Origin of the sequence: Priestia sp. RMT2NF4, from assembly GCF_047872835.1 — a bacterium.
Lineage (GTDB): Bacteria > Bacillota > Bacilli > Bacillales > Bacillaceae_H > Priestia > Priestia zanthoxyli.
In genome coordinates, this window is sequence record NZ_JBLQZO010000001.1 from 574383 (window position 1) to 632053 (window position 57671).

Here is a 57671-nt window from a genome sequence, read left to right on the forward strand (position 1 = left end):
AACCTTCCTGCTATTTGTATTACCCTTCTTATTACATGGCTGCTTTCAAGGGGAACTAAAGAAAGTAAAAAAGTGAATAATTTTATGGTACTTGTTAAATTATTTATTATCCTTCTCTTTATTATTGTAGGGGCTTTTTATGTGAAGCCGTCTAATTGGACTCCTTTTATGCCTTATGGAATTGAAGGGGTTGTGACAGGGGGAGCGGCCGTATTTTTTGCTTTCTTAGGTTTTGATGCTTTATCTACATCAGCAGAAGAAGTAAAGAACCCGCAGCGCAATTTGCCAATTGGAATTATTAGTTCACTCGTGATCTGCACGATTATTTATGTAGCGGTATGCCTTGTTATGACAGGGGTTGTTTCTTACAAGGAACTGAATGTTCCAGAAGCAATGGCCTATGTTCTTCATTCAGTAGGACAAAATGCAGTGGCAGGAGTTATTGCTGCAGGAGCTGTCATTGGGATTATGGCTGTTATTTTCGCCTACATTTATGCAGCAACACGAATTTTATTCTCAATGAGCCGCGACGGCTTGCTACCAAAAGCATTTGCTAAAACAAATGAGAAAACGGGAGTTCCGACTCTCTCCACTTGGCTAGTAGGAATTATCGGAGCGTTAATTTCAGGATTTATCGATTTAAAAGAACTTGCCAATTTAGCAAATATCGGAGCCCTTTTAACTTTCGGTATGGTGGGCGTCAGCATTATCATCTTACGCAAAACGCACCCAACTTTAAAACGTGGATTTACAATGCCGTTTGTCCCGGTTTTACCAATTTTATCTGTATTATCTTGTTTATTTTTAATGATTAATCTTCCTAAAACAACATGGCTATATTTTAGCATATGGATTGTGCTTGGTATATTTGTATATATAGGTTATTCTCGTAAACACAGTCGATTAACAAGTAAAGAAATGAAAAAAGCGAGTTAGAAGCAAAAAAAGAGTCTTTCATCCAAGAAAGGCTCTTTTTTTTGCTTTTTGTTCAGTTGTTAGACAGTTAGGACGATTGTTCACTATGTTTTTTGCGTGTTTCCACAATAAACAGACAAGTGCTAATAACAAAAGCCGTTCCTACAAAAATGGCGCCAACCCAAGGAAGTGAAGTAAGTCCCATATGGTTAATAATTACGCCTCCGAAAAAGGCGCCAAAAGCATTTCCTAAGTTAGCAAATGAGTGATTCGAAGTAGAAGCTAAAGCAGGTGCTTCCTGTGCTAAGTTCATAATTTTCACTTGAATACCAGGCATTACAGCAAATGCTGCTGCTCCCCAGAAAAACAGCGTGATAATCGCTGCTGCTGGGCTTTTGACAGTAAACGTAAAAATAGTCAGCACAATACAAAGAAAAGCAAAGATACCTACAACCGAAGGCATTAACTTCCAATCTGCAAGCTTTCCTCCAACAACATTTCCAAGCGTAACGCCGCATCCGTACAATACAAGTATCCACGTAACGCTGTGTTCACTTACTCCCGTAACGTCTTCAAGAAGCGGTGTAATGTACGTAAATACAGTAAATAAGCTACCGCACCCTATTGCACTTAAAAGAAGCATCACAAGAAGTTTTGGTTGGCTAAAAGCAGCAAACTGCTGTTTTAGACCCGTTAATTTTTCTTGACCAAGCTTTGGGATAAACAGAATAATACCGATAAATGCAATGATTCCCATAATGGTAATAGCCCCAAACGAAGCTCTCCAACCTAAGTGTTGGCCAATAAATGTTCCTACAGGAACGCCGATGATATTTGCAATGGTTAAACCTGCCATCATCGTTGCAACAGCACTTGCTCGCTTATGCGGTTGTACGAGCCGTGAAGCAATAACAGCGCCTACTCCAAAGAAAGTACCGTGACATAACGCCGTAACTAAACGAGCTCCCATCAAAATTCCATAGTTAGGTGCAATAATAGCAATCGCATTTCCGAGAATAAATAAAAGCATGAGTAAACAAAGCAGAAGCTTTTGAGGAAGTCGATGAGTAAAAATGGTTAAAATTGGCGCGCCAATCGCTACTCCTAAAGCATAGCTCGTAATTAGCTGACCAGCAGTCGAAATGCTAACATGAAGGTCTTCTGCAACGTTAGGCAGTATCCCCATAATAACGAATTCCGTCATTCCAATAGCAAAAGCTCCAAGAGTCAACGAGATAAGAGCAATTGGAAAGGAATCCTTCTTACTGACCTGCTCATTAGTATGCATTGTATCCATGTGTGATCACCCTTTCTGTGTATAAAATTTATATCTCCTTGAAAAGAAGTCAATTACTAATAATACTTAAGTGATTGAGCTTTGACAACCAAAAAAGTTGATGTAAGCGGTATCTTTTGGGATTCCGTTTATCTTTATCATATATGAAGACAGTCCGACATAAATTTATTGACAGAATAAAGTTTAGTCCTATAAACTATTTTTAAAGTTGAATAGTTTATACCTATAAACTAAATGAGCAAAGGAGGGAAAGAAGTGACGAAAAGCAAGTTATATCAAGCTGTAGAACTTTTTGAAGAAGTGCTGTTTGTAGGAACAGAAGTCATTCACAGAGAGCTGAGCCATAACCTCTTCGAACATGTCTCAAGGCAGCAGTTTGATTTGTTAAACAGTTTGATGATTAAAGGCCCGTCTTCACCTGGCAGTCTCGCTGTCTTGCAAGGTGTTCATAAAAGTGCCATTTCGAATCGAATTAAAAAACTGCTCGAAAAAGGGCTTGTGGAGTGGGACACTAATGAACTAGAGAGCGATAAACGTTCTAAGCTTATTAAGATTACGGCTGAAGGAGAAAAGGTAATACATGACGGAAATGCCGCGTGTTTTAGTATCATTGAGAATTTGTTTGATGATGTAGAAGAAGAAAAAATAGATACATTCATTGAAATTCTTACAATGGCAAAAGAAAAGTTAACTATAAAAGGGGAAAGCAAAAAATGAAATTTATTGTGAAATTTAAATGGGTGATTGCGGCCTTTATTTTAGCTTTAACGGTCATATTGATGCTAACGGCACCCAATTTAACAAAGCTCGCAAGTGAAAAAGGACAGTCTCAGCTTCCTGATGATGCCGTTTCATCTAGGGCCAGCCAAATTCTCAAAAATGCCGGGGAAGACAGTAACACCATCAGCATGGTGATTAAGCTAGATAACGCATTAGATAAAGATAGTGAGAAACAGATACAGAAAATCATTGATAAGACAGAGAAAATTAAAGGTGTAAAAGATGTTACAACGCCTTTAACAGATGATCAAGATGTTCGTAACCAATTAATGTCTAAAGACAAAAAAACCGTTTTAGTTCCGGTTACTGTCAGTGGATCGGATGAAAAAGTTGAAAAAATAGCGAATCAGATTTATGACAGCGTGCCAAAAGACGTTACGGCATATGTAACAGGTGCATCTCTTATTAATCAGGATTTTGCACACAGTTCAGAAGAAGGGTTAAAGAAAACCGAGTTTATTACTATCTTCTTGATTTTAGGTTTGCTTCTACTCGTTTTCCGTTCAGTCGTGACGCCGTTTATTCCTATTTTAATTGTGGGAATCACATACTTAATCAGTCAATCGTTACTAGGTATTTTAGTTAAAAATGTCGATTTTCCAATCTCAACGTTCACGCAAACGTTCTTAGTAGCTATTTTGTTTGGAATAGGTACGGATTACTGCATTCTTTTACTTAACCGTTTCCGTGAAGAATTGGCTAACGGACATGATAAAGTAGAAGCCACGATCACGGCTTACCGTACAGCAGGAAGAACGTTATTCATCAGCGGAATTGCCGTATTTATTGGTTTTGCAGCCATCGGATTTGCCAAGTTTGCTATTTTCCAATCGGCCGTTGGCGTAGCAGTGGGAGTTGGTGTGCTGCTAGTGATTTTATTTACCTTGCTGCCACTTTTTATGGTTACGCTTGGAGAAAAATTATTTTGGCCGTCTAAAAAAGTGGCTTCTCATAGCGATAATAAGCTGTGGGGGTTTTTAGGAAGAAAGGCAGTAGCGCGACCGTTCGTATTTTTAGTCATTACAGCGATTATTACCGTGCCTTTTATTGTAACGTATGACTCAAAAGTATCGTTTGATTCTACTGCTGAAATAAGCAGTGATTATAAATCTATAAAAGGACTAAATGCTATCAGTGACGCACTGGGAGAAGGAAAAGCATTTCCTGTCAATGTTATTATTAAAGGAGATAAAGAGTTAACAAAGGCGGATGTTATTCCGTATTTAGGAAATATAAGCAAAGCAATTGAAAAAGTGGATCACGTGGATTCTGTTATGACGATCACACAGCCTACCGGAGAAAAGATTGATGATTTATATGTTAATTCACAGCTGGGCTCTGTATCAGACGGAATCAAAGATGCTGTTAAAGGAATCGGAGATGTACAAAAAGGATTAAGTGATATTGAAAAAGGGCTAAATCAAATAGCTGACCAAACGGGTTCTGCTTCTAAAGAATCTGGCGGGTCACTTGCACCTGCCGCAGACGGATTAGCTCAAGTTAATCAACAGCTGCAGCTTGTCAGCACTCAGCTCTCTACAACAGGAAATGTGCAGCAAGCGGTTCCTCAGCTTGCAGCACTCAGCAAACAGCTTACTACCATTCAAACCGGTCTTCAACAAGCAAATGAGAATCTTTCAGCTCAGCAAGGCCAAGTCGGAACCCTATCAGACAGTATCAATCAATTAGCAGAAGGTGTTGACAGTGCAAATGATGGGCTAACGAAAATCTCAGATGGCTTAACAAAAGCAACAGGTATGCTTGATAACATGAGTGACAGCTCAACAGTTAGAGATACGGGTATTTATCTTCCAACAGAAGTGATGAAAGATAAAGGGTTTAAACAATCCATCGACAACTATTCTTTTGCAGATGGAAAAGGAGTTAAGCTCAGCGTAGTGCTCAATCAAAATCCATATTCTGAAGAAGCCATTTCAACCGTAAAAAATATTGAAAAAGCGGTGGCAAGCGAAGTCGTTGATACGCCGTTTGAGCATACAGAAATTGTGTACGGAGGGGTATCGAGCTCAAATGCGGATTTAAAAGATTTATCTACAACGGATCTTTCACGCACAATGGTTATTATGATGATTGGATTGTTTATTGTTTTGACCATTTTATTCCGTTCAATGATCATGCCTGTATACATGATTGCTTCACTGTTGCTTACGTATTATACAGCAATGGGAATCTCAGAGCTTCTATTCGTGGATATAATGGGGAATGACGGAATCAGCTGGGCCGTGCCATTCTTTAGTTTTGTTATTTTAGTTGCTCTTGGAATTGACTATTCTATTTTCTTGTTAGACCGTTTTAACGAAGAAGTGAAAAGCGGCGTAGCAGAAGGCATGGTTACGTCTATGAGTAAGATGGGGTCGGTTATTATTACTGCCGCTATTATCCTAGCCGGAACGTTTGGGGCTATGATGCCATCAGGTGTATTAACGCTTGTTCATGTAGCAACAGTTGTTATCATCGGTCTTTTACTTTATGGTCTTGTTATTCTTCCGCTTCTTATGCCAGCGATTGTCGTGACGCTTGGAGAAGGAAACTGGTGGCCGTTTCTTCGAAAAAAAGAAAAATACAAAGTAGAAGAATAACTTATATATGCTGGATTTTATCACCAATCAGATATAACGTTAAGCATTAGATAGAGTAAAAATGAAGGATAGATGAGCGTCATGAGACTGCTTTATCTATCCTTTTTTTGTGCTATTAGAAAACTTGAGCATGATTAAAAGTAAACTTAAGCAGGCGCTGTGATAAATATACCGGGTCGAATAAAAGGCTTCCTACTAGGAAAACCTATAGTCAAAAACATGCGGAGGTCTTTTTAATGAAATTTGTAAATCTTTTAGCTAATCAGCGAGAAAAACGACGCGAACAAATGCGTGAAGCAGGCACATGTCCAGACTGCTTAGGGAAACGTTTTCACCATGTTGGGCTTTATTTTGTGCACGTTTATGAATGTCCGAGCTGTCAGGGGAATGAGGAAAACTAAATAATTCAGCCGAAAAGCTTCTTCATAAAATAGAAGCTTTTTTTATTTCACCACTATTACAAGCTCAGTAGGTTGAAAAGAATTGTTCCTTTAGAGCTAATAATGATAAGATTAAAAAAAGCAGCATCCAAGGTAATTCATACTCACTTTTACGTAAAAACCACTATAGTAGAGAGACTATATAAAAAGGAGGTTCCGGCATGGGTGAAAAAAAGAATATTGATATAGGTGGTCTTAGTTTTGCTTGGGATTTAGAAAAAGGAAAATTTAGCTTTGAAGGAGAAGATGCGATTCTTTTTTGGATTTCTTCGGCGATGAAAACATTGTTTGACACAATCGAAGAAATATCTGGAGAAGAGGCAGCTTCGGTAGTACTGGAAACTACTGGTTTTCGACAAGGATTAGTAGTAGGAGAGTACTTTCAAAACATGAAGGGCGTAACGGTTTTTGAAGCGGCTGAGTTAATTACAAATACATACGCTTCGGCTGGATGGGGAAAAACTACTATAAAATATTTAGATCCTGAAAGTAAAACTCTATCTGCTGAATTAAAAGACAGTTGGGAACATAAAATTAACGTGGCCCAAAAGAAAACAAAGGGAGGAAATTTTCTTCCGGCCCATTACGCAGGGATTTTTACAGGACTATTCGGAACAAACATTTGGTACAAGGTGATTCAACATCAAATAGAAGGGCATGAATGCACCACAGTAGAATACTTCCCTTCCAACATTGATATCACTCAAAATATTCATCAATTAGCGAGAAGAAAAGAAGCGCAGAAAATAGAACATTTGCAAAACATTGTAGCAGAAAAAACAGCAGAGTTAAAAGATCTTATTAAAAAGCTTTCTTCTCCTATTATTCCGGTTTTGGAAGGCATAGTTGTCGTTCCTTTGATTGGCAAGTACGACGAGGATCGAACGGAAGATTTGATTGTCAATACATTAAATAACCTCCCAAAACATCAGGCTAATTATCTTGTGCTGGATTTAACCGGATTGGATAAAGAACTTACTGAATATACGGCAAGTCTTATTGAAAAATTAGGTGCAGCAGCGTCCCTGATTGGTACGAAAACAATTTTAGTAGGAATTTCTGCTGACTTAGGCTTAGTTATATCAAAGACTCATATTGATTTATCAAAATATGATTGTTTTCAAACATTGCAGCACGGTATTCACTATGCATTGGCACAAAGCGGACGAAGCATCGTTTAAAAGATATATTTGAAATATAACAAAATGCACTCATTCAACATCATAACAAATTTCTTTATCAAAGAACGGAGATGTATTGAAGGATTTCATTTTTCGAAAGAAGAATTGACATGAAATCAAAAGGTGTTATATTATTTTTATATAAAACCTTTTGGTGTTATTTTTGGAAAAGGAGAATGAAGACAACGATGAATGATAAAAGTGTAGTAGAAGATGTAAAACAGATGATAATATTTAACGCGCCGATTCAAAAAGTTTGGGATAAAGTAGCAACCGCAGAAGGGCTCCAACAATGGTTCATGCCTAATGATTTTCAGCCTCAGGTAGGATATGAATTTCATTTGCAATCGCCTTTTGGACCATCTCAGTGTAAAGTATTAGAAATAGATGCACCAAACTATCTTTCTTTCTCTTGGGATACGGATGGATGGGTCGTTTCGTTTACCTTAAAAGAAATGGGTAATCAAACTGAATTTACGCTTATTCATAGCGGCTGGAAAGAAGCTGAAACACTTCTTGAAAAAGCAAACGAAAAGAGTTCAGTGGTACGAGATAGAATGAGCTACGGGTGGACTAGTCTCGTGAATGAAAAACTTCGAAAGGTTGTTGAAAACTAAATGACTTCATCAGCTGCCAAGCATGATATCTTTCAAGCCATTGCTGATCCTACTCGAAGAAAAGTACTTGAGCTGCTTTCTGAAAAAGAATTGCCTATTTCAGAAATAACGTCCCATTTTTCAATAAGCCGTACCGCTGTTGTCAAGCATCTTCATATACTTTCAGAAGCAGACCTAGTCCATGGACAAAAAAAAGGCAGAGAAAAAGTGTATCATCTTCAGCCAGAGCCTTTGAAAGAAATAAAAGATTGGCTTTCTTACTACGAACAATTTTGGACAAACAAATTATCTATTCTTCAGCATATTGTTGAAAGAGACGAAGAAAGAAATCAATAGAAAAAGCATAAAAACGTTTTTTATAAGGAATATAGCAAAGCCAGTCGTTAAAAAGACTGGCTGTTTTACATAAAAGCTGGTTTTATTCTAGAAGGACAAATAAAAGAAAGATGCAGAACACCATAGGGCATTTCTTAAAATAAAAAGATAGACCTTTAGAAGAAAAAAAGGAGGAAACAGAGCAATGAACAAGCTTTTATTTTATGGGACGAGCGATGCTCAAGGAGTGCCTCGATTATTATGTGACTGTAAAGTATGCGCGCAAAAAGATCCATTAAATCAGCGCACAAGACCTAGTGCACAGTTCACACTGGACGGTAATGTGTGTTTGATTGATGTATCACCTGATTTTAAACATCAATTTCATTTATACAATAACAAAAAAATCCCTTCTACCGTGTTTATTACTCATCCTCACAATGATCATGTTGCTGGTTTAGGGGATTTAGCCGACTTATGCTACTGGAATAATGTAAGTACAGAAGTCGTAGGAGCGCCTGAAGTCATCAATGAGTTAATCAAAAGATTTCCTTATCTCGCAAAAAGAAAAGGGCTTACCTTTAATGGCACGTTAAAGTGGGAAAGCGGAGAAACGGCCATTACGTTTCATAAAGTGAATCACGGATTTAACGGTCATTCCTACGGCATTGTGGTTCATCAAAAACAAGGCGCACGCTGGGCGTATGTATCCGATTCTTTTAATGTGACAAAAGAACAGTGGGAGCCTTTTTACCACTTAGATTTACTGATATTCGGTACATCTTTTTGGAAAGAATATCTTCAAAAAGAAAAAAGATCCGTATATGATGTGACAGAGGCAATGGAGATTAAAGTGAAGTTACAGGCAAAAAACATGGTGTTCACTCATTTATCACACGATATTGATATCCCAAAGCACGCTGAGATGCTTTTAGATAAAAACGTAAGCTTTGCCTATGACGGACGCGAGATTTCATTACCTTATTTGTGTTGAGATTAATTAATATCATATAGAATAATAATTTCAAACTAGGAAGGTAAAAGAGGTTAATAAGCAGGGATAGCTTGAAGTAGGAACGAACACGACACTAAATTGGAGTTAAAGAAGGGGATAGTGTTATGGATGCTATTATAGAAAAACCAAATAACCTCGGTGAATTATCTCGATTTCTATCAGAAACAAATAGTCAGAAAACATCACATATTGGTTATTGTGGTGAAAAAGAAGAAGAAATCTACCAGACATTAAAAGAAGATTTTATTAGTGACGAGGGTGATATTAAATTTTTAATCGCTAGAAATAGGACAGGAGAAATTTTAGCGGCTATTGGATTTGATATCGAAGAAACGGTAGCAGAAGTGTGGGGACCTTTTAATAAAACATCTTCTATTTATTTGCAATCTCAATTATGGAAACAGTTAGTTAATGAAAATCCTTTGATTCAAAAATTTCATTTTTTTATCAATGAAGAAAATGAGCTGCAACAAGTATTTATGAATGAAATAAAAGCAAAAAAGACTGGTGAACACTTGATCTTAGAAATTAAAGAACAAAATTTTGATAAAGTTATTGAAATGAAAAGCGAGCCATTTAAACATAGTGATTTTCAAGCATTTGAAATGCTGCATAACGCAATGTTTCAAAATACTTATTATGATGGAAAAACAATTATTGAGAGACTTAACGATAGAAATATGTTAAAGATACTTAAAAATGTGTCTAATGAGTTGCAAGGCTATGCGTACTTTGAAGTCGATACTGAAATGCGAGAGGCTTCATTGGAGTATATTGGTGTTTCAAAGAATGCTCAGAGTCAAGGTCTAGGAACGAGGTTGTTAAAGGAAGTTTTAACAGAGATGTTTTCATTTCCACAAATTAATGAAATTAAACTAACCGTTGATAGAGCAAATAGTCAAGCAAATCGAGTATATATGAAAGTTGGTTTTGAACCAAAAGATATTCTTATAAGTTATCGCCTCAAACTGTAAAAGAGTTAAGTTCAATGAGGGCGGAGAACATTAAGTGTAAAAGCGCTCGGATTTTTTTCGAGCGCTTTTACTTACCATTTATATTGCTGATTTGTAGTTCTAACTTATGCTTCTTTCTATCAACCGAATCCGTTAGAAACAAGGCAATTCTTTTTTTGTTGTAAATTAGATACGCTCGATAAAATCACTCACAACTTTGTTAAACCGATCGCTTTCTTCTAGAAAAGGGCAGTGGCAGCTGTTCTCAAAAACTTCAAGTACAGAACCTGAAACCAGCTTTTGAATATGCCTTCCAGCCGCTACAGGAATGAGTTTTTCTTCTTTTCCAAAGCACAGTAAAGTAGGAATTGTAATAAACGGGAGGAATTCTCGATAGTCCACAATGGATTGATCAAACAAAATAGCACTAGCTATCGACTCGGGCATTTTCGTTACTTCTTTCATAATCCAATGTTTATCTTTTTCAGTTAATTCATCCTTAAACATAAGCGGAATAAAACTTTCTAATGTACTTGTTCGATCAAGCTGAATACCTTGCATAAGCGAAATAAGGGCAGGTAAATCAAATGCACCGATTGGAAAGTCTGACCATTTAAAGTCTGAAGCCATTTCATCTACAATAATATTCCCTTTTACATTTTCTTCACCAAATTGTTTCAAATATTCCCACACAACAAAAGCACCCATCGACCAGCCTACTAATATGACGTCTTTTAATCGATTATTATTTATAAACTCATGCACATCGCGAGCATAAGTGGAAATTGTGTGACCATATGGAGTATGACTTGAATTTCCATGTCCTCTTAAATCCAAAAGAATAGTTTGATACTGTTTCGAAAAAAAAGAAAGCTGGTTGTGAAAAAAACGACTGCTCATCCAAACTCCGTGAATGAAAATAATAGGTGTTCCTTCCCCTTGTTGTTCATAGTATAAAGTTGCACCGTCTTTTAATGTATAAAAAGGCATCATTTCCGCCTCCAATCTCAAAGGTTCATATCTCATCATGTATGCGCAGAAAAGCTCAGGTAGAACGTATCTCCGCAAGAAAATGTTCATAAAAAAACAAATCCTAGAAGTGTTCGCCTTGATATGTTATACTATTACAGGCTTAAATACTGTATGTTTTTGAAACAATCATTCACTGTAATACTTTTTAGATAGAAGCATCCTCATAAAAAGGATGTTGTTTTTGTCGTAATGTACCTTTAAGTAATGAATTGTTACCATCAATTCGGTTCACAATAACCGACCTACATGCATTATATCTTGCAAATATAAACAGATAGGTGGAAGAAGCAACATGACTGAAAGAAAACCATATCAAGTACTACTATATTATTTGTACACTCCAATTGAAAACCCTGAAGAGTTCACAGCTCAGCACTTGGCATTTTGTAAAGAGCTTGAACTAAAAGGACGCATTTTAATTGCGGCTGAAGGGATCAATGGAACAGTATCAGGAACAGTTGAACAAACAGATAAATACATGGAAACGATGAAAAATGATCCTCGTTTTGAAGGTATTGTATTTAAAATAGACGAAGCAGATGAACATGCGTTCAAAAAAATGCACGTGCGTCACCGCAAAGAATTAGTAACTCTTCGATTAGAAGAAGATGTGAATCCTCTTCGCGTAACGGGTAATTACTTAAGCCCAAAAGAATTTTATCAAGCGATGCAAGATGAAAATACGGTCGTAATCGATGCACGAAACGATTATGAATACGATCTAGGCCACTTCCGAGGAGCTGTTCGTCCGGATATTCAAAACTTCCGTGAGCTTCCTGAATGGATTCGCGACAACAAAGATCAGTTTGAAGATAAAAAAATCTTAACGTACTGCACAGGCGGTATTCGCTGTGAAAAATTCTCTGGATGGCTTCTTGAAGAAGGTTTTGAAGATGTAAGCCAGCTTCACGGAGGTATTGTAACATACGGAAAAGATCCAGAAGTACAAGGTGAACTATGGGATGGTCAGTGCTATGTATTTGATGAGCGCATCAGCGTACCAGTTAACCAAAAAGAGCATGTGATTGTCGGGAAGGATCACTTTACCGGCGAGCCTTGCGAACGTTATGTTAACTGCTCAAACCCAGAATGCAATAAGAAAATCTTAGCTTCTGAAGAAAACGAACACAAATATTTACGCGCTTGTTCACATGAATGCCGAGTAAGTCCCCGTAACCGCTATGTAAAAGAACATGGTTTAACAGAAGAAGAATTTGCAGCACGTGTTAAAGAGTTAGAAAACGAACACGTAACTTTATAATAAAAAAACAGCACGCTATATACAGCGTGCTGTTTTTTTATGAAAAGATTCTCTTGTAACCTAGTGTTTAGAGAATAACCTAGTGTTTAGAGAAGGTTATGCAACGGGTATTTATAAAAAGGAAACATATTCCTGTTTTTTTGTTTTGCATACTTAAAGGAATATTTTTTAGAAAGCGATTAAAAAACGGTTGTACATAAAAACAACAAAGGAGCTTGAAAATGGAAGCGAAAATTGAAAAAAAGTACGATGGACGTTTACTGGAAGGACCCCTATGGGATGAAGAAAATCAAAGATTAGTGCTAGTAGACATTTTAGATAAAAAACTTCTTACGTACGATCCAAAAACGACAACATTAGAAGATATGGATCTTCCTTCAGTTGTTACAAGCGTTTCTACAACCAATCATTCAAAATTGGTCGTCTCCACTCGTAATCAGCTGCTTTTAGTGGATAAAAACAAAAAGAATCATGAAGAGTATATCCGTTTAGATACTCTTGAAAAAAACATGCGTTTTAATGACGGGAAATGTGATCCATATAATCGCTTTTGGATTGGCACGATGAGTGAAGAAGATGAAGAAGGAAAAGCCCAGCTGTACGTAGTAGATGAAAAAGGTGTAATTAAGAGTGCTAAAGAAGGATTAAGCGTGTCAAACGGGCTAGCTTGGAATCGAAGAGGAGACAAATTCTTTCTGGTTGATTCCCCAAAAAATAAAATTATGTCTTATTCATTTTCTAAAGAAACAACAAGGCTCGAAGATGAAAAAGTGGTGATTGACCTTTCAGATATAGACGGGTTTCCTGATGGAATGACAATTGATGAGCACGACCGACTGTGGGTAGCGCTTTGGGGAGGTTCGAAAGTTATTTGTGTAGATCCAGAGAAAGGAGAAATTATAGAATCTATTCATCTTCCTGTTTCCAATGTAACCTGCTGTACATTTGGAGGAGACGATTTACAAACTTTATTTATCACCACAGCTAAGGAAGAAGAAAAATACGAAGAAGCTGCCGGCTCTCTTTTTTCATGCCGAGTAGGAGTAAAAGGCTTACCGGCTTATACTTACGTATATTAGACCAGCACTTATCAAAATGTAATGATTCAGACCAGTAACGATAGATATTAAATGCAGTTTCTACAACTCCTTTGCACTGCGCTCATTCCCTTTACATTTTATTCACTATGAGGAAGAGGAATAAAACATGACGATAACGAATTCCCATAAAGAAGCCTTTCAAAGAATATGAATACTTGTATTGGGTAATAATGGTTAAAGGTACAAAAGGAGGAATTGTTTTGGAACAAACATTGTATGAAAAAGTGGGCGGACAAGAAGCGATTGAAAAAGTAGTAGACTATTTTTATTCTGAGCTTGTTTTAAAAGACGAAACAGTTAGTCACTTTTTCGAGCACACGGATATGGATAAACAACGTCGACATCAAGCTAAGTTTATAAGCTTTGCCTTAGGTGGACCGAATCAATATTCAGGAAAGTCGATGTCCAAAGCGCATGCAAATATGAATATTCAGCCCGAACATTTTAATGCAATTGCTAAGCATCTTCACGATGCACTTGCTCACTTTAATGTTGAAGAGCCTGATATTGACCAAGCATTAAGTAAAGTTGAATCCCTAAGAAATGATATTCAATATAAATAAATCATAAAAAAAGAAGGTTATTGTGACCTTCTTTTTTTTATGCGCAAAGCTGTGATGTATGAAGGAAACATGGAAAAGACATCGTAATATGATAAAAATGCAATAGGTGAAAATATTTATCGAAAGTCTGGGAGTGGGAGTATGTCAGCAATTAATGGGAAGCAATACGTAGAGAGAATCAATCAATTAAAAGCAAATGTATGGGTTGATGGCAAACTCGTAACAGGCAATATATCAGAACATCCGGCTTTTAAAGGAGCCATTAACAGTCAAGCTAAACTTTATAATCTTCAGCATGATAAAAAAATTAAAGATATCATGACATACCAATCTCCGGATTCCGAGGATTTTTTTGGTACATCTTATTTACAGCCTACAACAAAAGAAGAGTTAAAAAAGAGACGAGAGATGACTCAGCAGTGGGCTCGCTTAACTCACGGTATGATGGGGAGAAGTCCAGATTATATGAATACTGTATTGATGGCTTTTGCATCCTCTGCAGAACTCCTGAGAGGAGAAGAAAATTGCTTTCCTGAAAACATCATTTCTTATTATGAATATGTGAGAGAGCACGATTTATCGCTCACTCATACATTCATCGATCCTCAAGTCAATCGAATCCAATTTTATTACGAGCAAAACGATGAACCGATAGCAGCAAAAATAGTTGATAAAAACAATGAGGGAATCGTTATCCAAGGTGCGAAACTGCTTGCTACACAGGGTGGCATGACGGATGAGCTGCTCGTACTGTCTTCAGCGGGCATTCAAGGAAAAGAAAAAGGATTTGCTTTTTCGATTCCAAGTAATACAAAAGGAATTAAATTTATTTGTAGAGAATCATTTGCAGGAAAAGATTCGACGTTTGATTATCCATTAAGTTCTAGATTTGAAGAAATGGATACAATTGTTGTCTTTGACCATGTATTAGTACCGTGGAACCGCGTGTTTTTCTATGAAAATGTAGACGTATCAAATACATTCCTTGCTTCTAGTTCCTTCTCAGCTTTTGCACTGCATCAAGTAACTTCAAGGAGAATTGTCAAAACAGAGTTTGTATTAGGAATTATACAATCTCTGATTGAAACCATTAACATTACGGACTATCCGCATGTACGAGAAAAAGCAACAGAGCTTATTATTGCGTTAGAAACGATGAAAGCTCTCGTGATGAAAGCAGAAGAAGAAGCGGAGATTGATACATGGGGATACATGCGTCCGAATGAAACTACACTTCGTATTGCCGCAAATATATTTTCAAAAACATATCCTACCTTTACAGAGATTATCCAGCTTTTAGGTGCAAGCGGACTAATGGCAATACCAACGGAAAATACGTGCCGCTCGTTGGTTAAAGAAGATATTACGCGTTATTTGCAAGCTAAATCAAGAGGAGCAGAAGATCGAATTAAGCTTTTTCGGCTAGCATGGGACTTAACTATGAGTCCGTTTGGCACAAGGGAAACACTGTATGAACGTTTTTTCTTTGGAGAGCCTGTACAGTTAACCAGTTATCTGTACTTATCTTACGATAAAGAGCGCTATGTACAGAGAGTAACCGATTTTTTGAAAAGTTAACGGAGAAAACGAATCTCCGCTGGATATGATAGTTTAGTTGCAAAAACAGCGGAGATGCTTATTGAATAAATTTGAAAAATCTGCAATAATTTTCAGGTAATCATTTCTGTGAACACACTAAAGAATACTATAAAGATAGGATGTTACAATGAAGCAATTAATCTATTTTGGTTTAGAACAAGCAAAATCCTGCGTTTTTCCTGTTATTATTTTTCTGACATTGGCTATGACAAAAATAATTGAAGTACCGTTTATTTCTAGATATGACCTTATTTTATTAGTCTGTCTAGGAACTCAAGTTTTAATGGTGGCGTTTAAACGAGAAACGCTTGATGAAGTAAAAGTCATTGCAGTATTTCATTTAATTGGACTAATGTTAGAACTTTACAAAGTTCATATGGGCTCATGGAGCTATCCGGAAAAAGCTTTCACTAAAGTCTGGGGAGTTCCGCTGTACAGCGGATTTATGTATGCTAGTGTAGCCAGCTACATGTGCCAAGTGTGGAGAAGGCTTGAATTAAAGCTTACGAATTGGCCTTCTACGTGGATTGTCAGTATACTAAGTATGGCTATTTACCTTAATTTTTTCACACATCATTTTATTTACGACTTCCGCTGGTTTTTAAAACTTTTTACTTTACTTATTTTTTATCGAACTTTTGTATATTTTACGGTTAACAAACGTACATATCGCATGCCTTTAGTATTGTCTTTTGTACTGATTGGCTTTTTCATTTGGATCGCTGAAAATATCGCAACATTTTTCGGAGCATGGCAGTATCCAGATCAACAGCAGCAGTGGACAATGGTTCATATAAGTAAAATTAGCTCTTGGCTTCTTCTTGTGATTGTTAGTTTCTTGATTGTTGCTTTACTAAAGCATTTAAAAGAAAATCAAAACCAATGTAAACAAAGGGAAAAATCAAAAGAAACAAACGAAATATATGAAAGATAGAAACATAACTATGTACATGCTGTTAATATAAGGTACAGAATCTTTGGAGGCTTATATGCAAGAATATATCTTTTATCTTCCCTATTTTAAATCAGCGGGAAAGACCGTAGCAGTTACAAATGAAAATGGAGAAAATGTCGGACAACTTAAGAGAGTGCATAAAAACATGTGGACTAAAAGTATTGATTTTTTAACTCGTGATGGACTTCCAGTGTTAGATTCTATTTCTTGGTTTCCTATCTTTTCCTGCGGCTTAAAGGTACATGTACAAGTTCAATGGGAAGGAAGAACGGTGTTTATTGATCACGTGAAAAAACACCGGTGGGTGATAAAAGAAAATGGAAAAATAATAGGGGATCTATTAGGTAAAGGAATAATTAAAAACGAAGGAGCACAAGAAATTAGATGGGGAAATAACGTCTACATGTTAAGCAGTCATGAAGCCGTAGAGGAAGCGTGTATTTTTAATCAAAAAAGAGAAAAAGTCGCGGAGTTTAAATCAGACCTTTTTCATTTTAAACAAGGAAAACACTCAATAAGAGTAACAGAAGAACTGCCCGTACCCATTTTTATCGCTTCTTACTATATAACTACTTTTATTATGCCATACATATAATCAGGCGCAGAATGATTCTGCGCCTGATTTTTATATCATGATTTTACAAATATCATTTGTGAATTCAACGGGATCACTAATAGATAAGCCTTCAATTAAAAGAGCTTGGTTATATAATAAATTTGTATAAAGGTCTAGTTTCTCTTTGTCATTTTCAAATGCATCTTTTAAAGAAGCGAATACATCATGATTTACGTTAATTTCTAACACTTTTTCTGCTTTTACATGCTGATTGTCAGGCATAGCACTTAAAATTTTCTCCATTTCAATCGTTACTTCACCATCAGCTGATAAGCAAACGGGGTGTGTTTTTAAACGTTTAGACGCGCGCACATCTCCTACTTTTCCCGCCAAAGCTTTTTTCATATAGTCAAATAGCTCTTTATTTTCTTTTTCCTCAGACTCATTGAGCTGTTCTTCTTCTGCTTCAATCCCTAAGTCACTGCTCGAAACAGATTTAAATTCTTTTTCTTCGTACGTCATTAACATTTTAATCGCAAATTCATCGATATCTTCTGTAAAATACAGAATTTCGTATCCTTTATCTGCAACCAATTCTGCTTGAGGAAGCTTTTCAATTCGGTCGTACGATTCTCCTGATGCATAATAGATATACTTTTGATCCTCAGGCATGCGCGATACATACTCGTTTAGTGTTACGAGCTTTTTCTCTGTAGAAGAATAGAATAAAAGCAGGTCTTTTAATACATCTTTGTTGCTGCCAAAGTCACTGTAAACGCCGTATTTTAGCTGGCGGCCAAATGATTCATAAAACTTCTCGTACTTTTCACGTTCGTTTTTAAGCAAGCTTTTTAATTCGTTTTTGATTTTCTTGCCGATGTTTTTGGCAATCAGCTGAAGCTGGCGGTCTTGCTGCAAAATTTCACGTGAAATATTAAGAGATAAATCTTCAGAATCTACCATACCTTTTACAAAGCTAAAGTAGTCTGGAAGAAGATCTGCACATTTATTCATAATTAAGACTCCGTTTGAATACAGTTCAAGCCCTTTTTCAAATTCTTTTGAGTAGTAATCAAACGGACTATTTTCTGGAATAAATAAAATGGCATTGTAGCGAATCGTTCCATCCACATTAATATGAAGGTGAGTGAGCGGTTTATCAAATCCGTAGCGCTTTTCTGAATAAAACTGCTCATAGTCTTCTGAAGTCAATTCATTTTTGTTTTTCTTCCAGATCGGTACCATGCTGTTGATAACTTGTTCTTCTGTATAATCTTCTAGCTCGTTATCAGAACCTTCTTTAGGACGTTTTTCCGTTATGTCCATTTTAATCGGGTAGCGGATAAAGTCTGAATACTTTTTAATGATTTCTTTTAAACGATACTCTTCTAGATACTCATCATACGTTTCATCTTCTGTATTTTCTTTAATTTTTAAAATAATTTGAGTTCCGACCGTTTCTTTTTCGCAAGGTTCGATTGTATAACCATCAGCACCAGTAGATTCCCATTTATAGGCTTCATCGCTGCCTAACGCTTTACTAATTACGGTTACGACATCTGCCACCATAAACGCTGCGTAAAACCCAACGCCGAATTGGCCGATAATCGTGTGCCCATCCTTTGTTTCATTTTCGTTTTTAAATGCAAGAGAACCGCTTCTCGCAATTGTGCCCAAGCTGCTTTCAAGCTCTTCCTGCGTCATGCCAATTCCAGTATCCGTAATGGTTAAGGTACGGTTAGTTTTATCGGGTGTTACTTTTATGTAATAGCTTTCTTTGTTAAAACGCAAGGAGTCGTCTGTTAAAGCTTTGTAATAAATTTTATCAATTGCATCGCTTGAATTTGATAGAAGTTCTCTCAAAAATACTTCTTTTTGAGAATAGATGGAATTAATCATCATCTCTAATAATCGCTTTGATTCGGCTTTAAATTCTTTTTTTGACATAAGAAGTTCTCCTTTCCAAATAGGGCTTACAAAATAATTAGCACTTGAATAGATAGAGTGCTAATCACTCTTTTTATTTAACATGTATTAGGGTATTTGTCAATATATTAGGAGATTCACCAAAGAGATTAAAAATTAGACTGAAAAAAGCAAACTTTTAAAAAAAGGTTGAACGTTCTGAAAGAGTTTGCTAGAATATACTTAATTTCAAAGACTATATGTGACTGGCGAAACGCGGATAACCGTGAGGAAGCATATAGTGACGTAGCCGTTCGCCTGGGCAGAGGTAAGGGATTAATACATATCTCTTACCTCTTTCTGTTTAGGGGGAGAGGATATAGAAGTTATCAGACATGTAGGCTAAAAAACCAGACTTTTAAAAAAATTAAAAATGAAGTTCCTTTATCCAAAGGTAAAAACATGTAAAACTACGATGATAATCAGAGGAGAGTACAAAATGAGCACATTAACATTAGAAAAAGTACAAACAATCAAAACATTAAACAACATTGCACAAAAAGGTCTAAATGTTTTTAATCAAGAAGGTTATCAAATTGACAACGACAGCGAAAATCCAGATGCGATTGTCGTGCGTAGCTTTAACATGCACAGCATGGCATTTGACCAAAATTTAAAAGCTATTGCACGAGCTGGAGCAGGGGTTAACAATATACCGGTGGACGCTTGCACGGAGCAAGGTATCGTTGTATTTAATACGCCAGGAGCTAATGCAAACGCAGTAAAAGAAATGGTTTTAACTACAATTATGGCTTCTTCTCGTAACTTATTTGCTGGAGTTGAATGGACAAAAGGATTAGACGGCCAAGGTGATCAAATTCCTAAGTTAGTTGAAGCAGGTAAAAAACAGTTTGTTGGAAAAGAAATCAAAGGTAAAACATTAGGCGTTATTGGTTTAGGTGCAATTGGTGCTCTTGTAGCAAACGACGCGCTTGATTTAGATATGGACGTAATTGGTTTTGATCCATTCATTTCTGTTAATACAGCTTGGAATTTGTCTCGCAACGTACAGCGTGCAATGTCTCTAGAAGAACTATTTGCAGCATCTGACTATATTACGGTTCACGTTCCATTAACGGACGATACAAAAGGTGTTTTCAATAAAGAGACGTTTAGCATCATGAAACCAGATGTTCATATTTTGAACTTCTCACGCGGTGAGCTTGTAAACGAAGAAGATATGAAAGCTGCTCTTGAAAGTGGAAAAGTTGGTCGATATATTACAGATTTCCCAAATCAAAATGTCTTGAACATGAAAAATGTTGTGCCAATTCCTCATTTAGGGGCATCAACTCAAGAATCAGAAGAAAACTGTGCGGTAATGGCAGCACGTCAAGTGAAAAATTTCTTAGAAACAGGAAACGTTAAAAATTCAGTGAACTTCCCGAATGCATCTCTTCCTTACACTGGGAAAAAACGCGTAGCTGCTTTCCATCACAACGTACCGAATATGGTAGGACAACTTACGCAAGTATTCTCAAACTACAATTTAAACATCGCAGATATGGTGAACAGAAGCCGCGGTGAATATGCGTATACAATGATCGATATTGACAATCAAGTAAGTGACGAGATTGTGCCTGAGCTAGAAGAAAAAATTGGTCAAATTGAAGGAATTATTACAAGTCGCATTATCTAATTTGGTTATCATCCTATTTTAGTGTTTCAGCCCTAACTTTTCTAAGTTAGGGCTGTTTTTACATGGTACTTATCTTCATATCATTTCCTTCATTCCCATAGCATATAGAAATACCTTTAAAGAGGTGAACGTTTTGTCAGGAGAAATGATAGGGATTTTGATAGGGTCACTCATCGCGCTGGCAGGAACTTTCATTACGTCTGTCGTAGCTATAGCGGTGTCGAAAGAGCAATACAAGCAAGAGCTTCGCAAAGCATTTATCCAAAAGAAAGTTGATGCCTATACCCATGTGTGTCAGGTTATTTTAGCTATAAAAAATGATTTACTGACAATAACCGTTTCTTCAGCCGGCTTAAACTGGACGGCTCAATCTATTAACAAACTAGCAGATGTATGTATTACGGAAGGACTGTGGATCGATGAAGAAGACAGCAAAAAGCTGGAGGTTCTGCAAAAGCAGCTTTCAAAGTTTGTATTGGATGAAATAGAACTGTCTAGACATGATATCCTCACAACCTGTTATGAAATTATTGAGTATTGTGAAAAAAAGGTAAGGATTCTTCATTTTATGACTACAAAAGAATAGGTGATTACTACTTTAAGAAGGGATAGTAGACGGATTAAAAAAGCATCGGAATATAAAGTCAAAAAACAATCCGTTTATACGCCAGCAGTCGACGAGGGCATTAGTAAGGAAAGGGCCAAGAGGAAATTTTTTTTGTAAAAGCGATAGGAAAAGATAGACTCAGTACCGGGTCTATCTTTTTGCATTTATATAAAGATTAAATATATTTATATATGCATGTGTCCAAGTATTTACAGAAAAAACTCATAAAATATAATACAAAAAGGAGATGATTGTATGTCAAATTACGAGTCGAACAAACCGTATATTAAAGCGGTGAATATACCTAATCCTTTATATCAATCGTTAAAAGGAGACTATTTTGTTGGACAAACTGAGCCTATTCGTTTCGGTGGAAATAGAAATGCTTGGGGCGGGTTAGTTAACCCTTCCGGCTCTGGAGTAGATTTATTTGTGAATGCTTTTACTATCACTAACTATTCCAACGAACCTTTTACTGCTGAAATTTGGTTTAACTCTATCCCGCCTGGAAAAGGAACAACTTCAGATAATGTGAGTCCAGCAAATACTACACTACGTTCAAAACCAAAAGGGAAAATTAAATTTGCAGAAATGGTAAAAGGCTTTCCTACTAAAGGGGTAAACGTATTTAACCGTGTTGTTCCGCCGAAAAGTACATTAGTAAGTGATGAAGACGGCAAATTTATCTTTCCAAACAACGGTTCATACGTTATTTTCTTAGTTTCTCCAGGAAATAAAGAAATTGAAGCTGAAATTGCATATGGATGGTTTGAGAAAAAACGTAAGAAGGACTGTTAACTGAATAGGTCTTAGCGATTGTATGAGAAGTGTATGAGCTATTTCATATTTAATACAGTTCTTAACAAACGGTAAGTGTTTATGAAAAGAACTTTGCAGTAGCATCCAAAGTTCTTTTTTATAGCTTGCGTTTTTTCGTTTGATTGTGGATATAACTAAAGAAAAACAAGCAAAGGTATAATTCCGATTACGCAAGCGATTTGAACGGTATTTAAAGAAGTTGAGGACTCAAGAAGCAAAGCGATAATACATAAGTAGAATGAAGTAACTTTTTTGTCCAGGATATAAGCATGCTTAACATCTCACGTTCATGTCTACATTCACATTATCTTACGTTTCAATTCATACTGGCTTCATATAAATGAATCATACTGAATGTATTAATGAAAGACACGAGGTGAAACAATGTTAAACAAGCTTTTTAGACTATTTACACAAGAAACCGAGATATCTAAAGATAAAGAAGGAGATCTCCAAGAAGAGAACGATTTTAACGAAGTTTGTGATGATCATTTTATTATAGATGAGTATTAGAAACCCTATAAAACCCTGCAAAATTTAAAGAATTGATTGAGTATATCTGTATAAACAGTAATTGTATAAGGGTCGTAAAGGTATACTTTTACGATCGATTAATATTGATAAATTACTTTTTACATGAAACAATGCGAAAAAGATGGGCACCCTAAAAGCAAAAGGAGGGGATAAAATGAGCAAAGAACCAAACGACGAAACAAGTGAAGGGCTGAATCAGCTTTTTGAAATCATTAATGCAAAAGGCGACGAGGGCGAACTTAGAGAAATTGTCAGCAGGAGCAGTGAAAAGAATAATCATAAAAATCATGGGGATCAATCGTAAAAAGAAAATAAAAAACCTCTTCATGGAAATCATGAAGAGGTCAGATGAAATAGCATTGCATCCATTCCATCCGGCAGAGTTTTAAAGTATTTTAAACTCTTGATACGACTGGTTTTATGGAACTGATGGGATTCGAACCCACGACCCCTTGTCTGCCAGACAAGTATTCTCCCACTGAACTACAGTCCCGCTTATGTAGAGTCTTTATTGCCTGTTGACTCTACTATATTTTAATACGTATGACGCACGTTCGCAATAGTTATTTTCAGTGTTTTCTAATTTCTTCATATGAATATTAACTTCTAAAAAAATCATTTACTTCTTGTTTGTACGTATTAAAAAAACTTGGAATTTGGCTTGGTTCCAATCCTTTTTCAGCGTATTTGCTGATGGACTCGTAGTACCATTTCTGTTTTTCGAATCCTCTTTTAAAACTATTCCAAATTGTATCTCCTTGCTGATCGTAGCTTTCTTTTAAAGACCGTAAATTGTCTAATTTATCTGCTACAATTAAAGATTTCACTTCAAGAGAACCAGTTTTCACAATTTGAATTGTATGCTGTTTACGTTCTTCCCAGCTTTTGGATTTGTCTTCTGTATGAGCTTCAACAATCTCCGCTACCTCTAAGCCAAATCTTTGTACAATTTCTTCGAGTGTTACACTTGTATCTTCTACAGCATCATGCAGATAAGCTGCTGCTATTACTTTTTCACTAAAACCTGCTTTTTCTAAAATATTACCTACGTTAATAGGATGAACGATATAAGGTTTATCAGACAGCTTACGCACTTGGCCGGTATGAGCATGTTCTGCATACCTACGTGCTTCTTTTATTAAAGACATCATATTCCTCCATTTTTTATATAGTATATATTCATATTATTAGTATAAACGAATATAGCTCTCCTAACGTTATGAAATTGCACAAATTCATTTCTTATAATAAGGTAAGGCTACCAAAAGCCCTTCTTATTGTACGGTTTTTTATAAAGCCTAATATCTATTTAATAGGCCTGTATCAGTTGCCATTTCCTTTTTTATTCATAGTTTGTATGAAGGAGTGATAGCAATGCAAAACCGTAATAATCAAAATATTAAGGTCATTGATGTTTCTCATCACAACGGAACAATTGATTGGGCAAAAGTGGCGTCGGATGGGGTAAAAGGCGCGTATATTAAATTAACAGAAGGTACAACCTTCTTAGATAAAAAATCATATGATAATTATATAGGAGCAAAAAATGCAGGTCTACGTGTAGGCTTTTATCACTTTGCTCATGCTGATAATGATCCTATTGCAGAAGTTAATTTCTTTTTAAATAAATTAGGCAGCATGAAGGTTGATTTGCCTCATTGCTTAGATTTGGAAGAAAATAAAGGGAAAACAAAAGCGCAGGTCACAGCCTTTGCAGTTAGATGGATGGAATATATTGAAAGGAAAACAAGCATTACGCCTATTCTTTACACCGGGTATAGTTTTATTAAATCCAATTTTACAAGCGCCGTGGCAAGATATCCGCTATGGATAGCTCGTTACAGTGGAAGTAACCGTTCCAAGGGATTTACTAATCCAGGTGATACGGCCATTTGGGATAGATGGTCTATGTTTCAATATACAGATCAAGGAAAAGTAAACGGGATTAAAGGCAATGTTGATATCAATGAAATGGATCTGGATTTCTTTAATAGTATTAACACAGGCGTGACGGTGGTGAAAAATAATCAGCCATCAGCACAATTGCAGCAAGGTGATAGCGGACTAGCTGTAAAAGAACTGCAGCAAAACTTAACTAAATTAGGATTTGAGCTTTCCCAGCAAGGAACCGATGGCCAATACGGAAATGAAACCGTTGCAGCTGTTAAAGCTTTTCAAGAAAAGTATGGATTAACGTCAACTGGAAAAGCTGATGAGAAAACATTAGCTAAAATGATGGAATTGCTTAAGGGTGTAAGTAATTCTATAGAAGAATCATTACCAAAGGTTACTTCACTCGGAGATAAATATTCTTTTCAAGTAAAAGCGAAGAAGGATATTGGAGTCTACAAGTATGCGAATGTAACAGAGAATTTCAGAACTATAAAAAAAGGCACGGTATTTAGCGTATATGGCTATACGAGTGCAGCATGGGCTGTTCCAGGCGGATTCGTGCAAATGAAAGACGTAGAACCTATCCCAGTTACAATTAAAACAGGCGGATTAAGTAAAGACATGGAAACAGAGTTTCGTGCTTTCTTAAAAAATGAAGGAATTGACAGTGAATTAAACGTACATGCAATAGGTAATCCGTCAGCTGAACTCACAGCAGCTGGACTGGATTTTGTAAAAGTTAAGCAATTTTTAGATAAAAAAGGCTGGTACTACAAGCAATAAACCCCCGCTCTGAAGAGTAGGGGTTTATTTTGAGATTTTATAAAAAAAGAAGAGCAGACATCAATTAAGTAATTAAAATATGTTCTAAATAACAAATTAGGTGATAACAAAAAAGTTTTTATGTATAGTCGACCTCTAACAGTCATATTTTTAGTCAATGGCTCATGGAGGGTGAATGAATATGAAAAATACGCAGATTCGAATTGAAACACTATCCTATCACTATGAAAGCATTATGGTGAATGATGAAGTAGAGCGTGCGATAAAAAGTATTGAAGTGACGTATCGAGCATATAAACATAACCACGTTTTAAACGGACACGTAGTACTTTCAGGAGAAGAGATTTACGATCTTCAGCAGCTGACTCACGCAGTGGCTGGGAAAATAAAAGCAGAATTAGAAACTACATAAAAAAGCGCCTTTCTTTAAATTTCAAACATTAAAGAAAGGCGCTTTTTTATATTAATTATTAATTAAACTGCAAAAAGAAGAAATTAAAGTATGTTCTAAATAAAATATATAAATAAAAAACATAGCATTTAAGAGAATTCCCTAAGCCCTACGCATTACCTTTGCATTGTGAACTTTCTCTCTTTTACTATGTGTAAGCAACACGCCGCATAACGTAATGATGCTTCCAGCAATGGAAGCTGCACTCGGGATATCTTTTAAAAGCAGCCACGCTAAGAAAAAGGACAGCGCAGGAGTTAAGTAAAGAGAGATGGCAGCCTCAGCAGAACCTATACGCGATGTCAGATAAGCGAGTACCATATAGGGAATAACGGTTGGAAATAATCCTAAATATATCACGCTTATTGCTGATCTGACAGAGATATACGCAAGTTCCGTTTCTAACCCAGGTAAAAAAACAAGCATAGAAATTGTAGCTCCCCAAATACTGTACGTCACAAAAGAAAGGAAACCATATTTTTTTAATAAATTTTTTTGACATACTATATAGAAGCTTTCTGCAAGGGCAGCTAGCAGAACCAGTAAGATTCCATTAACTGAGTGTACAAAATTCTCTTTGCTGAAGGTTAAAAGTACAATACCCGCAAAGCTTACTGCAGATCCAATCCATTTTCTTTTTCCGAACTCCTCCTGAAAAAGAAAAATAGCTAAAAGCGAAGAAAAAATAGGAGTAGTCGAGATCAGTAAACTCGCAATACCCGCACTTACCGTTTTTTCTCCAATGTTTAAGGCCGTGTGATAGACGGCAAAACCTAAAAAACCGAGAGCTAAAAGAAGTGGAATATCTTTTATGTCAGGCAAGGGCATGCGTGTGGCTATTGCAATAACTAACAGCACTACAGAAGCAATACTTAACCGAACAAAAGCGAGGTGCTGAGGAGAAAACGATTCCAGCCCTATTTGAATAACTGGAAATGCTGAAGCCCATAAGCTAATCATCAGTATATGTAAGAACACCAGACTAAACGTTAATTTCATACCTATTCATCTCCATTTTTCATTTTGAATCCAACCAGTATCTATTGTGGTTCCCATGTTAATAAACATTTGATAAAATGTCTTCAACCAGTTTAAAAGCAATTAACCCAACCACTTTAAAAACAGGAGTACGTGTATGAATCAAGAGAACAGTTCGAGTTATCCAAAATACAAGCAAATCATTGATTTTATGAAAGAGAAAATTGCGCGTGGAGAATGGCCGATTGGAAGTAAAATTCCTAGTCAGCGAAAGCTTGCTGCTATGTTTGATGTTAACCGAAGTACGGTCATCACCGCATTAGAGGAATTAACAGCGGACGGTTTAATTGAAGGTAAGATGGGAAAGGGAACCATCGTTATAAATAATACGTGGACACTTTTGGCTACAACTCCGCCCGATTGGGATGTTCATGTGAAATCAGGCATGCATCATCCGAGTCAAGCAATGGTACAAGATATTAATGAATCCGAATTTAACTCAAACCTTATTCAATTAAGCAAAGGAGAGCTTTCACCTGACATATTTCCTAAAAACAAAATGAAATACGCCGTAGAAAAAGTAGCAGAAAATATGGAGGTTCTAGGATACGAAGAACCAAAGGGGTATTTTCCTTTACGAAAAGAATTAAGTGCATATATGAAAACAATAGGGATTGAATCTTCTCCAGATTCTATTTTAATTGTTTCCGGCGCTCTTCAAGCTCTTCAGCTTATTTCAATTGGACTGCTGCAAAGAAACTCTTCGGTTTTGCTCGAAAAACCTTCTTATCTATATTCCTTACATGTATTTCAATCAGCCGGAATGAAACTCAAAGGCCTTGCTATGGATGAGGAAGGAATAAAAGTAACAGCTATAAAACGCGCCGACCCTCAAGAAGGGCAAGCTATTTTATATACAAATCCATGTTTCCATAACCCAACGGGAACATTAATGTCACAAAATAGGCGTTACGATTTGTTGAAAGGATGTGAGGAACATCAGCTTCCTATTATTGAAGATGATTTATACCGCGAATTATGGCTAGATAAACAGCCTCCGCTGCCATTAAAAGCTTTAGATAAAAATGGACACGTGTTATATGTTAGCAGTCTTTCTAAAACACTAAGCCCGGGATTACGGATCGGATGGATAGTCGGCCCAGAACCAGTCATTGAGCGTTTGGCGGATATTAAAATGCAAACAGATTATGGATCTAGCTCATTATCTCAAAGAGTAGCAGCAGAATGGTTTAAAAATGGCTTATATCAACAGCATATGGAAACTGTACGAACGGAATTGCGAACAAGAAGAAAAGTGATGCTGAATGCTTTGGAAACATACGCAGGAGATATAGCAACATGGACGAATCCTGAAGGAGGCTTTTTTATATGGGTGCATATTCAACCTTCTATTTTAATGAAATCTTTATACTCTCGTGCTTTAAAAAGAGGGATATTGCTTAACTCTGGAAGTATTTATGCACAAGAAACCGGCAGTTATCTTCGGCTTTCTTACGCCTATGCCTCTTTACCAGATATCGATAGAAGCATTAAAATTCTTGCTGAACTGATTCGGGAATTGCAAGTATAGTAAAAAAAGGAATAGTGGATTACCCACTATTCCTTTTTATTTGTATCAAACTATTCTTCTTATAAAAAACATCAAGTAACAACTGACTATATATTACCATCTATAAATACGTGTTATTTTTTATGGAAAAAATAAGTTAATAAAACTTTTAATTGACTTTCTGTACGTTTTACATGTAAATCGTGAATGGTTTTAACTACGTAATCATTATCAAACATTTCCAACACCTCAATTATTGTTAAGTTTCCTGTTTGTTATAGTTTATGAAATCAGCAGACGCATATCATCGGCTATCAGCTGTAACTTTACGGTTTATCTTTTACAACTAAAGGCTGAAACGTACGCTCATGATTGAACGCACGAATAACAGGATATGCAAAAAAATGAAAAGTGTGCACGTTTTGTTTTAAAAAAGCTATATCTTTAAAAAAAGAAAATTGTCACACACATTTATGAATATGTATCTACTAAGTAAGAAGACTTTTTTAGTTGGTGGGATTGAAGGTGAAAAAGATGGATGAATTATTTAAAGATCTTGATCTGTACAGAACGCAAGAAGAAATGAAACAGTATTTTGAACATACGCAGCAAATGATTCATCAAAACAAAGAGTATATAAAATTAGCCAGACTTAAAAAAGGGCGTTTCAAAAAGTTTTTTGAAGAGTTTTATCCGCTTTATTGCTTCAGCCAATCTTCTTATTGTCCGAGGAATTCAAAATTGAAGCTTATTATTGGAAGTCAAGGATACGACGGATTAATTATTCAGCCGGATGGTACTGAAAAACGAATTGAAATTACTTCTTACAAAGATGGGAAACTGGAATTTGAAGATGCACAGAGGGTCAATTCAGGAAATTTTGCTCTACCCCGTATCCAGACGGAAGGTTCTGTGGAAGAGTATATAGAAAAAGTGCTAGAGAACATTCAAAAAAAGAGCAAAAAAGATTATAGTGGCGCATCCATTTTATTTGTTGTACACACGTTTCATTATTTTGAAGCCTATGGAAAAAGTTCAGCTGCCTTTATTCGTACCTTAAAAAAAGAAATGAAGAATACAGATTTTCGAGCGGATGAAATTTATTTATTGGAATTAAATCAGCCAGAAAGTGAAAGTGTTAAGCAAAACATTCATTTCATTAAATAAGAAGACACGCTGTAGATGTTGAGGTGTGTCTTCTTTTCTGATAACAGTAGAACTTAATGCAGGTGGATAATTTTGAAAATTACAACAATTAAGTGCTATAATTCAAGTATGAATATGCATTCAGAGGAGGAAAACCAATGGATTTAGCTTATAGAGAGAAAGCGTATGAATATGCCAAAAGATTCGAATCTAGCTATGACGATTATGATGAACGCTATAAGGTGCACAATAATCCGACGGTATGGCGATTTATGCCGCTGGCTGATTTTCAAGATTTACTAGAAACCAATGCGCTTTTTTTCGCAAAACCTGATGCATTTTCAGACCCCCTTGAAGGATGCTCTTCGATGTGGAACATAGAAGAGTTAAGAAAAAAAGGCGAACGTCATAACCGTACCTCTAGAACCTATATAAGAAAAATCCATGAATTTTCTGCTGTTTCATCCTGGCATATCAATGATTACGAAGCCGCTGGAATGTGGGATCTATATTTAAAGGGGAATGATGGCGTAGCTATTAAAACAACCTATGAAAATTTATTATGCAGTATTAAAGATTTACGCTATAAAATCTTCTCTGGAAAAGTGCAGTACATAGACTTCCAAAAAGAAATGATCAGCCACTCTGTATATGAAACATTATTTTACAAGCGCAAATCCTACCAGCATGAAAATGAACTGAGGCTTGTTATTGTAGCAAGTCGTATACACGCTTGGAAGCTGCAAAAGCTATTCGAAATTCAAGGTATTTCCGCAAATCAATGGCAAAAACGAATGGATATCCTCGAAAAAAGATCGTATGAGTTTTCTCACGAGCATGGCAACCTCCTTACATGTAATTTACATCAGCTTATCAACGATATTTACGTATCGCCAAGAAGCGCTCAAAGCTGTGTAGATGAGGTGAAATCTCTTACTAAGAAACACGGTCTCGCTTATAAAAAGGTTATTCAGTCTGACTTGTATAAGGACTATATTTACTAAATGCTAGCGAAGTACACAAAAGCTTAATCAAAACATGATTAAGCTTTTCGTGTTACACGTTTTATATTCCCATACATTTCCTCATATAAAATAAAACAAACCTTCAAAGCCTATATATACATATTAGACGAATCAGGAGTACAGTATGGTTAAAAAAATGCTGTTTATTTTAGTATGCGGGCTTTGTTTGTGTTTGTTTTTTCAATGGGACGTAAAAAAAGGCTATAACGCTTATGTTCGCGTACATCCGCTTATCGAAACGCCTGTTTACCAAGGAAAGATAGCGCTGTATACACAAGGAAGTAATTTATATCCTACTTTATTTGAGGATATTAAAAAAGCAAAAAAGTACGTGTACATTCAATTTTTTATTATTCGAGCGGACAACATCAGCATGAAGCTATTTGAGCTATTGAAAGAGAAAGCAGCTGAAGGGGTAAAGGTTAAACTTTCTGTAGATCGTTTTGGAGGAAACGATCTCTCCCGAACACTCATAGATGATCTTAAGAAAAATGGAGTTGAGTTTACCTTTAGTCGAAAAGCAAGCAGGCAGCACTTTTTTTATAGCATTAATCATCGAAATCATCGAAAGTTTGTCGTAGTAGATGGCCAAGAAGCCTATCTCGGAGGTTTTAATATAGGAGAAGAATACTTAGGGAAGCATAAAAAATTGGGCTATTGGCGTGATTACCACTTGCGAATTAAAGGAGAAGGTATTTTTGAAATTGAAAAGCAATTTTTGAAAGATTGGGAAGAAGACACGGGACAACATATATCTCCTCAGCGAGTTCCTATCGCTCGCTCTCACGGAGCAAACTATCAGCTATTGTTTTCAACTGGAGAAGAACTTGAGCAAAAGATGATTGATCTAATCAACCGTGCCAAAGTAAAGCTTACCATTGCTACCCCTTATTTTATTCCAAGTGAACATTTAATGAATGCACTTATTTCAGCAAAAGAAAAAGGCGTTTTAATCGATATTATACTTCCGGACAATACTGATGCGTGGTTCACTAAACCGCCTAGTTACCCTAAAACAGAGCAACTATTAAACAAAGGTATTCGAATTTTCTTATATAAAAAGGGGTTTTTTCACGGAAAAGTAATGGTCATCGATCATACGATTGCCAATATTAGCACAGCCAACTGGGATCCCCGAAGTTTTTATTTAAATGATGAAGCGAGCTATCTTATTTATGATCGCGAGATGATTGCACACATAGAACGAGAAATTAATGAAGATAAAACAAACAGCCGCAGATTAACCAAAACAGTAATAGATGAAATCCCTAAATGGGAACGTTCTCTTAAAAAAACACCGGAATGGATTTATTATTATTTTTGAAAAAATACCGGAATGGATTTATTATTATTTTTGAAAAAATACCCAAATCAAGTTTTAATCATTTTTCCCCGGGTATATATTCTATGTAAGGCCAATACAGGAAAGGAGAGACTGTACACATGCATTGTTTTACAGCGACTTCAAGAAACGTATTGAGCACCTTAGAAGGAAGATTTGCTTTAATTACAAAAGGAACATTGGTAAACAATCGTTATACTAAGTGCTAGGCTGTCTAATTCAGACAGAATACTCGACTATTCTATTCAAACATAACATTCAGTATAAAAAAGAAGATGCGTGCTAAGCGCATCTTCTTTTTTGTTGACTCTATTTTCTCTCTCTTTTGTACTTCGTCTTATTTTTACGCATAAAATAATAAAAAGGAGGGGGTTATGCTGTTTGATTATGAACGGGAGTTAACGATTGACCGAAAAGATGCTACTCAAAAGACTGCAGCGACTAATGCTGAGACTTATAAAAAAATAGACTGGGAACAAGTGAAATCAGAACAAAATCTTGCGGATGACCAAGCCCTTGTACGCGTACCTTTTCCGCTGATTTTCAAAAAAAATCAGCTGTATCCTGTATGGGATTTAAGAAAGTACGCTTTTTTATTTGAACAATCTACACCTGCTACTGTCCACCCTAAACTGTGGGAACAAGGAAAATTAAATGTACAAGCCGGTTTATATCAAGTAACTGAAAACATCTTTCAAGTAAGAGGCTTTGATATGGCTAATATTACATTTGTTAAAGGGAAAACGGGGTGGATTGTTATTGATTGCTTAACATCCAAAGAAACGGCAGAAAAAGCGCTTGAACTAGTAAACCAGCAGTGCGGTAAGCGTCCTGTTAGAGCTGTTATCTTCTCTCATTCGCATATAGATCATTACGGCGGAGTTCTAGGGATATTCCCTGACTCAACACAAAATAAAACTAGTAAAGTTTATGCTCCTGCTGGATTTATGGATGCGGTTATTGATGAAAACGTCACGGCGGCAACAGCAATGACACGAAGAAGTCAATACATGTACGGTATTCGACTGCGACGCGATGAAAAAGGCTTAATTGACAACGGCATCGGAAAAGAAATTTCATTTGGAACAATCACGCTTATTAAAGGAATAGAAGAAATTCACCCTTCCGAACATCATTCTTATGTAAGTAAGAAAATTGACGGCGTCTCATTTCAGTTTCAGCTTACGCCAGGGACGGAGGCGCCTGCTGAAATGAACATCTATATTCCTAGTGAAAAGGCTCTTTGTATTGCAGAAAACTGTACGGCCACTCAGCACAACCTCTATACCCTTAGAGGAGCAAAAGTAAGAGACGCAGCAGCGTGGGCAAAATACTTGCAGCAAGCAATCGATTTATTTGGCCAAGAACTAACAACTGTATTTGGGGTACATAATTGGCCAAGGTTCGGAAACGAGTCGTGCATCACATATATCGAAAATCAACGAGATGTTTATCAATATATTCATGACCAAACATTAAGGCTGATGAATCAAGGCTATACCATCGACCACGTCGGCCGAATGATGAAGCTACCGGAAACCCTATCTCACGAGTGGTATACAAACGGCTTTTATGGAACGGTTAACCATAACGCAAAAGCGGTTTATCAGCGCTATATGGGCTGGTATAACAGCAATCCTGTAGATTTAAATAAACTGTTTCCTGAAGAGTCAGCTAAGAAATATGTAGAGTATATGGGCGGAGCGGACAACATTGTCCAAAAAGCACAGCGCTGTTTTCAACAAGGCGACTATCAATGGGTAGCTGAAGTGACCAAACAAGTTATTTACGCTGATCCTCACCATGTGAAGGCAAAACTTTTATGCGCAGACGCGCTTGAACAATTAGGGTATATAGCTGAATCTGGTCCTTGGCGAAATGAATATTTAACAGGAGCCAAAGAACTTCGTTTAGGTAATATACCGCTGCCAGTCAACATTATTACAAAAGAAGTATGGGATACACTTCCTTTGAAAAATATTTTAGAACTATTTAGCATTCGCGTAGATGGATTAAAGGCGGGCGCATGTAACTATCGTATATTGTTTGTGATACCCGATCGTAATGAAGTAGCTCTCACAGAACTTAAGCATGGAATCTTTAGGTATCTTGGAGATACGCGAAAGAAAGCTGAGGTGACGGTAACGATGTGGCAAGATACCTTATACCGGCTAACAACTACAAATGATCACTCTTATAGCTCGGTCATATTTGTTCAAGGAGATAAATCAAAATGGGATTTCTTTTTGTCTTGTCAGGATTCTATTGATCCAAACTTTAATATTGTGACACCTGTTTCTAAAAAATAGAGTACCTGATTACAGCTCAGAAAGCACATCGTTGACTTTTTGTTCAAAACAGCTGTCGCATGTGAAGATTTCTTTTTCTTGAAAAGATGTTAGCCTTTCTCCACAGATGGAACAGCATTCTATATAGTGATTGTTTCGCTCTTGTTCTTTTCTTTCATGTAACATAGCACTTTCCTCCTTTTCAGTATAAATAGTTTGTCTTATTTCTTTAAGTATATACTAATATCAGCCTATGCAGGGAATATAAGGCGTGCTAATGCAGAATATTTATAAAATAAAAGCGTTGTAAAACCGCCGAAATTGGCACAGGAATTGCATATTAAATCATTGAGAAATTTCAATGATTAATATGGGGTGAACAGAATGTCCATTACAAAAACAGCTAGTGAATTAAAAAAAGAACAGCAGCAAGAACAGGAATCACTTAATTTATTTTTATCTACTCAAACCGTTATTCAAGAAGCGCTTCAAAAACTAGGGTATGGTGAAGAAATGTATCATTTGTTGAAAGAACCGCTGCGCATGATGACGGTTCGTATTCCAGTTAAAATGGATAACGGATCGGTAAAAGTATTTACGGGCTACCGCTCTCAGCATAATGATGCTGTCGGGCCTACTAAAGGAGGCGTACGCTTTCATCCTGAAGTAAATGAAGAAGAAGTGAAGGCATTATCCATTTGGATGAGTTTAAAATGCGGGATTGTCGACCTTCCGTACGGCGGAGGTAAAGGCGGAATTGTATGTGACCCAAGAAACATGTCGTTTGGTGAACTAGAGCGACTCAGCCGCGGCTATGTAAGAGCCATCAGTCAAATAGTTGGGCCTACTAAAGATATTCCTGCACCGGATGTCTATACAAATTCTCAAATCATGGCGTGGATGATGGACGAATATAGCCGACTGCGTGAGTTCGATTCTCCTGGTTTTATTACCGGAAAACCTATCGTACTCGGAGGATCTCAAGGACGCGAAACTGCAACGGCTAAAGGAGTAACCATTTGTATAGAAGAAGCTGTTAAAAAGAAAAACCTTAACTTGCAAGAAGCACGGATTATTATTCAAGGCTTCGGAAATGCCGGCAGTTTTCTTGCTAAGTTCATGCATGACGCAGGAGCAAAAGTAATTGGCATTTCAGACGCGTACGGAGCTCTTTATGATCCGCTTGGTCTTGATATTGATTACCTGCTTGATCGACGCGACAGTTTTGGTACCGTAACGAATTTATTTACCAATGTGATGACAAACGAAGAACTATTAGAAAAAGAATGTGATATTTTAGTACCCGCAGCCATTTCGAATCAAATTACGGTTCGTAACGCTCATCGCATTAAAGCTTCTATTGTAGTCGAAGCAGCGAACGGACCGACTACACTTGAGGCTACGCGCATTTTAGACGAAAAAGGCGTGCTTTTAGTGCCAGATATTTTAGCGAGTGCTGGAGGCGTAACGGTTTCATACTTCGAATGGGTGCAAAATAATCAAGGCTACTACTGGTCTGAAGAGGAAGTAGCTTACAAATTACGCAAGGTAATGGTGGATTCATTTGAAACGATCTATCAAATCGCTCAAGAAAATGACGTAGACATGAGACTTGCTGCTTACATGGCAGGAATCAAAAAATCAGCTGAAGCTTCTCGTTTCCGCGGCTGGGTATAAGATAAAAAAACGATTTGGACTACATGTTCCAAATCGTTTTTTATCTACCAGAACTGCCAAATAATTAAAAGAAAACCTGCTAAAAAAACAAACATGCATAAAAAATTGGCATATTTATTTATCGCAACCCGAATGATGGCAAAACAATTGACAGTGAGAATGATTTTCAATTATTCTATATATAAGATATATACATACCTATACTAATAAATTGAATGTAAAAAAGGAGACAGAAAGCATGAGTGTATTAGATATTATTAAAGCCAGAAGAACGATTGGGGCTATGCAAGACAAAGACGTATCAGAAAATGCTATCAACCTTATGTTAGAAGCAGGCACTTGGGCTCCTAACCATAAAAAGACAGAGCCTTGGAAATTCCGAGTGTTTACAGGGGATTCACGCGTTCGTTTAGGAGACGAAATGGAACGTATTATGAAGCAAAAAACTGCTCACTTAAGTGAAGAAGAAGCGTTGAAAAAAACAACAAAAGCTAAAAAAGGCCCGCTTCGTGCTCCTGTCATTATTGCTGTAGCAGTAAGTCCTTCAGGAAAAGTGCCTGAAATTGAAGAAATCTCTGCCGTAGCGGCAAGCATACAAAATATGCTATTAGTAGCGGAAGAACAAGGTTTGGCTACAATTTGGAGAACGGGTGATATTGTCTATCAGTCAGAACTGAATGACTTTTTATCTCTAGAAGACGGCGATAAGCTCCTAGGCTTAATTTACGTCGGACATCCTAATAAAGAAGTTTCATCAAAACGTATTCCGTATCAAGATAAAACAATTTGGTATCGTTAAAAGGTTATTTCTGTGTTTCTATAAATAAAAGGCAGCAGCTCATAAGTTGAGCTGCTGCCTTTTTTATTGTTTTTGAAAGTGGCATAAAGAAATTTAATGCCAACATGCAGCGGCATCAATTTGCACTTTTATGGGTTTACCTGCAGCAGTTCTTTTTAGTATCTTATCGCGAACTTCCCTGGTTTCCGTAACTACTAGTCAGAACAATCAGAACAAAAAAGGAGTTGTCTGTGTTCAGTCTTCTTTACGAAGACCAAAATAATAAGTACACGCCAAACCGAAGATAATGGGCGGCAAAAGAAAGACGATCATTTAACGGTCACCTTCCTTTCGGATGATTGAACGTCTACTTTCTGCGTTGGGGTAGCAGTGTTGACAAAGAAGATGCCTTTTAACTTGGAGTATTCCATCAATACTAATAGCAAACTCATCGCAAGAAGCGGAACACACACCACTTTGGCAGGAATGTTGAAACAATAGTTAAGGACGGTGATGTTGGCAATAATGGGGAGAAAAATAATGTTCCCTAGTGTCGCGGTACGCGGTATCACCAATAACAACGCAGCTAATAATTCGCCAGTGGCAATAAAATAGTTGTAGAAATCAGAATACCCAAAGAAATACCACGCCAGTTTCATCGCAGAATCTTTTGTTGAATCAAACACGAAATCGCCTGTTATAAATTGTCCTGGGTAGATTTTGGCCATTCCATAAATAAGAAACGTAATAGCCATGGTCCACCTTAGGGTCGCAAGAATACTTAAACGAAATTTCTCTTTTGTTGATAAACGCATTGTTTTCCTCCATTTGTATGCTTAGTCCAAAAATCGCATTTTGGCTTCAGGGGTTGGCAACATACATGACGTTTGTTTTCCAAACCACTTATACCGATTACGTGCAATAAAACGATAGAACAGGTTTCGAATGAACGCGGGAACCACTTGGAACCACGCCATTAGTTGAATGGGTCCTCGAAGCTGGCGGACAATATGTAGGATAGCCGTAGACTCTGTGTAAAGATTCCCGTTCATAAGAAGAATGACCGAGTGAAGTGGTGGGTGCTCATAGTTATGCTTACGCAGCAAGGTTCCCGCAGTATCAGATTGAAGCGACGCAAAACGAAATAGAGCACGTGAATCTCGTTTGATAACAAACTGTACCCATCCGTTGCAAAGATTGCAAACACCATCAAATAGAATAATAGGATGGTGTGATGGATTTGGCGGCATGACGTTCCTCTCCTTCCTTTTTTATGAATATTTACTAAAATAAGTATAATTGTTTACGTGTGGGACTACAAGACGTAAGGGTAAAAGTGGAAATGTTTTATGTGAGTTCAAGTGAATTTAAGCAAGAAAACAGAGTCAAATACAACACTGTTTTTGTTTGAATTTGAATGTAGCAGCTTATCTCATAAACTTCTACTTTTCTGTGTTTCTTATAAATAACTAAAATTTTTTCCTTTTTTTCACAAAATGTAAAACTATTCCTGTTTTAAAACGTACTAGATATAGTGGGGATTTACGAGGTAGATGTAATAAAAGCGTGAACTACCTTTGCTACTACAAAAAAAGAAACTTACTTCGAGGTGAAGACGTGAAGAATCAACATATTTTAGAGGTGGAAAATTTAACTAAAGTTTATAAAGGAGAGGGCTATGAAGTTACTGCACTAAATGATATATCCTTTCAGTTAGGGGCAGGTGAAATGGTTGCTGTTATGGGAACAAGTGGTTCAGGAAAAAGTACACTGCTGAACATTTTAGGAGCACTTGATGAGCCAACTAGTGGAACGATTAAATTAAACGGAATGCTTTCAAAAGATATGTTCCAAGAACCTCAAGCTTCAGCGTACAGACGAGATAACATTGGATTTATCTTTCAATCATTCCACTTATTAAAAGATTTATCTGTAGAAGAAAACATAGCTCTTCCGCTAGTTTTAAAGGAACTTACATCGGACGTAATTGATTTAAAAGTAAATAACGTTGTTGAGCTCTTGGGCTTAACAGCTTGGAAAAAACACCGCCCTGTACAACTGTCAGGTGGACAACAGCAACGCGTAGCTATAGGAAGGGCTATTATAACTGACCCACCTATTATTCTGGCAGATGAACCTACAGGTAACCTTGATTTTAATACTTCCAAAGGCATACTAGACACACTGGTAACCACAAAAAACGAACTTAGCCAAAGCATACTTCTTGTTACTCACGACCCTAATGTAGCTACTTATGCAGATCGCGTTCTATTCTTTCATGATGGCTCTATTGTCGATACGTATATCTGTAGTGGAAATAGTGATTTGGATCATATACTAGAGAAGTTTAAGCTTATTACAAAAGCCGAGAGTCTTAAGATATGAAAACACTACGAGGTTTAGCTTTTCGTTTATTTAAGTCCAATAAATTCATTGTGTTTTCGTCTATTGTAAGTATAGCTATTTCTACCATGCTTGTACTTAGTATGGTTTTATTCTCTTTTAATGCGCAGGACACATTAAAAAGTCAATTAAAACAAACTTACGGTGCGATGGATTTGTCCGTAGGGTTTGATATGAATCAAGGCAAAATTTTGACATCAACTTTAGTTGAAGAAATTCACCAGGATAAAATGGTAGATAAGGTATCAAAAGTATCTATTGCTCATTTAAACCTAAATCAACTACATGCCTCTATCTATACAGTAGGTGTTGAAAATGATTACTTAGCTAAAAGTCGATATCACTTTTCCAAACCTCTAAATAGTAGCTCTGTGGCAATGAATAAGAGCTTAGCCCAAGATTTAGACATAAAAATTGGAGATAAAGTCCTTATTGAAAACAGAACATACACATTAGCGGAAACCGTAAATGATTTATCCGCTACTGGAGTAGCACCGGATATGCTGATACTTAATCAAAAGAATGTAAAACGCTATATTCAAACAAAAGAAAAAAGCAGCGCAGAAGCGACTTATTTATTAATAAAGGCACAAAAAAACGAGAGCGCCTTAAAGTTGGCCAATCATATTAAATCATATAACAAGGACTTACGTATCGATATAGCTGAACAAGATGCAGGCGTGCAAAATAATTTACAATCCTTACATACATTTATTATGGTTTTATCGGCATTGGTATTAATCATCACGTCTCTTATTCTCATTTCAAACTTTGAGCTTTTGCTTTACAAAATGAGGAATCAGTTCGCCATTATGCGGTCGATAGGAGCCACTGCTAAACAGATTAGCGAGATTATCACACTTCAAAGCACCGTTATAAACACCGTAGGTACAGGTGTCGGGTTTTTGCTAACCTTTTGCAGTCAAAGGTACTTATACAGCTGGTTAGGAAAAGTGTCGAAAATAGCTTCCTCTCCATCTGATTTTAACGTAGGTACTGCCGTTATCATTACAGTTGTAATGTTTGTTATTATTCAATTCTTTTTACTCATTCCAGCTTATCGAAGTACAAAAGTATTGCCACTAAAAACAATGCAGAAGAACGAGAAAATTAACTATGGTTTTTCCAAGACAAGAATAGTAATTTTCAAGGTACTAATAGCAATGTCCTTATTTTTAGTTATAGGAAGCCAGGTATTTCCTACAAGAGGCACATACGGACCTGGGATGTTACTAATTACAGTTATTTTAGTCTTGTTTGCCTTTATACTAATCTTTCCTATCCTAGTGACTAAAGGATTAAAGTGGTTTTTACCATATGGAAAAAAACTATTTGGGAAAGAATTTTATATTTCCGTTAAAAATCTAATTCCTCAAGTTAGAAAAAATACAATGATTATCTTAATAATATGCGGATTAATGGTCATTACTGTATTTGGGTCAATTACATTTAGAACCATTCAAAATAATGGACTAACCTACTTAAAAAAAGAATATGTAATGCCCATTATTGTGGAAACTCGCCTTGATGATTCAAAAATAGATGTAGCAGAACTCACTAGAAAGGCTGAACAATTGCCTCACGTAAAAAGCGTTAGCAACATGAGCAACCAGGGCTTAGGGGAGATTTCAAAGTCAAAAAAGGTTACAGATATTCTTTACAATGTGGTTGACTTGAAAAGATTGCAGAAGCAAGGACTTCTAGAGCACTTCTCTTATGTAAAAGGAAGTAATAAAGAGAATAGTATAATAGTGTCTAAAAAATTTGCTGAAAGTCATAATGTAAAAGTAGGTCAGGTACTCCATTTAGGTATGTATGCTAAAAATCAAGATGGATCAATTATAGAGGGGCATATAATACCTAAAGGAGATTATGTCGTAACAGCTATACCTGACCATCTTCTTGACAACTATGAGGCATTTTTAGATTGGAAAAACAAGGAGTTTAAAGATGTGAATTTTTACCGCCTATATATAGATGCTACGAATGTAAAGGCCGCCGTAAAAGAAATTGAGGGCTTAAAAAGCCAGTATCCCGAATTAAAGGTAAGCAGCTATGATCAATCTTTTAAAGAGGCAAACGAAATGTTTTATCAGCGTTGGGGAATTTTTATAGTTGTTATTGCCACGTTGGTTGTTTCTACCATGGTAGGAGTATTTAATTCATTGGCAAATAATATTTATTCAAAGCGAAAAGAATTTGCTGTTTTACGCGCGATGGGCATGACGCCAAAATCCATTCGTAAAGTCATTCTTTCACAAGTGAATTTATATATTACGATTGGAGTAATATATGGAATTGTAATGGGACTTTTAATAACATTAATTCTGCTATTAATGGATCCAGGGAAGTTTGTTATAGATTATAAAACAATTCTTTCTGTAGTAGTATCAATGCTTGTAGTTAGCACTTTTTTATTCTCATACGTAAGTCGAAAAATATCTGGACAAGATCTTTCTATAGAGCTTACTAATGATAATAAGTGACCTCTCATGTAGGTATAGTAGAATACTATAATAGTAATAAATCCCAATCTCTTTGTAGAGGTTGGGGTTTATTACTTTCTATGTTATTTATTTAACAACAACGTTCCCTACATATTGTGCGTAGCCTCTATCAGTTTGGAGTTCTAGCAAATAAACATAATTCCCTTTTTTCTTTGGGAACGTAAAAGTTCTATCTTGTTCGTTTATTCTAATATCTTGCTTCGCATTACTAGTGCTTATTGTATAAGAACTAATGTCATTAACAAGAAAATCTTCGCTATCAAACCTTAAATTCCCTGGTGTTTCAGGGGCTACAGCTAGCTGTTGTTGCTTTTTAGCTCTATTTATACTATTCCTTGTATTTGTTTCCTTTCTGTACTGTTTTCCTTCTTCACCGCGCCAATCTACATTAGTTTCTTTCAGTTCAACATCCACAACATCATTGGCCGATAATGTAACCGTAGGGGGAGAGAAGTCATATTCCTCGCCTATACACCCTGATAATCCAACGATAATAAACATAAACAGAGATAATTTTATAAACTCTTTCATATATAATGTCCCCCTTAGTTAGTTGCGACTAATAAAAAAATTGCTGCTTAATTGCTTGGAACAGGGGAGAGGTAATAATAAATATCATATTCTTTATCAATATGAGGGACCACTTCAGTATCGGTACGGGTTTCAATTGTCATATTTGATTTTGTTGGGGTACCGGCATAAAAATCGTACTTTACACCTTTTGGAGTCGTTATTTCACTAGTGATATCTGTATTTCCCTTTGATTGTTTAATAATAGCTGGATTCCCATTAAAATACCAACGGATTTTTTGATCCTTTTGAGTTAATGTAGCTGTTCCTATACCTACATTCGATTTTTCTTTAATTGTATAGATAACAATCTTTTCGTTATCTACATATTTGCTTTCACCGATAATATCTTGTATTCCTGTAGACTCTTTTTTTGCATTTTCAAAGGCTTCATCTTCACTAGAATAGAATTCCACGTCTTTTTTACTGTTTACGTTCGTTGCTGAACAAGCCGTTAGTATACTTGCTGACAGTAGAGATGCGAGTAATGCAGAATATAACTTTTTCATACAAACCCCCGTTTTATTAATTTCTTTAATTTTAATCTTAATATAAATAGTTAAAATAATCCATTTATGTGATATAGTTGTTCAGTATGTAAAAGTTAAACAACAAAGAAATGGAGTTTCACAATGAAGAATTCAAGGAAGATAGCAGCAGGAGCAGCTGTTCTAACTGTTGCTTTTAGTTTAATGGGATGTACCTCAAAAGAATCAATTAGCAAAAATACAAAACAAGAAGAAGCCCAAAAAGAAATAAAAATAGAGTTAACGTTTCTCCAAAATGAATGTGATCGTCTTATTAATAAAGATGAGGACATAGAAAAAACGTTTCAAAGTTATAAAAATGATTTTAATTTGTTATCTACGTCCGTTAACAGTACTGCAAAGGTTAATAAAATGAATAATGACGAGTTAGAAATAAGTATCAATAACCTTGAAAAAGATGTTGATAAACTAAATGGAGAAGAGGCTTTAAAAGCTTATACGAAATACACTTCCCCTAAAACAATATATAAAGTGACAATGATGAAAAATATGCATTCGGTTATCGAGGCCACCAGAGGTTGGGATGACGGCAAGGATCTAGGTATATCATTCTTCTACGACCACCTCCATTCTTCTCAAGAAGATATTAATAGAGATATAAAACCTACAGTTAATGACATAACAAACGGACCAGTATACAAACTGCATATAATAAAAGATGAATTACAAAAGCATCGAGATGCTTTTAGTAAGGAACAGCTTGAAGAATTAGAAACAGCAATGAAAGGTTTTGATTATTCCTTGGATACTCAATTAAAAACCATCAGATCATATAAAAACATTGTTAACAATCCGTACACAAGTAATAATTATGACTATGAAGAAGAAGAGAAATATAACGGAGCCCGCACGTACCTTACTGATTTTGAATCGAATTTAGGTGTTGCTAAGCCTGAGTATTAAAAACGTATCCTTCCTATAAAGTTTTTGGAGTTTGAGGGGGATTAACAAAAAGTGCTTGGATATTTAAATATCCAAGCACTTTTTTGTATGAATTATTTTAACTAGAAAGATTAATTAGGTGGCAGATACCTAAAATTTACAAAAAAGTGTAATTATTATAAAATTTAGTTAGGTGTACGTTAAACAGAAGTAATTTCTATAGGGGGGATAGTATGAGTTTAAAAGAGAGAGCAACTAAAGAGTTTAAAGAAAGGGTAGATAGCGACGAAGAAATTAGAGAATCTATTTTAACTTACTATGAATGTGAAAGTGGATTTTCGGGACTTGTAGGTGTACCAAATGGAAATTCTGTACCTATTCGAGGTGTTTTAGCTTATACAGAAAAAAGCCTACTTTTTTACGGAGAAGTTTTCTCTAAGCTGCCTATTGTATTACATATCCCATTTAATAAAATCAGGGAAATAAAAACAGGAAAGCAAATCCTTACAATTTTCAAATCAACTCTTACGATGGTTATTGTTCATGATGATCAAGAAGTTTTCTCTACACGGGGAAACAAGGAGGACTTTTCTAGGTTGGAGTCGTTTTTTGAAAATGTGAATGAAGAAGTATTTCTTGCTAAATAGGTAGTACCAAGATAAGCCTAGACTTAAAAATTAGGCTTATCTTGGTATGGCGTTCGCTAATAACGTACTTTTAAGAAAGGATTTGGTTGTGTATATAGAAAATACGTTAGACGTTAGGATGCTATTTCAGTTCAGAGAGAGGTGGTAAGTATGCGTAAAAGAGATAAAGGGTTTTGGATAGCTTACCTTGTGTTTGCAATTATTATGCTATTAATCTACAAATATATACCGGCTGAAAACGGGTTTCTCGTTATCGTTTTATTTCCTCTAATTTATTGGTTCATCTACGAATTTATATTAAGACCTAAGAAAAGAAGAAGCAATGGTTAAGGAGGGGCGATTTGCTTGTTTTGGAATTATCTTAACATGTCAACAGGACTTATAATAGCTTTAGCAAACATTTTTAATTCTGCATTCCAAGGAAGTATGCGTTGGATTATGGTTGGGTGTGGTTTGTTAATTTTTATATACAATTTAATAGTAACTTTTGATCAAAAACAAAATGAAGCGGTTAATCAAAATACTGTAGGAATTGTATCTAGAAAAAGGCGTTAATTGTTTTAGAAGTTTAAAGTACTTAAATTTACTTTTTTTATAAGTGACGCAACGAAGATTCTGGAGTGAAAATTTTATAAGAAAGAGGGAAGTAATGGACGTTCAAAAGGTAGCAAATTTATTTTTGATTTTTGTCTTAATGTCAGCAGGCATTTCATTGGTAATTGGCTTTGTTGTTGCTGTGAGAAGTACAAACTATAAAAAGGGATATATAAGTACTTTTATATCCAGTGTGGTCTTTTTACTACTGATTGTGAGCTGGTATGATAAAGCATCTTCAAACGTTTTTATGGGGACAATACCTTGGATTTTAAATGTTATTGCCGTCATTATTGTGTTACCACTGTACGTGTTAGTTGCTCGCTTTATATTTAAAAAGGTGACAAAAGGACAAAAAGGAACAAATGAAAAAATTAGCGGTTAACTTACTTTTTTTATCGTTTTCCCTAATCTTCACGATTTTAAATAAATGAAGATACACAAAAAAAATTTTTATCAATATCCTGTTAGAGAAGGTGATTGATATCATTTTCTGTAAAGGAGAGAACGTCTATGATTAAAGTTAATCAACAAATTGTGAAAATAAGCGATTTAAATAATAGTTCGTTAACAAAAGAAAAAGCAGACATTTTAAAACAAATGGATGCCTATAGGGAAGTGTATGAGTATGCTACATTTGACCAGCTTGATTTTGATGTATCTGTTAAATTACAAATTATTGAATCGTCTGTGTTGCTGCGCAAAAGCGGCGCTAGGTTTGCTACATTCGCCCGTTCTAGGTGCAACGAAAAGTATTGGAAACGAACCGATAACGGAGGGTTTCAGCTACTACCTACCGTTTCTCCTCATCAGGCCATCGATGATATTTTTTACAACGGACACGAATACGCGTTTGAGTGCGCGACGGCTGTTATCATCATCTTTTACAAAGCTGTATTAAATAATATTGGAAAAGCAAACTTTAACAGGCTTTTTGCTGATCTTTACTTACACGATTGGCAATACGATGAAGATCTTGAGCTCCATGGTTATAAAGGATCTGACTACTTGCCCGGAGACTGTGCGTATTTTAAAAACCCTGATTATAACCCTGATACTCCCCAGTGGAAAGGTGAAAACACCATTGTATTAGATGAAACTCTATATTTTGGTCATGGAATTGGAATTACGACGCGGGAAAGAATTATTGAAGTGTTAAATTTAAAGAGAAAAGACAACGCAAAGCAATCAGCTTACCTGTCAGATGAAATTGTCAGGCTTCACACCGCTCACCTCAGTTATTTGGCGGTTAGATACGAACCTGTTGTTTGGTATGACAGAAACAGCGCTATTATTTCCACTATTGGATCGATTACGTATGTAGCTTGAATGATCAAAGTTTTGATACTTTGGTCTTTTTTTGTAAAAAGGAAAGAATTACATGAAGGTAAATTTGAGAATTCAAAAGGATTTTATGTATAAAAGAAGAATCCATTTAATACGCAGGTCTTAAAACTAAAAGGAAAGGAGGAGATTACTATTAAAAATCGTGATAAAAGACGCAAGAGAAAACGCGGCGCATTAAAAGATTATCTGAAAAATAAGCTTGGTCAGCTAAAACCGAAGCCAAACAAAGGACCTGTCTCAAATTTAAAGTCTTCTGCTTAAAAAATCCCCCTAGTTTTTATATAGGGGGATTTTCTTTTGAATTTTCTTTTATTTTAAGGTTTAAATGTTATGAGTGGCATTTAAGGGGTAATTTGTGCACAATAGACATTGAATAGTTTATCTAATACGACAACGTAAGGAGAGATTAGACGATGGAAAACATGATTTTAAAACATATGGACGTTGTAAGAGGAATTACGATTAGTATCCTTGAAAAAACAACAGAAGAGGCAGCGGACATCACACCAAAAGGGTTCAATAACAATATTCGCTGGAATCTTGGACACATTGCCTTTATTCAAGAAAAGCTTGTGTTTGGCTTAGCTGGTGAACCGATGCAAACGCCAGAGAGTTATGAAAGCTTTTTTGGTGCCGGAACAAAACCTGCTGATTGGAACGAGGCTGCTCCATCTCTTGAGGAAATTGCGAATGTGTTGAAAGACCAAGCACGCCGTATTAAAGAGTTCATGCCGGGGCAGTTTGATAAGCAGTTAATCACACCTTTTACAAATAAAGCGGGTATCAACTTTACAACAGTTGGCGAAACGTTTTTATTCAGTTTCTATCACGAAGCGATGCATGTAGAAACGATTAAGCAAATTGGGAAAGCAGCAGCTGCACAATAAGGAAATAAAAAAGAATAAATCACATATTCTTTATAACTATTTTACATAGCGCCTATGCATATACTGATCTATACAGCGCATAAGATGTAACATGAGCTGCTTTTCCTAATGCAGTTCGCAAGGAGGTGACAACGTGAAATTTCTTTCAGGTTTAACGACTCTTCTTGTGATTTTAGGCGGTTTAAATTGGTTAGCTGTAGCATTAGGCGTGAATGTAGTAGAAGAGCTATTTGGCTCTTGGGATTGGTTAGTAACAACGATTTATTGGTTAGTTGGCCTGTCTGCTCTTTATCAAATTTTTGATAAGTTCTTCGGAACGGGAGCAAGTGTCAAAAGCAAAGCGCTATAATAAATATTATTTTTTATTATCTCTTTAGGGGGTTTGAATGTATATTCAAACTCCCTTTTTCATGGATAAAAGACGTGACATCTTTACAAAATACGGTAAAATAAGGTAATAACCAAAAAATAGGAGGGATGAGATGGAGCTTTGGGGTGTAGTACCTATCTTAGTGTTTGGAGTTCTTTATATAGGAATCATTGCTGGTATGATAGCTGTTATTGTTATAGTGTTAAAGCGAATGAAAGAGAGAAATCAATATTTACGTGAAATACGGGATGAACTGAGAAATCAAAACAAGATAACTATAGCAGAAAATAAAGAATAGAAGAGGGTTTAATAGATGAATAAAAGTGTACTTCCTAGCTTTTTTATCGTAAATCTTTTTTTTATTTACTGTTTATTATTTAATCAAGAATACATCTTTCAGCTAAAGAATCTACCTTACATATGGGCTATTTATTTACTTATTGGCACCCTTTTAGCTTTTTATTATATGCTGCGATACAAACAAAAAAGAGACGGACAGGTGCTGCTTTCAATCGGTATTTTAACTACAAGCATTAGTTCACTAGGCTGTTTGGGTTTCTTTTATTTCTTTTATCGTGCGATGGGTGGATAAGAAAGAGCACCAAAAGCAGAGACTTCAGTGAAAGTCTCTGCTTTTTATATGGAAATCTATTGTATAATAGAAAAAAAAGAAATGGATGCAGGAGGGGAAATATGCGAATTGTTTCGCTTTGTCCAAGCAATACAGAACTAATAGCGTATTTAAAATGTGAGCATTTGCTCGTAGCAATTGATGATTATTCCGATTGGCCGCAGTCTATTCAGAGTCTGCCGCGTTTAGGTCCCGATTTATCTATTAATATGGATGCGGTGGAAGAAGCCAAGCCAGATTTAGTCCTAGCTTCACTAAGCGTTCCTGGAATGGAGCGAAATATTGAAGAACTTAAAAAACGAAAGATACCTTACGTCGTATATAATCCTAATTCGCTAGAAGATATCCGTCAAAATCTACAGGATTTAGGCCAGCGATTAAATATTGAAACAAAAGCAGCTGAACTGTTAGAGCGGTATGATCAGTTTCTTTCTACATATAAAGGAATGGCACGTCAAATCGAAAAAACCACTGTATACTGGGAATGGTGGCCAAAACCCGTTTTTACTCCTGGAAAAGCAAACTGGCTGACCGAAATTAGCGCGTTAGCGGGAGGAGAAAATATATTTGCTGATCACAAAGAAGCAAATGTACAGAGTGATTGGGAAGAAGTGCTCAAACGAAATCCACATCACGTGTGTTTGGCTTGGGTAGGCGTACAGACAAACAAAGTAAATCCAACGATTTTACACAAGAGACCGAACTGGTCTGACATGCCGGCCATAAAAGAACATCGTGTATATGTACTAGAAGAATGGCTGTATTGTCGTCCTTCACCTCGATTGCTGTTAGGGTTAAAAAAACTCGCGCCGCTTCTTCATCCAGATACGTTCCCTGCATTTGACGGTAAGGACCCTTTATTATAAGAAAAAGGAGCGATACATATGAAAGATATTGAACAAATAAAACATACCCTTCAACACCGCTATCCTTTTTTACTTGTTGATCGCATCTTAGAGCAAGAAGAAGGAAAGCTTGCTGTAGGAATTAAACAAGTAACAGCAAATGAACCTTTTTTTCAAGGTCACTTCCCGGACTACATGGTAATGCCTGGTGTACTTATTGTGGAGGCTCTTGCTCAGCTCGGCGGATTTGCCATGGCTACGGATGACCACCAAAAAGGAAGACTTGCTTTTTTAGCAGGAATAGATGAATGTCGCTTTAAGCGTCAAGTAAGGCCAGGAGATACACTACGCTTAGAATTTGAGATTCTTAAGCAGCGCGGAAAGATTGTAAAAGGAAAAGGAAAAGCATTTGTAGGCAGCGAATTAGCTTGTGAAGCGGTCATTACCTTCGCTCTTGATGTATAATACAAACGCCTTTGTGAAAAAAGCAGCTGATGTTAGCAAGATGAAAACGACCGATGTAAAAAAGGAAATAATTCAGGATAAAGCGTAGCGAGAAAACCGCCTTATGTCGTAAAAGCGGTTTTTTATGAATACCTTTTTACCTTTTGATAAAAGAAGAAACGGGGTATAGAAGAAAAAAGGGAGAGGGGAGAATGCAGTGAGAACATTAACGGAAGTTGTTGTATTACTCACACTATTGGGTACGTATATAGGCATCTCACTACTTGTCTACAAACGGAAAAGAACGAATCCGTTTTTCTACAGCATTTACTTTTATTTAGCTACCAGCGTCATTTTGATTTGCTTGGTTATCTTTTGGTTTCAGCTTCGTTTTGGACTCACTGATAAGCAAGTAGGAGGATTGCTTATCAGTGTGGTGGCATTCTTTTTACTTATTTATGGTTTGTTAAAAACAAGACAAAAAGACAGGTAGCCGGTGCTATCTGTTTTTATTTATATTTATGTTATATATTTTTATCAATTGTAGTGTCAATTCAATACATCTCTTCATATAATAAAGATAACAGCTTTCTTTTGCAGGTTAGTTGACATCGCAGCTTATAACTCGCTATTCTTTTGATAATTCATTTTGTGAAAGGAAGTGGACGTATGGATGCATCCCGCATTATAGCTAAGTTAGAAAACCGGATGCCGACAATCCTTGGGATGGAGCAGTTCTCCCGCTTCGGCATTCTTGTTCCGCTTATTGAAAAACAAGGGGAACTACAAGTCTTATTTGAAGTAAGAGCGCTCGATTTACGTAGACAGCCCGGAGAAATTTGTTTTCCAGGAGGGCGTGTTGAAAAGACGGATGCAGATGAAAAAGAAACGGCTATCCGTGAAACCTCTGAAGAGTTAGGGATTACACCCCAATCTATTCAGCACGTACAAGCTTTAGATTATATTGTTTCTCAATTCGGAACAATCATTTATCCTTATGTAGGTTTCATTGATGAGTCGCTTGAACTTCGACCGAATCCTTCGGAAGTAGCAGAAGTATTTACCGTGCCTCTTTCTTTTTTTCAGCGTACCGAACCTGATATACACAATATTAATTTCAGAGTAGAACCCGAACATAATTTTCCTTATGACGCGATTATTGGTGGTGAAAATTATAATTGGCAAACAAGAGAGATGGAAGAACATTTTTATTACTATGAAGATCGAGTCATATGGGGACTGACAGCAAAAGTAATTTATCATTTAATACATGTATTAAATGATAAATAAAAAGCAGCGAATACGCATTCGCTGCTTTTTTATATTAAATAGATTGAATAGCTTCTGTGATAGGTGTATCACCTGAAACTAAATCAAAAGAACGTCCGAATGTATGATCTTCACTTAACGTTTCTACTACCACACGCGCGACATCTTCACGAGGAATGGATCCGCGCTCTTTGTTCTCACCGGCATCTACACGTCCTGTTCCTGGTTCGTTTAACAATCCGCCTGGACGAACAATTGTATATGTTAATCCGCTTGCTTCTAAGATTTTATCTGCATAATGTTTGGCTACATAGTAAGGAATTAGTGAAGTATTCCAGTTTTCACGGTGATGTGCTTGAAGGGCGCTTACCATCACAAATCGTTTAATTCCTAAATCTTCTGCAGCTTCCATCGCTTTTACTGCTCCATCTAAATCAATTAAAAGTGTCTTATCATGACCTGTGCTGCCGCCTGATCCTGCGCTAAAGATAACGGCGTCACAGCCTTTCATCACTTCCTTAATTTCATGCACAGTGCCTTCTAAGCTTGCAAAAGCCGTTTCTACACCTCTTGCTTCAAGCTCTTTTGCTTGTTCTTCTTTACGAACCATCGCACGTACAGTGTGCACATCACTTTCATTCAAAATGTTTACAATATGTTTGCCTACTTGACCATTCGCACCAATTACAAGAACTTTCATGTCTAAATTTGCTCCTTTCAAATCCAAATACTTATATATTATTGTTTCATATTCACCGTTTTCATTCAATGAATGAGCTCAAAATTCGGTGAATAAGGGGAAAGTAAGAAAATATATTAAAAAAATGAAAAACAAGAAATAAAAACTAATTTACAAACAAAAAAAGGAAAAAAATAGTTCATTAAACCCAGTGTCTGAACTGTTTAAATTTTGTAAATTTTTCTCAAACCCTTGGTAATACAACACTTCTTAAAAACAGTATCTCTTTTAACATTTCCCGATACAACCTATATAAACACATTTTGATAATTTTAAACTTTTACTTCGGAAAAATTTTTTGTTATTATGTTTTAGTCATTAAAATATTCACGAACGAAATATTTAGTCCGAGCGGACAAAGGAGAGGATAAAATGAACACATTACAATACTTAGTCGCAGAACGTGCAGAGATTTCTCCTCAACATGAAGCACTAGTTGAACATAATGAACGTTATACATTTAATGAATTTCATGAAAAAGTAAATCAATTGTCTCATTACTTCTTAGAGAAAGGAATTCAAAAAGGAGATCGTATTGGTATTTTAGCTCATACAAGCATTGCTTACCCAGTTGTTACAATGGGGATTTTACAAGTGGGAGCAGTCGTTGTTCCATTAAGTAAGAGCATGACACCTTATGAGCTTGATAGCATTATTACAAGCGGACAGTTAAAAGCGATTATCCACCACAATGAATTTACGTCTGTATTAGAAAAAGCGGAACAAACGGCTGGACTTAGCTTTACGTTAAAAATTGAGGATGCAAAAGAATTTACAACTCAATTCTCAGCGTATAACACAAACACACCAGAAGCACTTCCTGAAGTACTTCCTGAAGATTTAGCATTAATGATGTTTACATCAGGTACAACAGGTAAATCAAAAGGATGTATGATTGCACACGGATCGGTAAGTGCCTTTTTAAACTCTGGCGGACAGGAAGAACGTGCAAATATTGATAAAAGCATGCGCTATTTATTTGTTCATCCATTCTTCCACATGAGTTCGATGAGCATTTTATTTATGTGCATTAACACAGGAAACACAATGGTATGTTCTGAAGAAACAGATCCAGCTAAAGTAATTGAGGTAATCGAAAAAGAAAACATTAAAATGCTGTTTGCACTACCACCAGCATTAAAATACATCGTAGAAGAGCTTGAAAAAGGAGATCACTATGATTTCCCTCTAAAACTTGCTGTGTCAGGCGGAACAAAAGTATCAGAGTCTTTAATCGAACAATATGACCGTAACGGAATGATTTTAGCTCAAGGATACGGAAGCACAGAAGCTTGGATTATCAGTTCATGGCATCCTCAAATGGGATGGAAGAAAGTAAGCTCAGCTGGGAAACCGGCTCCACATGTGGAAGTTAAAATTGTAGACCCAGAAACACGTCAAGAAGTTCCAACTGGAGAAAAAGGTGAAGTGCTTGTACGAAGCCCTTATCTATTTAAAGGCTACTGGCAAAACGAAGAAGCAACAAATGCTGTCTTACAAGATGGCTGGTTAGCGATGGGCGATGCAGGTCGATTAGATGAAGACGGATTTCTTTATATTGAAGGACGCTATAAAGATGTAATTGTATATGGAGGAGACAACATCTACCCAGATCAAGTAGAAGAAGTTGTCCTAGCAGCAGATGGTGTGTTAGAAGCGACAGTTGTCGGCATGCCTGATGATGTATACGGCGAAGTTCCATATGCATTTGTTGTTAAACAAGAAGCATCTGCTTTAACTGAAGAAGATGTAGTGAACTTCTGTAAAGAACGATTAGCACCATATAAAGTGCCAACTGTTGTATTTGTTTCATCACTTCCTAAAAACAGTGTAGGAAAAGTGTTGAAAAACGAAGTGAAAAAACAAGCCTTAGCACACGCATAATAAAAAAGCGGCCTTATAGCCGCTTTTTTTATATTTATTGCTGTAATTTTTGAGATATTTTTTTCATAATGTGAAAGTATTGATCTCTTTCTTCTTCTGATAAGTGTGAAAGTAAATCTGACCAAAAATCGACACGAGTAGCTTGCAATATTTCGACAACTTTTTCGCCTTTTTCCGTCAACTCTACCCACACGCTTCGGCGGTTTTGCTTTTTATATATACGATTCACAAGCTCATCATCTTCTAATTGATTTAATACAATGGTGATAGCACCGGGTGAGAGCCCAAGTACTTTTGTGATATCGCTAACAATACAGCTTTTTTTATCGTGAATCGTCTTTAAGATTGCCTCTTTTGTTGAAGTTAAATGGTAGGGAAGCAAATCATATTTCTCACCGATTACGGTGTTTTTATATTTTAAAAGAGCTTCTTTTACATGATCTATACTTTCTAGCTGATGACTAATCTCTTCTTTGCTATAACGTTCAGTCAAGCGTAAATCCTCCTCATAAAACAAATTCCATTTTTACCATTATACCATGTATAATGCCCATAGAAAAATGAACAACACCGCGAAAATTGTCAGAAAAATTTTAAAATAATTACCATAATTCGTTAAAAAATCCTTGTTTTCGTGCTATTATATATAAGAATAGTAATAACAGGAAACGCATACAACATTTGTTTTCTATTGAGTTCATAAGAAAAAATGGGGTCTATGAACATCATTCCGCTTTACCTCATGTGTTGAATAAAGAAAAAAATATAAAAAATGGTGATTATTCACTTTGGCAGATCGTCTTTTATAAGATGTTTGTATAAAATGAATGTATACATATTTTTATAGAAAAAACATATTGAGGTAAAGCCGAGATATGGGGGGATTCAATTACATGAAGAAAGTCTTAGGGGCGCTCTTGCTTGGCGCGACAATTGTTAGTGCGTTTATTGCGTACGGCATGTATACAAATCATTCCGCAAAGCAAACAGCTGCGATAGAACAAAAACAAGCGGCTAAAAAACCAGAAAAAAAGGCTGAGAAAAAGAAAAAGCCAGTCCTTAAAGTCGAAGAACTGACGTATCAGTTAAAAGATTCCCGTACAGGAGAAGTAATGAAAGAATTCAAGCCGGTTCATTACAAGGATAAAGGTGTATATGATCAAGAAATTAAACAGTTAGCGTCTGAGCTGGCAAAAGGGATCGATACACCTATGCAAAACATAAAAATAGATGAAAATGGATCGTTGACTGGCGGATCCAAGCAAATCATCTTAAAAGAAGCAGAACTTGTTAAAAATCTGCAGAACTTAAATACGAAACAATTGGAGGTAAAGGTTCCGATATACGAAACCGCTCCAAATGTCACGGCAGCATCTGCTCAAGGGATCGCCGATGTATCATTAGCTTCGTATTCTACACGTTTTCGTCCAAGTGATACAAGCAGAAACAGAAATGTTCAGCTATCAGCAGAAGCAATTAATAACGTTGTGTTAGGACCAGGAGATTCATTTTCTTATAATCAAACAGTTGGGGAGCGCACAGCAGAAAGAGGCTATCAGCCTGCTCCTGAAATTATCAATAAACAGCTGGTGATGGGAATTGGCGGAGGTATTTGTCAAACATCTTCTACGTTATTTAATGCGATTGACGGCGCTGGTCTTCAAGTGACAGCTAGGTCTCACCATTCAAAACATGTAGGTTATGTACCTGCGGGAAGAGATGCGACCGTATCGTGGGGAGGACCTGATTTTAAGTTCACAAACAACAAAGATTATCCTGTCATCATTAAAGCATATGCAAACGTAAATACAGGTGTTTTAACTGTAGATGTTCGTACTTCACAGCGTGCTATCTAATAAAAAAAGACGTATCCTAACAGATACGTCTTTTTTTCATTTATTATGCTTTTTGTTGCTCGCGTTCACGAAGTTCCACACGTCGAATTTTACCTGAATTAGTTTTTGGTAATTCATCAATAAATTCAATTACGCGAGGATACTTGTAAGGTGCAGTAAGAGTTTTTACGTGATTTTGCAGCTCTTTAATAAACCCTGTATCTGTTGTTTTTACATGATCAACAAGAACAACATACGCTTTTACTACATGGCCGCGATCAGCATCTGGACTAGCTACAACGGCACATTCTTTCACTGCTGGATGCTTAATTAACGCATCTTCAACTTCAAACGGCCCAATTGTATAGCCGGAACTGATAATAATATCATCTCCGCGTCCTTGGAACCAGTAATAGTTCTCTTCATCTTTAGAAGCGCGGTCACCTGTTAAATAGTAGTTTCCTTTATACGTTTTCTCAGTGCGCTCCATGTCTTTATAGTAGTGCTTGAAAAGAGAAGGGAGGTCTCTACGAACGGCAATGTCTCCAACTTCTCCAGGCTCACAAGGCTCGCCGTCTTCATTAATGATTTCTACAAACCCTTCAAGCATCGGTTTACCCATTGAACCAATCTTCGTTTTTACACCTTTTAAGGTACCAATCAAAAGGGTATTTTCCGTTTGGCCGTATCCATCACGTACTTGGATATTAAAATATTTTTTAAACACATTAATTACTTCTTCATTTAGCGGTTCTCCGGCAGATACAGCGCTATGAAGGTGAGACAGGTCAAAACGTTCAAGTTCATCAATTTTAGCCATAAAGCGATACTCTGTTGGCGTGCAGCACAGTACGTTTACTTGTTCATCCTGTAAAATTTCTAAAAACTTTTTAGGTTCAAAACGTCCGTTATAGATAATGCCTGTTGCACCTTGTCCAAGTACAGATAAAAACGGAGTCCAAATCCATTTTTGCCAACCAGGACCTGCTGTTGCCCAGACCGTATCGCCTTTTTTAATATCTAACCATTCAGCAGCAGCGATACGAAGGTGAGCATAAGCCCATCCATGAGTATGAACAACGCCTTTTGGCTGTCCTGTTGTACCAGATGTATAAGGAAGGAATGCCGTATCATCCTTAGTTGTGTTAGCTGCTTGGAACTGTTGTGATGCATCCGCTGTAAGTGACTCTAAGCGCGTCCACGACGTAACATCAGCACCAAATGTAATTTTATGTTGTAGAGAAGTAGGGAAGTTTTCAATCTTATCGATCTCATTGCAGAAAGGATGGTAAGAAATAATCGCTTTTGCTTCAGCGTGATGTAAACGATATTGGATATCTTTTGCGCGTAATAGTTCTGAAGAAGGAATTACAATAATACCTGCTTTTAAACATGCTAAGTAAATAGCATACGATTCAATAAGGCGAGGTGCGATAACCAACACGTGATCACCTTTTGTTAATCCTAGCTCCGTTAGCCCGTTTGCCACCTTATTTGCTTTTGCTAACAGCTGGTTATATGTAATTTCCTCACGTACACCGTCAGCGTCCTGCCACTTTAGCGCAAGCTGATCGGATGCATGTTTTTCAATTTCCTCTGTTAAGTTGTAATGTTCACTTGGAACTAAATCTTTTAGTTGAATCATAAAAACGACTCCTTATATTATAGATATCAATGATTTTTTATCATTACTATTATTATATTACTAACTATTAGTACTTGCTACTAATTTGTTTTGGGTTTTAGTAAAAAAGCAAAAAAAGACCCGCTTGTCTTATTACGACAGCGGGTATAACATATGTTATTTAAATAAGCTCCATTTTGTATGAATAGGTACTAGCTCTTCTTCAGACTCGTCCTCTTCGTATAAACCACGTTCTTTTAAGTATTCCACAAAATATAAGTCTGCTTCCTTACGTTCATCATAAGGCTTAATCGATAAAACAAACCCTACTTTATGCTGATCTTCATTTTCAACGCCTGAGAGATACGCTTTTACATTATGCTGCAAGAATAGCTCTTTAGCGGGAATAATTAAGTCCTTGACGAACTTCGACAGTAATTCTAACTCAAAGTCGAAGGTGAACTTAGCAATTTTTTCTAGATCTGCAAATACCACGCCGATAAAACTCGTATTATGTATTTCGTAGTCTTTCGTTTTTTCATCCCATTCAATATGTCCGATTTCCTTTAAGTAATTAATAAAATACCCAATGCCTTCATCGCGGCCAAAAGGTTGTTTAGAAAGAACCAAACCGATCTTTTTGTACTTGGGCAGATACACGCATGAGATAGCGGCTTCAACTTTATGCTGTTGAAATAAGTGCGTTGCCCCTTGAAGCAAAGCATCTAAGACATGATGGGTAATTTTCATTTGTTTACGAGGAAAGTGATATTCGTTGCGTGCTAATTCATCTGTATCAGCAAACGTTGCTCCAATAAAGCCTGTATTGGATAGGGTAGGAGGGAGCTTCTTTCTTTTTCTTTTTCGTACCGTCATTCAAAAACACTCCTTGTGATCATCAATACGATAAAAAATAAATCGAACATATGTTCTTATCTAATGATACAAAAAATGTGTCGAAAAGTAAAGAG

General features: G+C 36.4%; 59 protein-coding genes, 1 tRNA gene and 1 riboswitch (1 of these 61 only partly in view). Of the genes, 45 read left to right on the forward strand and 15 right to left on the reverse strand.

The window, feature by feature from the left end:
* On the forward strand, positions 1–936 hold the 3' portion of the coding sequence (locus ACMX9J_RS02860; RefSeq protein ID WP_048020877.1) for an amino acid permease. The gene continues 465 nt to the left of window position 1, outside the view; the window shows 936 of its 1401 coding nt (coding positions 466–1401); its start codon lies off the left edge, out of view; the stop codon is at positions 934–936.
* 67 nt (positions 937–1003) lie between these two features.
* Here ACMX9J_RS02860 and ACMX9J_RS02865 read toward each other — a convergent pair whose 3' ends face one another.
* The gene (locus ACMX9J_RS02865) at positions 1004–2212 is read right to left on the reverse strand and encodes an MFS transporter (RefSeq protein ID WP_325075438.1); all 1209 of its coding nucleotides are present in this window, start codon (positions 2210–2212) and stop codon (positions 1004–1006) included.
* Between the two features lie 255 nt (positions 2213–2467).
* Between ACMX9J_RS02865 and ACMX9J_RS02870 the strand changes: the two genes are divergently transcribed.
* From ACMX9J_RS02870 to ACMX9J_RS02905, 8 genes are all read left to right on the forward strand, one after another.
* Positions 2468–2929 (forward strand): MarR family winged helix-turn-helix transcriptional regulator, encoded by a 462-nt coding sequence (locus ACMX9J_RS02870; RefSeq protein ID WP_033579007.1) that lies wholly within the window; start codon positions 2468–2470, stop codon positions 2927–2929.
* Entirely contained in the window at positions 2926–5592 is a 2667-nt protein-coding gene (locus ACMX9J_RS02875; protein ID WP_416225393.1) for an MMPL family transporter, read from the forward strand. Before ACMX9J_RS02870 ends, ACMX9J_RS02875 begins: the two co-directional genes overlap by 4 nt.
* A gap of 236 nt (positions 5593–5828) precedes the next feature.
* Complete coding sequence (locus ACMX9J_RS02880) at positions 5829–5993, forward strand: hypothetical protein (RefSeq protein WP_165573448.1); 165 nt, start codon at positions 5829–5831, stop codon at positions 5991–5993.
* Between the two features lie 200 nt (positions 5994–6193).
* The gene (locus ACMX9J_RS02885) at positions 6194–7213 is read left to right on the forward strand and encodes an STAS domain-containing protein (RefSeq protein ID WP_034266230.1); all 1020 of its coding nucleotides are present in this window, start codon (positions 6194–6196) and stop codon (positions 7211–7213) included.
* Positions 7214–7401: 188 nt separating this feature from the next.
* Entirely contained in the window at positions 7402–7830 is a 429-nt protein-coding gene (locus tag ACMX9J_RS02890) for an SRPBCC family protein (RefSeq protein ID WP_416225394.1), read from the forward strand.
* The gene (locus ACMX9J_RS02895; protein ID WP_028413311.1) at positions 7831–8166 is read left to right on the forward strand and encodes an ArsR/SmtB family transcription factor; all 336 of its coding nucleotides are present in this window, start codon (positions 7831–7833) and stop codon (positions 8164–8166) included.
* A 184-nt stretch (positions 8167–8350) separates the two neighbouring features.
* Positions 8351–9139: an MBL fold metallo-hydrolase gene (locus ACMX9J_RS02900; protein WP_416225395.1), complete on the forward strand. Its 789-nt coding sequence runs from the start codon at positions 8351–8353 to the stop codon at positions 9137–9139.
* 125 nt (positions 9140–9264) lie between these two features.
* Entirely contained in the window at positions 9265–10134 is an 870-nt protein-coding gene (locus tag ACMX9J_RS02905; protein ID WP_416225396.1) for a GNAT family N-acetyltransferase, read from the forward strand.
* Positions 10135–10299: 165 nt separating this feature from the next.
* Here the strand turns inward: ACMX9J_RS02905 and ACMX9J_RS02910 are convergent, their stop codons facing one another.
* Entirely contained in the window at positions 10300–11103 is an 804-nt protein-coding gene (locus ACMX9J_RS02910; protein ID WP_230683506.1) for an alpha/beta fold hydrolase, read from the reverse strand.
* 334 nt (positions 11104–11437) lie between these two features.
* On the opposite strand from ACMX9J_RS02910, the gene ACMX9J_RS02915 reads away from it, so the two are divergent.
* From ACMX9J_RS02915 to ACMX9J_RS02940, 6 genes are all read left to right on the forward strand, one after another.
* Complete coding sequence (locus ACMX9J_RS02915) at positions 11438–12406, forward strand: rhodanese-related sulfurtransferase (protein ID WP_033579013.1); 969 nt, start codon at positions 11438–11440, stop codon at positions 12404–12406.
* Between the two features lie 221 nt (positions 12407–12627).
* On the forward strand, positions 12628–13485 hold the full coding sequence (locus tag ACMX9J_RS02920; RefSeq protein WP_047750939.1) for an SMP-30/gluconolactonase/LRE family protein: 858 nt from the start codon (positions 12628–12630) through the stop codon (positions 13483–13485).
* 221 nt (positions 13486–13706) lie between these two features.
* The gene (locus ACMX9J_RS02925; protein ID WP_257042627.1) at positions 13707–14069 is read left to right on the forward strand and encodes a group I truncated hemoglobin; all 363 of its coding nucleotides are present in this window, start codon (positions 13707–13709) and stop codon (positions 14067–14069) included.
* A 141-nt stretch (positions 14070–14210) separates the two neighbouring features.
* Positions 14211–15647, forward strand: coding sequence for a 4-hydroxyphenylacetate 3-monooxygenase, oxygenase component (hpaB, locus tag ACMX9J_RS02930; RefSeq protein ID WP_416225397.1), 1437 nt, complete (start codon positions 14211–14213; stop codon positions 15645–15647).
* A 148-nt stretch (positions 15648–15795) separates the two neighbouring features.
* Positions 15796–16602, forward strand: coding sequence for a DUF817 domain-containing protein (locus tag ACMX9J_RS02935; protein WP_416225398.1), 807 nt, complete (start codon positions 15796–15798; stop codon positions 16600–16602).
* 55 nt (positions 16603–16657) lie between these two features.
* Complete coding sequence (locus ACMX9J_RS02940) at positions 16658–17218, forward strand: hypothetical protein (protein WP_048020863.1); 561 nt, start codon at positions 16658–16660, stop codon at positions 17216–17218.
* Positions 17219–17248: 30 nt separating this feature from the next.
* Here the strand turns inward: ACMX9J_RS02940 and htpG are convergent, their stop codons facing one another.
* The gene (gene htpG / locus ACMX9J_RS02945) at positions 17249–19126 is read right to left on the reverse strand and encodes a molecular chaperone HtpG (protein WP_154988755.1); all 1878 of its coding nucleotides are present in this window, start codon (positions 19124–19126) and stop codon (positions 17249–17251) included.
* A 210-nt stretch (positions 19127–19336) separates the two neighbouring features.
* Positions 19337–19415: riboswitch (ZMP/ZTP riboswitch) on the forward strand.
* A gap of 168 nt (positions 19416–19583) precedes the next feature.
* On the opposite strand from htpG, the gene ACMX9J_RS02950 reads away from it, so the two are divergent.
* The 4 genes from ACMX9J_RS02950 (at position 19584) to ACMX9J_RS02965 (ending at position 23047) form a co-directional block, all read left to right on the forward strand.
* Positions 19584–20783, forward strand: a complete 1200-nt coding sequence (locus ACMX9J_RS02950) for a phosphoglycerate dehydrogenase (RefSeq protein WP_013057119.1) — start codon at positions 19584–19586, stop codon at positions 20781–20783.
* A 124-nt stretch (positions 20784–20907) separates the two neighbouring features.
* Positions 20908–21369 carry a hypothetical protein gene (locus tag ACMX9J_RS02955; RefSeq protein WP_416225399.1) on the forward strand — a complete coding sequence of 154 codons (462 nt, stop codon included), beginning with the start codon at positions 20908–20910 and terminating at the stop codon, positions 21367–21369.
* A gap of 276 nt (positions 21370–21645) precedes the next feature.
* Entirely contained in the window at positions 21646–22188 is a 543-nt protein-coding gene (locus ACMX9J_RS02960) for a DUF6143 family protein (protein ID WP_033579020.1), read from the forward strand.
* A 709-nt stretch (positions 22189–22897) separates the two neighbouring features.
* Positions 22898–23047, forward strand: coding sequence for a hypothetical protein (locus ACMX9J_RS02965; RefSeq protein ID WP_182029678.1), 150 nt, complete (start codon positions 22898–22900; stop codon positions 23045–23047).
* A gap of 117 nt (positions 23048–23164) precedes the next feature.
* Here ACMX9J_RS02965 and ACMX9J_RS02970 read toward each other — a convergent pair.
* A tRNA-Ala gene (locus tag ACMX9J_RS02970) sits at positions 23165–23236 on the reverse strand.
* Positions 23237–23342: 106 nt separating this feature from the next.
* Entirely contained in the window at positions 23343–23891 is a 549-nt protein-coding gene (locus tag ACMX9J_RS02975; RefSeq protein WP_034266266.1) for an HD domain-containing protein, read from the reverse strand.
* A 226-nt stretch (positions 23892–24117) separates the two neighbouring features.
* Here ACMX9J_RS02975 and ACMX9J_RS02980 point away from each other — a divergent pair, with 226 nt between their 5' ends.
* Both ACMX9J_RS02980 and ACMX9J_RS02985 read left to right on the forward strand, forming a co-directional pair.
* On the forward strand, positions 24118–25419 hold the full coding sequence (locus ACMX9J_RS02980) for a GH25 family lysozyme (RefSeq protein WP_034266269.1): 1302 nt from the start codon (positions 24118–24120) through the stop codon (positions 25417–25419).
* 181 nt (positions 25420–25600) lie between these two features.
* Complete coding sequence (locus ACMX9J_RS02985) at positions 25601–25831, forward strand: hypothetical protein (protein WP_016764194.1); 231 nt, start codon at positions 25601–25603, stop codon at positions 25829–25831.
* A 141-nt stretch (positions 25832–25972) separates the two neighbouring features.
* On the opposite strand, the gene ACMX9J_RS02990 is transcribed toward ACMX9J_RS02985, so the two are convergent.
* A complete protein-coding gene (locus tag ACMX9J_RS02990; RefSeq protein ID WP_416225400.1) occupies positions 25973–26869 on the reverse strand; it encodes a DMT family transporter in 897 nt (298 codons plus the stop codon).
* A 136-nt stretch (positions 26870–27005) separates the two neighbouring features.
* On the opposite strand from ACMX9J_RS02990, the gene ACMX9J_RS02995 reads away from it, so the two are divergent.
* The 5 genes from ACMX9J_RS02995 (at position 27006) to ACMX9J_RS03015 (ending at position 34240) form a co-directional block, all read left to right on the forward strand.
* On the forward strand, positions 27006–28439 hold the full coding sequence (locus tag ACMX9J_RS02995) for a PLP-dependent aminotransferase family protein (protein ID WP_416225401.1): 1434 nt from the start codon (positions 27006–27008) through the stop codon (positions 28437–28439).
* A 513-nt stretch (positions 28440–28952) separates the two neighbouring features.
* A complete protein-coding gene (locus ACMX9J_RS03000) occupies positions 28953–29585 on the forward strand; it encodes a hypothetical protein (protein WP_034266280.1) in 633 nt (210 codons plus the stop codon).
* 137 nt (positions 29586–29722) lie between these two features.
* Complete coding sequence (locus ACMX9J_RS03005; protein ID WP_416225402.1) at positions 29723–30568, forward strand: DUF2971 domain-containing protein; 846 nt, start codon at positions 29723–29725, stop codon at positions 30566–30568.
* A 145-nt stretch (positions 30569–30713) separates the two neighbouring features.
* The gene (locus tag ACMX9J_RS03010) at positions 30714–31913 is read left to right on the forward strand and encodes a phospholipase D-like domain-containing protein (protein WP_416225403.1); all 1200 of its coding nucleotides are present in this window, start codon (positions 30714–30716) and stop codon (positions 31911–31913) included.
* A gap of 392 nt (positions 31914–32305) precedes the next feature.
* Positions 32306–34240 carry an alkyl/aryl-sulfatase gene (locus ACMX9J_RS03015; protein WP_416225404.1) on the forward strand — a complete coding sequence of 645 codons (1935 nt, stop codon included), beginning with the start codon at positions 32306–32308 and terminating at the stop codon, positions 34238–34240.
* A 9-nt stretch (positions 34241–34249) separates the two neighbouring features.
* Here ACMX9J_RS03015 and ACMX9J_RS03020 read toward each other — a convergent pair whose 3' ends face one another.
* Complete coding sequence (locus tag ACMX9J_RS03020) at positions 34250–34405, reverse strand: hypothetical protein (RefSeq protein WP_162871471.1); 156 nt, start codon at positions 34403–34405, stop codon at positions 34250–34252.
* A gap of 198 nt (positions 34406–34603) precedes the next feature.
* Between ACMX9J_RS03020 and ACMX9J_RS03025 the strand changes: the two genes are divergently transcribed.
* Both ACMX9J_RS03025 and ACMX9J_RS03030 read left to right on the forward strand, forming a co-directional pair.
* Positions 34604–35896, forward strand: a complete 1293-nt coding sequence (locus ACMX9J_RS03025; RefSeq protein WP_033579029.1) for a Glu/Leu/Phe/Val family dehydrogenase — start codon at positions 34604–34606, stop codon at positions 35894–35896.
* A 238-nt stretch (positions 35897–36134) separates the two neighbouring features.
* Complete coding sequence (locus tag ACMX9J_RS03030; protein ID WP_098112638.1) at positions 36135–36695, forward strand: nitroreductase; 561 nt, start codon at positions 36135–36137, stop codon at positions 36693–36695.
* 308 nt (positions 36696–37003) lie between these two features.
* On the opposite strand, the gene ACMX9J_RS03035 is transcribed toward ACMX9J_RS03030, so the two are convergent.
* Positions 37004–37489 carry a hypothetical protein gene (locus ACMX9J_RS03035; protein WP_063247971.1) on the reverse strand — a complete coding sequence of 162 codons (486 nt, stop codon included), beginning with the start codon at positions 37487–37489 and terminating at the stop codon, positions 37004–37006.
* A 21-nt stretch (positions 37490–37510) separates the two neighbouring features.
* Positions 37511–37924, reverse strand: coding sequence for a thiol-disulfide oxidoreductase DCC family protein (locus ACMX9J_RS03040; RefSeq protein ID WP_154988738.1), 414 nt, complete (start codon positions 37922–37924; stop codon positions 37511–37513).
* 367 nt (positions 37925–38291) lie between these two features.
* Here ACMX9J_RS03040 and ACMX9J_RS03045 point away from each other — a divergent pair, with 367 nt between their 5' ends.
* Together ACMX9J_RS03045 and ACMX9J_RS03050 are read left to right on the forward strand one after the other, a co-directional pair.
* Complete coding sequence (locus ACMX9J_RS03045; RefSeq protein WP_154988736.1) at positions 38292–39059, forward strand: ABC transporter ATP-binding protein; 768 nt, start codon at positions 38292–38294, stop codon at positions 39057–39059.
* Entirely contained in the window at positions 39056–41563 is a 2508-nt protein-coding gene (locus tag ACMX9J_RS03050) for an FtsX-like permease family protein (protein WP_154988734.1), read from the forward strand. The genes ACMX9J_RS03045 and ACMX9J_RS03050 overlap by 4 nt, the downstream gene beginning before the upstream one ends.
* 87 nt (positions 41564–41650) lie before the next feature.
* Here the strand turns inward: ACMX9J_RS03050 and ACMX9J_RS03055 are convergent, their stop codons facing one another.
* Positions 41651–42115, reverse strand: a complete 465-nt coding sequence (locus ACMX9J_RS03055; protein WP_098249674.1) for a hypothetical protein — start codon at positions 42113–42115, stop codon at positions 41651–41653.
* A 47-nt stretch (positions 42116–42162) separates the two neighbouring features.
* A complete protein-coding gene (locus ACMX9J_RS03060) occupies positions 42163–42663 on the reverse strand; it encodes a hypothetical protein (protein ID WP_098626515.1) in 501 nt (166 codons plus the stop codon).
* 123 nt (positions 42664–42786) lie between these two features.
* Here ACMX9J_RS03060 and ACMX9J_RS03065 point away from each other — a divergent pair, with 123 nt between their 5' ends.
* From ACMX9J_RS03065 to ACMX9J_RS03125, 13 genes are all read left to right on the forward strand, one after another.
* Positions 42787–43605, forward strand: a complete 819-nt coding sequence (locus ACMX9J_RS03065; RefSeq protein ID WP_226556312.1) for a hypothetical protein — start codon at positions 42787–42789, stop codon at positions 43603–43605.
* 212 nt (positions 43606–43817) lie between these two features.
* Entirely contained in the window at positions 43818–44231 is a 414-nt protein-coding gene (locus ACMX9J_RS03070) for a GRAM domain-containing protein (protein ID WP_098626519.1), read from the forward strand.
* A gap of 366 nt (positions 44232–44597) precedes the next feature.
* Positions 44598–44786: a hypothetical protein gene (locus tag ACMX9J_RS03075; RefSeq protein ID WP_416225405.1), complete on the forward strand. Its 189-nt coding sequence runs from the start codon at positions 44598–44600 to the stop codon at positions 44784–44786.
* A gap of 94 nt (positions 44787–44880) precedes the next feature.
* Positions 44881–45210, forward strand: coding sequence for a hypothetical protein (locus ACMX9J_RS03080; RefSeq protein WP_028413289.1), 330 nt, complete (start codon positions 44881–44883; stop codon positions 45208–45210).
* Positions 45211–45338: 128 nt separating this feature from the next.
* Positions 45339–46154, forward strand: a complete 816-nt coding sequence (locus ACMX9J_RS03085; protein WP_033579040.1) for a protein-glutamine gamma-glutamyltransferase — start codon at positions 45339–45341, stop codon at positions 46152–46154.
* 431 nt (positions 46155–46585) lie between these two features.
* Positions 46586–47059: a DinB family protein gene (locus ACMX9J_RS03090; RefSeq protein ID WP_033579041.1), complete on the forward strand. Its 474-nt coding sequence runs from the start codon at positions 46586–46588 to the stop codon at positions 47057–47059.
* A 133-nt stretch (positions 47060–47192) separates the two neighbouring features.
* Positions 47193–47408, forward strand: coding sequence for a DUF378 domain-containing protein (locus ACMX9J_RS03095; RefSeq protein WP_013057146.1), 216 nt, complete (start codon positions 47193–47195; stop codon positions 47406–47408).
* A gap of 133 nt (positions 47409–47541) precedes the next feature.
* Positions 47542–47727, forward strand: a complete 186-nt coding sequence (locus tag ACMX9J_RS03100) for a hypothetical protein (protein ID WP_034266296.1) — start codon at positions 47542–47544, stop codon at positions 47725–47727.
* A 15-nt stretch (positions 47728–47742) separates the two neighbouring features.
* Positions 47743–48021 (forward strand): hypothetical protein, encoded by a 279-nt coding sequence (locus ACMX9J_RS03105; RefSeq protein WP_098999346.1) that lies wholly within the window; start codon positions 47743–47745, stop codon positions 48019–48021.
* 101 nt (positions 48022–48122) lie between these two features.
* Positions 48123–48926, forward strand: coding sequence for a cobalamin-binding protein (locus ACMX9J_RS03110; protein ID WP_048020818.1), 804 nt, complete (start codon positions 48123–48125; stop codon positions 48924–48926).
* A gap of 18 nt (positions 48927–48944) precedes the next feature.
* Complete coding sequence (fabZ, locus tag ACMX9J_RS03115; RefSeq protein ID WP_033579045.1) at positions 48945–49370, forward strand: 3-hydroxyacyl-ACP dehydratase FabZ; 426 nt, start codon at positions 48945–48947, stop codon at positions 49368–49370.
* Positions 49371–49566: 196 nt separating this feature from the next.
* On the forward strand, positions 49567–49842 hold the full coding sequence (locus tag ACMX9J_RS03120; protein ID WP_416225406.1) for a hypothetical protein: 276 nt from the start codon (positions 49567–49569) through the stop codon (positions 49840–49842).
* A 176-nt stretch (positions 49843–50018) separates the two neighbouring features.
* Positions 50019–50639, forward strand: coding sequence for an NUDIX hydrolase (locus tag ACMX9J_RS03125; protein WP_033579046.1), 621 nt, complete (start codon positions 50019–50021; stop codon positions 50637–50639).
* 34 nt (positions 50640–50673) lie between these two features.
* Here the strand turns inward: ACMX9J_RS03125 and ACMX9J_RS03130 are convergent, their stop codons facing one another.
* On the reverse strand, positions 50674–51318 hold the full coding sequence (locus ACMX9J_RS03130; protein ID WP_028413280.1) for an SDR family oxidoreductase: 645 nt from the start codon (positions 51316–51318) through the stop codon (positions 50674–50676).
* 411 nt (positions 51319–51729) lie between these two features.
* On the opposite strand from ACMX9J_RS03130, the gene ACMX9J_RS03135 reads away from it, so the two are divergent.
* Positions 51730–53241 carry a class I adenylate-forming enzyme family protein gene (locus tag ACMX9J_RS03135; protein ID WP_048020810.1) on the forward strand — a complete coding sequence of 504 codons (1512 nt, stop codon included), beginning with the start codon at positions 51730–51732 and terminating at the stop codon, positions 53239–53241.
* Between the two features lie 34 nt (positions 53242–53275).
* On the opposite strand, the gene ACMX9J_RS03140 is transcribed toward ACMX9J_RS03135, so the two are convergent.
* The gene (locus tag ACMX9J_RS03140) at positions 53276–53734 is read right to left on the reverse strand and encodes a MarR family winged helix-turn-helix transcriptional regulator (RefSeq protein ID WP_013057155.1); all 459 of its coding nucleotides are present in this window, start codon (positions 53732–53734) and stop codon (positions 53276–53278) included.
* A gap of 400 nt (positions 53735–54134) precedes the next feature.
* Here ACMX9J_RS03140 and ACMX9J_RS03145 point away from each other — a divergent pair, with 400 nt between their 5' ends.
* Entirely contained in the window at positions 54135–55097 is a 963-nt protein-coding gene (locus tag ACMX9J_RS03145) for a VanW family protein (RefSeq protein ID WP_033579048.1), read from the forward strand.
* A gap of 43 nt (positions 55098–55140) precedes the next feature.
* Here the strand turns inward: ACMX9J_RS03145 and mbcS are convergent, their stop codons facing one another.
* Both mbcS and ACMX9J_RS03155 read right to left on the reverse strand, forming a co-directional pair.
* Complete coding sequence (gene mbcS, locus ACMX9J_RS03150; RefSeq protein WP_416225407.1) at positions 55141–56721, reverse strand: acyl-CoA synthetase MbcS; 1581 nt, start codon at positions 56719–56721, stop codon at positions 55141–55143.
* A gap of 156 nt (positions 56722–56877) precedes the next feature.
* A complete protein-coding gene (locus ACMX9J_RS03155; protein WP_014459981.1) occupies positions 56878–57576 on the reverse strand; it encodes a hypothetical protein in 699 nt (232 codons plus the stop codon).
* Positions 57577–57671: the final 95 nt, after the last annotated feature.

Excerpts from the sequence above, each read along its gene's own strand:
- ACMX9J_RS02865 (WP_325075438.1), bottom strand. The coding sequence starts at position 2,212 with ATGGATACAATGCATACTAATGAGCAGGTCAGTAAGAAGGATTCCTTT.
- ACMX9J_RS02875 (WP_416225393.1), top strand. The coding sequence starts at position 2,926 with ATGAAATTTATTGTGAAATTTAAATGGGTGATTGCGGCCTTTATTTTA.
- ACMX9J_RS02880 (WP_165573448.1), top strand. The coding sequence starts at position 5,829 with ATGAAATTTGTAAATCTTTTAGCTAATCAGCGAGAAAAACGACGCGAA.
- ACMX9J_RS02885 (WP_034266230.1), top strand. The coding sequence starts at position 6,194 with ATGGGTGAAAAAAAGAATATTGATATAGGTGGTCTTAGTTTTGCTTGG.
- ACMX9J_RS02890 (WP_416225394.1), top strand. The coding sequence starts at position 7,402 with ATGAATGATAAAAGTGTAGTAGAAGATGTAAAACAGATGATAATATTT.
- ACMX9J_RS02895 (WP_028413311.1), top strand. The coding sequence starts at position 7,831 with ATGACTTCATCAGCTGCCAAGCATGATATCTTTCAAGCCATTGCTGAT.
- ACMX9J_RS02900 (WP_416225395.1), top strand. The coding sequence starts at position 8,351 with ATGAACAAGCTTTTATTTTATGGGACGAGCGATGCTCAAGGAGTGCCT.
- ACMX9J_RS02905 (WP_416225396.1), top strand. The coding sequence starts at position 9,265 with ATGGATGCTATTATAGAAAAACCAAATAACCTCGGTGAATTATCTCGA.
- ACMX9J_RS02910 (WP_230683506.1), bottom strand. The coding sequence starts at position 11,103 with ATGCCTTTTTATACATTAAAAGACGGTGCAACTTTATACTATGAACAA.
- ACMX9J_RS02915 (WP_033579013.1), top strand. The coding sequence starts at position 11,438 with ATGACTGAAAGAAAACCATATCAAGTACTACTATATTATTTGTACACT.
- ACMX9J_RS02920 (WP_047750939.1), top strand. The coding sequence starts at position 12,628 with ATGGAAGCGAAAATTGAAAAAAAGTACGATGGACGTTTACTGGAAGGA.
- hpaB (WP_416225397.1), top strand. The coding sequence starts at position 14,211 with ATGTCAGCAATTAATGGGAAGCAATACGTAGAGAGAATCAATCAATTA.
- ACMX9J_RS02935 (WP_416225398.1), top strand. The coding sequence starts at position 15,796 with ATGAAGCAATTAATCTATTTTGGTTTAGAACAAGCAAAATCCTGCGTT.
- ACMX9J_RS02940 (WP_048020863.1), top strand. The coding sequence starts at position 16,658 with ATGCAAGAATATATCTTTTATCTTCCCTATTTTAAATCAGCGGGAAAG.
- htpG (WP_154988755.1), bottom strand. The coding sequence starts at position 19,126 with ATGTCAAAAAAAGAATTTAAAGCCGAATCAAAGCGATTATTAGAGATG.
- ACMX9J_RS02950 (WP_013057119.1), top strand. The coding sequence starts at position 19,584 with ATGAGCACATTAACATTAGAAAAAGTACAAACAATCAAAACATTAAAC.
- ACMX9J_RS02960 (WP_033579020.1), top strand. The coding sequence starts at position 21,646 with ATGTCAAATTACGAGTCGAACAAACCGTATATTAAAGCGGTGAATATA.
- ACMX9J_RS02965 (WP_182029678.1), top strand. The coding sequence starts at position 22,898 with ATGAGCAAAGAACCAAACGACGAAACAAGTGAAGGGCTGAATCAGCTT.
- ACMX9J_RS02975 (WP_034266266.1), bottom strand. The coding sequence starts at position 23,891 with ATGTCTTTAATAAAAGAAGCACGTAGGTATGCAGAACATGCTCATACC.
- ACMX9J_RS02980 (WP_034266269.1), top strand. The coding sequence starts at position 24,118 with ATGCAAAACCGTAATAATCAAAATATTAAGGTCATTGATGTTTCTCAT.
- ACMX9J_RS02985 (WP_016764194.1), top strand. The coding sequence starts at position 25,601 with ATGAAAAATACGCAGATTCGAATTGAAACACTATCCTATCACTATGAA.
- ACMX9J_RS02990 (WP_416225400.1), bottom strand. The coding sequence starts at position 26,869 with ATGAAATTAACGTTTAGTCTGGTGTTCTTACATATACTGATGATTAGC.
- ACMX9J_RS02995 (WP_416225401.1), top strand. The coding sequence starts at position 27,006 with ATGAATCAAGAGAACAGTTCGAGTTATCCAAAATACAAGCAAATCATT.
- ACMX9J_RS03000 (WP_034266280.1), top strand. The coding sequence starts at position 28,953 with ATGGATGAATTATTTAAAGATCTTGATCTGTACAGAACGCAAGAAGAA.
- ACMX9J_RS03005 (WP_416225402.1), top strand. The coding sequence starts at position 29,723 with ATGGATTTAGCTTATAGAGAGAAAGCGTATGAATATGCCAAAAGATTC.
- ACMX9J_RS03010 (WP_416225403.1), top strand. The coding sequence starts at position 30,714 with ATGGTTAAAAAAATGCTGTTTATTTTAGTATGCGGGCTTTGTTTGTGT.
- ACMX9J_RS03015 (WP_416225404.1), top strand. The coding sequence starts at position 32,306 with ATGCTGTTTGATTATGAACGGGAGTTAACGATTGACCGAAAAGATGCT.
- ACMX9J_RS03020 (WP_162871471.1), bottom strand. The coding sequence starts at position 34,405 with ATGTTACATGAAAGAAAAGAACAAGAGCGAAACAATCACTATATAGAA.
- ACMX9J_RS03025 (WP_033579029.1), top strand. The coding sequence starts at position 34,604 with ATGTCCATTACAAAAACAGCTAGTGAATTAAAAAAAGAACAGCAGCAA.
- ACMX9J_RS03030 (WP_098112638.1), top strand. The coding sequence starts at position 36,135 with ATGAGTGTATTAGATATTATTAAAGCCAGAAGAACGATTGGGGCTATG.
- ACMX9J_RS03035 (WP_063247971.1), bottom strand. The coding sequence starts at position 37,489 with ATGCGTTTATCAACAAAAGAGAAATTTCGTTTAAGTATTCTTGCGACC.
- ACMX9J_RS03040 (WP_154988738.1), bottom strand. The coding sequence starts at position 37,924 with ATGCCGCCAAATCCATCACACCATCCTATTATTCTATTTGATGGTGTT.
- ACMX9J_RS03050 (WP_154988734.1), top strand. The coding sequence starts at position 39,056 with ATGAAAACACTACGAGGTTTAGCTTTTCGTTTATTTAAGTCCAATAAA.
- ACMX9J_RS03055 (WP_098249674.1), bottom strand. The coding sequence starts at position 42,115 with ATGAAAGAGTTTATAAAATTATCTCTGTTTATGTTTATTATCGTTGGA.
- ACMX9J_RS03060 (WP_098626515.1), bottom strand. The coding sequence starts at position 42,663 with ATGAAAAAGTTATATTCTGCATTACTCGCATCTCTACTGTCAGCAAGT.
- ACMX9J_RS03065 (WP_226556312.1), top strand. The coding sequence starts at position 42,787 with ATGAAGAATTCAAGGAAGATAGCAGCAGGAGCAGCTGTTCTAACTGTT.
- ACMX9J_RS03070 (WP_098626519.1), top strand. The coding sequence starts at position 43,818 with ATGAGTTTAAAAGAGAGAGCAACTAAAGAGTTTAAAGAAAGGGTAGAT.
- ACMX9J_RS03075 (WP_416225405.1), top strand. The coding sequence starts at position 44,598 with ATGTCAACAGGACTTATAATAGCTTTAGCAAACATTTTTAATTCTGCA.
- ACMX9J_RS03080 (WP_028413289.1), top strand. The coding sequence starts at position 44,881 with ATGGACGTTCAAAAGGTAGCAAATTTATTTTTGATTTTTGTCTTAATG.
- ACMX9J_RS03085 (WP_033579040.1), top strand. The coding sequence starts at position 45,339 with ATGATTAAAGTTAATCAACAAATTGTGAAAATAAGCGATTTAAATAAT.
- ACMX9J_RS03090 (WP_033579041.1), top strand. The coding sequence starts at position 46,586 with ATGGAAAACATGATTTTAAAACATATGGACGTTGTAAGAGGAATTACG.
- ACMX9J_RS03100 (WP_034266296.1), top strand. The coding sequence starts at position 47,542 with ATGGAGCTTTGGGGTGTAGTACCTATCTTAGTGTTTGGAGTTCTTTAT.
- ACMX9J_RS03105 (WP_098999346.1), top strand. The coding sequence starts at position 47,743 with ATGAATAAAAGTGTACTTCCTAGCTTTTTTATCGTAAATCTTTTTTTT.
- ACMX9J_RS03110 (WP_048020818.1), top strand. The coding sequence starts at position 48,123 with ATGCGAATTGTTTCGCTTTGTCCAAGCAATACAGAACTAATAGCGTAT.
- fabZ (WP_033579045.1), top strand. The coding sequence starts at position 48,945 with ATGAAAGATATTGAACAAATAAAACATACCCTTCAACACCGCTATCCT.
- ACMX9J_RS03125 (WP_033579046.1), top strand. The coding sequence starts at position 50,019 with ATGGATGCATCCCGCATTATAGCTAAGTTAGAAAACCGGATGCCGACA.
- ACMX9J_RS03130 (WP_028413280.1), bottom strand. The coding sequence starts at position 51,318 with ATGAAAGTTCTTGTAATTGGTGCGAATGGTCAAGTAGGCAAACATATT.
- ACMX9J_RS03135 (WP_048020810.1), top strand. The coding sequence starts at position 51,730 with ATGAACACATTACAATACTTAGTCGCAGAACGTGCAGAGATTTCTCCT.
- ACMX9J_RS03145 (WP_033579048.1), top strand. The coding sequence starts at position 54,135 with ATGAAGAAAGTCTTAGGGGCGCTCTTGCTTGGCGCGACAATTGTTAGT.
- mbcS (WP_416225407.1), bottom strand. The coding sequence starts at position 56,721 with ATGATTCAACTAAAAGATTTAGTTCCAAGTGAACATTACAACTTAACA.
- ACMX9J_RS03155 (WP_014459981.1), bottom strand. The coding sequence starts at position 57,576 with ATGACGGTACGAAAAAGAAAAAGAAAGAAGCTCCCTCCTACCCTATCC.